The sequence below is a fragment of the Paenibacillus ilasis genome (genome assembly GCF_043195395.1).
Classification (GTDB): Bacteria; Bacillota; Bacilli; order Paenibacillales; family Paenibacillaceae; genus Paenibacillus_AQ; species Paenibacillus_AQ lautus.
In genome coordinates this window covers 2,118,999-2,176,669 of the sequence record NZ_JBHDJG010000001.1, presented here as the reverse complement: position 1 = coordinate 2,176,669, position 57,671 = coordinate 2,118,999, and the positions used below count along the sequence as shown (strand labels likewise).

The following is a 57,671-nucleotide window of genomic DNA, read 5'->3' as shown; positions in this document are numbered from 1 at the left end:
GCACACCAACACATTAGTGCTCACCACTTGCGTCTTCATTTTCAACGGGTTCTTCTAATGCAATATTTTGGCATGTAACGGAGAAGTCGTCATGAACGGTGACGTATTTTAGGCGATGGCCCAAATGCTGAATTGCAGGATGAGGGGTAATTGTATCAATGATGACGATACCAATGTTCTTCCCGGATTCCGTAAAATCCGGAGCGTCTGAAAAGCCTAGTCGTGCCCACGTAGGTTCAGGTGATTTTCTCATGGATTCGCACTCCTTATAAAACAACCCCGAAGATAATATATCTTCAGGGTTGTAGTCCTATAATAGTATGTTGTATGTCGCTGGTACGATTAATCGCTATCTGTTCTTTTCGCTTGGTCCTCTTCATAAGTAAATGGATAGCTTTGACTTCCGAGTAGCATTCTCCGCCCTTGGAACTCATCATACAGATGGATTCGAACCGCCCCTCCACTTACGATTTTGCTGAAGTTGCTGTTCAAGTTAATGGAGTATGATTTATTGTTGCCAATGGTCAAATCCGTACCGAGTGTTAGTACCTTCTCTGTGGACTGGCCGGTCGGGTCAATCAGCTCCATAATGAGCTTATGGTCATAAGATCCTGTCTCGTAATCCCCATTCCTCGAGAGATTATAGTGAATAACGGTATTGAGCCTATCTTTCCCTGCGCTAAGCGTACCTTCTCCTCTCGTAATGGTGAGATGGTACGGAAACAATTCCACATTTTGCAGATTCGTTGCCGGTTGGGTAACTCTAGGGCTAAGTGCTAGACCTACGGTATTGATAGATCCCGTTGATTCTTCCCCTACATCTGTCATCTTTCCGTTTGCTACACCTTCCCCGACATACAATACAAGCTGCGAAGGATTTACATGCTGCGGAATCTTGCTCCAAACGGTCACCAGATTCTTCCCATTCGGACTTGTCTTATCGGCGGATTGACTGATCTTTGCCTCAAAAACCTCGTTTTCCGGTGTTTTATAGTAAGCTACAATCTGCGCCTGTTTGGATTGGCGTGTTTCCTGACTCGCCATCACCAATTCCGTATATATTACATTGGAACTGCTGTCTTGGTAAACAGTTGTCAGACGTTCTCGGACTTCCGCTTTCTTGCCCGGCGTATGGATAAGATAAGATTCGCCGGCAGCGACCTGTTTCATGACATTGTTGAGCGAAGAAGTATTCAGCGACAGAAATTTGTGAACGTCCTCTCCTGAAGTTTCTTGCAGATCAACTCGGAGTTGATTGAATAGATAGGAATACGGCACATGGGCAAGTACATACAGCTCCATGGTTTCATTCGGTGCCAGGGTTGTTTGATCATTCGGTACCACAATTTGGGCCGTACCGCTGAGATCGCGCATTCCTGCCTTAACTGCAGCTTTGAACTCGGGCAGCGCTACGGTCGACGATGAGGTATTACGAATGCTGATTTTAGCTGCAATTTGATCCACTTCTCCCTGCGGCACGCGCTGATATGAGCTCAGTTTGACGCCGAATGTTCCATGAGCATTCTCCATGATGTTTTCTACACCCAGATGACTTTTACCTTCCTGAGCATAAGGAATTTTATAGTGGGAAGCCGGGAAGCTGATTTTCCCCTCCACAGCAGGCTCTGTCAATTGCAGTTGCAATTTATTCTGTTTCATATGCAATGGCACTTCTGCACTGAGATCGATGAGTTTCTCCTCCAGCGGCTTCAACGCAACATGGTCAAACGCCTTGGCATTCACCGGGATGCTGTACCCTTCATCCGTGAGGATGGAAAGCTCATAAGCCGGCAGCTTCAGTGATTTTTCACCGAGATTTTTCACGCGGAATTGAAGATTCCATTTGCCGGTATCATTCTCTGCATATACGGAAGCATGTTTCAGCTGCGTCTCCATCGATTGATGGTTCACCGATATTTTTTTGATGGCATAATCCGCTGCTGGTACATCGGCGGTAATTGCAGGAAGTTTGAAGGTTTTAACCGGGAGCGTCATGTTCAATGCTTCGTCTTCCCGGGTGAATTGCATCGTCATCTGATCTGTTTTCAGTTGGGACGGAACCTCAGCCAGATAATAAATCGTTCGTTTCTGTCCTGGCTGGATCCTGAAGCTGCCCCCTGTATCATCCTCTGGCATCAGATCGAATACGGAGCCGCCGGCCGACTTCAGTTGTACTTTATATCTGGGATCGCTCAGCACCTTCTTGCCTCCGTTTGCAAAATGAACCCCCACTCGCATATACACTTTTCCATTATGCTTCATTCGCTTCACACTTTCCGCCTTGACCGTCACAGGCTGCTGTTTCATCCGCAGCTCTGCGCTTTTGCCCTTTGCCACGGCGATATCCGTCGCTGCCGCCGGAAGCTTGAACGATTGCACCGGAAGATTTATCTTCAATGCTTCGTCTTCCTGCGCCAGCTGCAGTATCATACCATTCGTCTTTATCGTGGGAGGGATCTCCGCCCAATAGTAGATGACGCTGCTCTCCTGAGGCTGTAGCTTGTAGCCGGTGCTGGCTGAATCGGAGATGAGTTCGAATACCGAGCCGCCGGGAGATTTCAGATATGCTTTATATCCGGGGTCGCTTAACACTTTTGTTCCTCCATTCGAGAGTCTGAGCCCCAATTGCATATATACTTTTCCATGGATCGTATATCTCTGCAAGGTATCCGCCTTGGCCGTAACCGGAAGCTGATTCATCGTGATCTTCTGGCTCTTGCCTACCGGAACTACCGAAGTGTACTCGGCCGGAATTGTGATTTGCCCCAGTTTTTTCTGATAATTCGCGCTGTCAAAGTCCCATCCGAACATGGAAACCTCGATCCCGTTCACCTTATCCGATGTTCCAATGTTTGCATAGTACGTCACGGATAGACTGCTCTTCGCTGGTACCGTTCGTTTCACAGCATCACTCGTAACTTGCTTACCTTTTGTCGTGCTGCTTGGCGTGGAAACTTTGGAAAAATAATCGATAAGATCCACTCTGCTGCCACTGTTGTTACTGTAACGAAGTGTATATACGAGAATATTTCCGCCTGGCTGAGTGAAAATATCCATCCCCGTCAGCTTTACACTGACGTTTGGCTTCAAAGTGACCGAGTCCAGTTTATCCAATGTCAGGCTGGACGAGGCTGCAGCAGATATGGAAACAGAGTAGTCTGCTGCGGATGCCCCGTACACGCCATAGGCAAGCCCATGACTCAACATTGCGGCGCTGAGCACGATGACCGCGCATGTCTTTTTTGACCTGTGCATACATGTACCTCCCTGTATAAAAAGAAAATCAAAAGTCTATTCTCCGCTGTTCCTCTGTGAAATCGGAAGCAGCACACGAATGTGAGCTGCTTCCTGGATGATCTACCTATTCGTTTAAATAGGTGGTTACTCGGTTCTGGATCAGCTTCGCCACCTCTTCTGCTGTTTTCTGTCCGCTGAAGTACGCCAGAGACTCTTCACTGGCAATCGTTATCACCTTACTGTCCAGATTCACATATTGATCCGCGGATTGAACAATTTGTTTAAACACGGTGAATTGTTCGTCAGATACTTTGGCGGGCTGCCCATTCGGAAGCGTATAATCGCCACTTCCCACTTTGTCCTGAAGGTCATTGATCATCTTTTCATTCACGGATTTAAGCATCGAGAACCCTTCTCTTTCCTGCAGTAATTGCGCTTCTTCGGATAGTAAGAAGGTGATAAACTTCCAAGCTTCTTCTTTGGCTGGCGATTTGGCATGGATCGCGAACTCGGTAGAAGTAAAAACTCTCGCACCTTTTCGGCCTGCGATGTCTCCCGCTCGGGGTAACAGCATCAACTTTGGATGATCAAAAAGCATATAAGGGCCTTCGATAAAATCAAGCGGTGACCTAATCGGGGTGGAACTGAACAATTGATTGCCCGGCTTTGCTTCGTCGGATGTAATGATCTTGTCATCATTCATTTTCATGGCTTGCTGGAGCAAATTCACAAATGCCGGAGAGTCGAAGGTTGCCTTTTTAGCTGAAGGATCAACAAATGCTGCATAGTTCTCATAAAGCATCTCCTGAAAGAGGTATTCCGGCGGGTAGGACGCTAATGCATAAATCTCATCCGTACCGTTCTCCTTCGCCTTCTGGATCACTTCTTTCGAAACCTTCTCGAACTCCTTCCAATCCCATGACGTATCATCGAACGTAGCATTGGCGTTACCCAGCATGTCCCCATTACCAACCAATACTCTCAAGGAGTATCCCAACGGGATGGTATACACCCCGTCATTCAGCTTCAGACCGTCCACAATATTCATTTGTAAATCGTCTTTATGGAGCGTCTGGTCCTGCTCGATCACATCATTCATATTGAACAGAAAACCTTTGGTCACGTATTCTTTAAGGGGCAGGCTGTCAACTTGAAGGATATCCATCCCTTTTCCCGATAGCATGGCGGTATTCGTTGTTGTGCGATACTTCTCGAATTCCCCGGGTCCCCATTGTTCACCCATGCTTTTATATGCATGGATCTGCAAGTCGATATCCGGGTATTTCTCTTCGAACTTTTTCTCGAGCGTTTGATAGAATGGAGTCGACTCTCTCAATGACAGGGTAAGCACCGTTTTCCCCTCCTTCATTGCGGGCTTGTCCACGTTCCCGCCTTCTCCTGAGCCGCACGCGGTTAAACTCGCGATTAAAGCTCCCATAGAAATAATTAGCAGCCATTTTTTCATTGTATGATTTCCTCCTGATATGTTCTGATTACAACGCCTCACTATTCCAAGCGAACTCGGTTGCCATCCTGCAGAGGCTCGCTGCTTTTCAGAATGATCTTATCTTGTTCATAGATGCTATCCGTTTGGATCATCGTTTCTTTGTCATTTCGCTCGCTGTACGTTATGTTGACTTTTCGGGCAACAAAAACATTACCGAGTGCGCCTGGCTGCTCTTCGACTACAAAAACATACATGCCTTCCCGGTCCTGATGAATAGCTTCATTAGAAACAAGCAGCCCTTGATCGAGCGAGCTTTTCTCGATGTTAATCCGAGCCTGCTCACCTCCCTTCAGCTTGGCATCGAGGAGTTTAATACGAATCATCTTTTGAGGGACGGTTATCGTCTCCGCTCCTTCGGATTCCCCTTCTATAAGGGGCTCCGCATGGGACATTTCTTCAATGACGCCGTCCATGATAATGGCTTGCTGCACTTTATCTGTATGGACCTCAACCTCGATCCGCTCTCCAATAGATATCCCAATGCTGGACAAGCGCTTTGCATCCGCGCCAACCTCCAACCTGTATCCTTGGCTGCTGTTTGAAACAATGACATCCGGCTCACCTCCAGATGCCAGTCCTTCTACCGCATTCAGCTTCGTTACAATACCGTCGAACGGAGCGGTTAGCACCTGATCTTTTGACAGCCGTACTTTCATCTCGTTGATCTTGCGTTCCTGCGCGGCAATATCAAGTTTCCCTTTTTCAATTTCACGTTTTGCGCTGCGCAGCTTAAGCTCATCCTCTTCGATGGACGACTGAATAAACTGGTCCTGAAGATTTTGCTGCTCGATTCTTTGCTTTTCCAGATTCGTTACTTCAAGTTCGATTTCTTGTCTTGCCGAAGAGTTGTCATAGGTGATAAGCTTCTGTCCCTTCTTCACACGTTCTCCTTCTTTTACGAGAACCTGTTGAACCTCCCAGTCGGTTGAACTGGAGAGCTTGGCTTCAGCGATCGGCTGAAGCATTCCGCTTCCTTCGATCGATAGCGCAATGCCTCCGTTTTTCGGCTGTTCCGTGGTCACCTTGGGTAAGGTCAGCGACTGCAGCGTGTTACTGAACAATGTAAAGAGCAGCAGCAGCCCCATAAAACCCATGAACACGAATTGAAGGATTCGCTTTCGTCTTTGGTCAACTGCCCCTTTTCCTAGCTCCATATCCTTTCTTCTCCTCCTAAAAAGCGCCCTGAAAAGTTAGCCCTTAACTCCTGACAATTGGATGCCCTCAATGAAATATGACTCCGCGTACAGAAATAACATCACCATCGGGGCCATATAGAGCATGGATGCAGCAAAGGCAATCCCCCGCTCGCTATCCTTGATCCTGGATAAAAAGACGGACAGCGGCTGCTTGAACGGGTCGTCCAAAAAGACAAGCGGCTGTTCCACCATGTTCCAATAATCAACGAACAGCAAGATCACTAGTGCGGCCAACCCCGGCTTGATCATCGGAACGATCATCGTCATAAAGATCCGCAAGTGGCCGGCGCCGTCGATTTTGGCAGCTTCAATGTAGGCATAGGGAATGTCCAGCATGAACTGTCTGAGCATAAACACGCCAAAAGCAGCGAAAATGCCGGGAACGATGATGGCGGCCGTACTATTCAGCATGCCAAGCTTATCGACCATAATATAGTTGGGTACCAGCGTGACTTGGAATGGCATGAGCATCGTCATGACATATACCAAAAACATAGAATCCCGGCCGCGGAATTTCAGCTTGGAGAATGCATAAGCAGCCAGTGCTGCCACGAGAGTCTGACCCACAATGATCGGCACCACCATGAACACGGAGTTCCAAAACATCGTCAGATACTTCGGGTTGTCGATGAACACTTTCCCATACTGTGCAAAAGACACCTTGTCCGGAATTAGCTTCAGGTTTGCGAAAGAGCCATCCCTACCTGGAATCACTTCATTCATTTGACCGATGAGACCATAATTGATCTGGATTTCCAGTTCCGTCATCAATGAATTTGTGAATGTAATCACAATTGGTGATATGAAGATCATGGCGATAACACCCATGACGAATGTTAATATACTTTTTTTCAATATGTTGACGACTCGCACAGACTTTGCTCCACCTCCTATTCCATGTACTGTCGATGCCTGCGCTCAATCGCAAACAGCACCAGGACGATCAGCAGAATACAGACAAACATCAAGGATGCCGCTGCGGTCAGCTTCTGAATGTCGAGTGAAATGAACATATTATTCATATAGTGCTGCATCATGTAAATGCTGTCATGGGGATAATCGCCTGCGATCAGATACGTTTCCCGGAACACTTTGAATGAGTTGATAATGGACATAATCACAACAAAAAACATCGTGGAAGTCAGATAGACCAGCGTAACACTTCGAAATAGCCGCAAACGACCAGCCCCTTCAATCCGGGCCGTTTCGTAATAATCCTTCGGAATTTGCTGTAGACCCGCCAGGAATAAAATAACGTTGTAACCCATGTTCTTCCATAGATACACCATGATCACAACCAAACGTGCCGATTCCGTCTTCATCCAGTCCACGCGTCCCATTCCAAAGCTGTTCAGCCAGGCGTTCAGAGAGCCGTTCCAATCAAATAACATCTGCCAGATCATGATGATGGAGGCGACGGGCACAACAAGCGGCATGACATAAGCTGTCCGAAGCCATTTTTGAAAATATGTATTTTTGTGGAGCAGCATCGCTAATCCGAGTGACAGCATGACCATAAGCGGAACACTGACCGCGCTGAAGTAAAACGTGTTGGATGCCGCCTTGCGGAAGGAGGTACTTCCAAGCAGCTCCAGGTAATTATCGAGTCCCACAAAATGACCGTCTATCGATTGGCTCATAAAGGAATAGTACAAGCCCATGACAAATGGAATAAGGTAAAAGAGTGCAAATCCGATACCGCTTGGCACGAGAAAGAACATGGCCGCCGAAGCATCCTTACGGAGCCATTTTTTCATGATTTTCTTGATCCATCCTTTCACGATTTAGTTTGTCCTTCATTTCTGTTCCATGTTACTCGCCCCGATGCATTCAGTTTAGGGAAGATAACTTAAGAAAAAAGTATGGAAAATATTAAAAATATCTAAAGTAGTGAACGCAATCATAAGAATAGGGAACGTAGCGGAAGCGCCCCTACTTCTTGGGTTCAGAAAAAACTCGCACGTTCTCGTTCTCAACGGTTGCAAGCATTACATCGTGGATATTCGTATTAGTGGGTGCTATTTTTGAATGAAGCCAAGCCAAATCCTTACCCATTTCCTGAAGAAGCGACATATCGACTTTTCCATCTATGATGATCGGCCTTGAGATCGTAAACGGCCCCGTCTCTAATCTCATATCTGCCGGAGTAACCGGTTGGTATGGGGTGTCCATAAAAACCGATATGGTTCCACCCGGTTCCCATACGGCAAGGGCTACCTTTTGCATATCCTCTACTTTTTCCTTTCTTAGCTCAGAAAATAAAAAATCAATAGAGATTCTGGCTTTAGATAAGTTATGAAACTGGATGAGTCCATTTTTAACGAGTGTGATGGGCGATGGATCTAGATAGTGTTTGAAGAACGGCCACTTTAGGCTCAACCACGTCGCTATAATGTATAAAACGACGAGAACGATCGTCGTGATCATAGATCCCTTTAATCCCAATTCTTCATCTGAAAGCGGATGAGCAATAATATTGCCGAGCGTTAAAGCCAAAATGAAATCGAGGAATCTCAATTGAGAAATGGAACGCTGCCCCATTAATTTGGCTGCAAGAAGTAAAAAAACGAAGCTAACAACCCCTCTTAGGATCCATTCCATGGTTGTCAGCGATTCTTGACTTTGGTAAAAATCCAATCCATTCACCCCGCCGATTCACATCAATTATTGTTCAATATATTCATATATTCGCTTGAACGATTTCTTCATTCTGTAGCACGTCCGTTTAGACTCGAAGTACCTTTACGAATAGTCGTTTTACAGCCCCTAAAATCCGAGGTTTCGCCCATGAAGAAGATATGAAAATCGTGTACATCCCCAGACGGTTTCCGCCCCATAAATCTGTAATGATGCCGTTTCCGATAACGGCTGTCTCGTTACTACGGGTTCCAAGCATATTCAATGCGGCTAAAAATGCTTTTTTCTTCGGTTTACCGGCTTCGAACAAAGCTGGAATTTCATGGACCTGTCCGTGGTCACCCATTGGAGGTTTGCTGTTAGAAACGATGATCACCTTAATTCCATATCTCGACTGCATGTTAGTCAGCCAAGATTTCATCGAATCAGTTATGGAGTCAGCTTTCTTGGTCGTTAAAGTATTGGTCCAGTCAAGGATTATCCCTTTAATACCTGCCTGCTGGAGTCTTTCTCCGTTAATCTCATAAATCGAGCGCGCAATTTGCGATGGTTTAAAAATAGGCATAGTCTTCCTCCACTACTTTCATATAAGTGAGTCAATCGTGTATAGAATGCCTTCATTTTGTTAAAATCATACTTTTGAACAATCATTTCACCTGGTTGGTCTGTATGTATTCTGTATGTATGGATTCGGCTAAACAAAAAAAGTCGCGATTACCGCGACTTCATAAGATGTTCCAACGGATCGTCGGTAAGCAAACCTACAAGGCGCGTCGTCGATCGTGCAGAACGAACAGCATGACTATGAACATCATGACGCCGAAGACGATACCGGCCTCCGTCGTTAGCATCCGCAGCAGCTGGTACTCTGGCGAGAACAGCGAATCGGTGCGAATCGCGGAAAAGAGGTTATACGAGAACAGCATGCCCGACGAAATCCATGCCGCTGCCATCGGGTACAGAAATCGCTGCGGCCCGCGGCGGGAAGTTAGCACCAGCAATCCCCACGCCCCCGCGATGGACCACGCTCCGGTACTCAACGTCAGCAGATGCCACCACACATCACGATCGTCCAGTCTGGCCGGGTCAATACCGAGAGTGCCTCCGGCAGCCCAGAACACCTTAATGATACCTAACAGGACACAGCCGGCTCCAACCAGCCTGGACAATGTATGTTGCAATCTCCAAGTATTGCCCGGTAACCTGCTATAGTCGATCGAATCACCGAACGCCTCCGGCCACCGTGTCCTCGCATACCCTGCGAAGGCGAGAGGCAGACAAATGCCGATGCCGACCAGCGAAATCATGACGAAAAATTGTTCGTACACCCAAACCTCGGCAGCCCCCGCCTCCTGATCCCGAGTCATAGCTGCCGGTCCTAGCACCGGCGCCAAGACCAGCATGGGAACGAGCAGTCCGGTACCAACCCATACGGGAAAGGCAATCAGCCATGCAGGGAGACGTTCGCCCCACGGCCTGGTGAAAGCCATGGCCAGCAGGATTCCGATAGCCGCTAGCAATGCGGTAGCTGCGTTGATCGCACGCCAGCTAGCGTCGCCCATTTGCTCGGTTGGTATGAAGTAACCGAAAGTCCATGCCATTTTAATCAATAGATACGGCGCCACCGCTATGGCAGCGCCATAACCAGAAATTCTACGTATCTTCATCCATTGCGGTGACTGCAGATCAGCTGAAACTTGCTCATGCTCAATCTTCATGTTGGTAAACTTACCTCCTTAAATAACTCTGTCTTCACCTTACACCTCATTCTAACCCCCTTATCGAAAGACAAAGTGACCTCAAGTTTAAGTTTGGGTTAAATTCCTTTACGAGAGAGCAGTACGGCTCTCTTTCCGATATAGGTACGTTCACATTCAAAAAAGAAGCTGCGTATAAGTCATTCTGAGCGACTTGTACGCAGCTTCTTCCCTGGTCTTTTAATGTCAAACGTATATTATATTTTCAATAACATGAGCTCTTCCAAATATAAAATACACTTCCATTTTCATCGGATTTCACTTCCCATTGCATATCCATCTCCCTGGCCATCATCGATACAATGGACAAACCGATTCCTGCACCTTTTTCAGGTGACTCGTTGCCGAAGCCAGGACCCTTATCATGGATGACGAGCATCAATTGCTTCTGACGATCTATCATTTGAATGCCGATGTACCGACCCTCTCCCGCATGGCGTACCACGTTCTGAAACACATTGTCCAGGATACGGTTAAACCACAATGGATCCGCATCCCAAAGTAACGTCTGATCAGGAAGCTCGACAAGGACTTCAAATTTCTTCGCCTCGAATACTGGATACCACTGAGCCACTCGATTCCGGACTTCTTCTACGATATCAATCGGCTGTTTATGCATCGGATATTTCCCCGCCGATAACAGCGTGTATGACAGAAGGTTATCCATCAGATTACTGATGTCATCCAGCTTATGCTCGATGACAGAAAGTGAAAACTGCCCCTGGGAGGAAGCAGGGTTTTTACGAACGGTATGGACATGTTGCCGGATGACAGTCAACGGGGTTCGGAGATCGTGGGAAATCGTTGAAATCAATTGCTTACGCAGTTCCTCCTCCTCCCGCTCCCGTTTTTGACTTTCTTTGAGCTCCTTCACCATCCGATTAAACGAGCCTTCGAGTTCTCCGATCTCGTCTTCCTTGATAATCGGGACTTCATTCGGAATTTCTTTCAATCCGTTTACGGTCATTGCCGATTGAAGCCTGACCAGTCTTTTGCGAAGCTTAATGAAGAACAGCCATGACAGCATAAAGAAGCTTCCACAGATCATCAAAAACAGAAAGATTAGTGGCAAGTTTCCCGAGAGCGACATTTCTGCGTCAAGGATATGGGATTCCGGGAGCCGCATCACCATGAAACCTTGCTTCGGATCGTTTCCGATGAGGGAAGTTAAGACCAGCGTTTCTTGATTATGGTCTTGCGCTCGAATAGAGAGTATATCCAGATAAGTCCACTGCTTAGGTATATCTCCCGAGAGGTCACTGACTGCATTCGTTCTCCCTGACGGGTCCACCCAGAATATCTCCGCACTCGGATAGTCCTCGTTCAACTCCCGCAATCTAGTATCAATCCTATCCTTACCTGCACCGTCCAGGTTGACTGCCTCCTGCTGCCACGTGCGGGTTATCTCTTCAGGACGATACATGGGATGATCGCTAAACATATAGCCAGGTAAATAAAACATGGCTGGAATGATCGGCCATAACAGCAAGGCGGTCAAAATAAGAACCAGATATTTGCTCATTAACGAGCCGCGGATCTTCATGAACGCACCCGGTATCCTACCCCACGGATGGTCTCGATAATTTGGGGGGAGCCTGAATCCCGCTCAATCTTCTCACGCAGATGCCGGATATGCACGGTCAGCGTTTTATCTCCGTTCAGATGCGGTTCGCCCCAAACGGCTTCATAAATCTGCTTCTGGGTCAGTATGTGGTTCAGGTGGTCCAGGAAAAACATGAATATATGGAACTGCTTGCCTGTAAGCACAATCTCTTCCCCAGTTTCAGAATTCCATATACGACTTCCTTTTCGGTCGATGATTAAATGCCGGATCAGGAGCTGTTCCGGTTCCGCAGTGACAGAACGCCTGAGAAGGACTTGAATCCGGGCAGCCAATTCATCCGGATGAAACGGCTTTGTCATATAATCATCGGCAAAAGACAAGCCCGTAAGCTTATCCTCGATAGCGGTTCTGGCCGTAAGCATCAGGATGGGTACAGCGGGATTGATTCGTTTTAGCCGCTGACCGACCGTGAATCCGTCCAGACCCGGAAGCATAATGTCCAAAATGACAAGATCGCAACGTTCCATTGCTGCTTCCGCATCGTGGCCTGAACTCTTCCATATCACTTCATAACCTTGACCGATTAAAAAATCCTTGGACCAGGAACCGATTTCCTGATCGTCTTCAATGTACAAGATGGTAAATGTCTTCATCGTATGATGGACTCCTAAAAGTAATATATAGGTAGTCTAGCATATTATGGCTGTCAGGAGACCGGAAAATCCATCGAAAAAATTTCACGCAAATCACAAAGTCTCGTCATAAGTTCACAACATCGATTTGTTAATGTTAACAGCAGCCGGGGAACTTGAAGCACGGGCATCGGCATGATTCTTACTTGTTGGGGGATGAATCGGCAGTGGCTTATCGACTTCATCAGGCCGTAGATCATCCACAACTTCGGAAAGGAACTGATTGGATATGAAAACAACCGATATCGTGAAAGAAAACCTGCTTTTGATTCTCGGTCTGGGCGCTTTAGCGCTTATCAGACCCATCATGAAGATGACCGGGATCATGGATCTGATCGGCCAAGCATTCGGCAGCATTCTGATGACGGTCCTTATCTCCTTGGCCTGGCTCATGATCGTTCTTGTCAAGAGAGCTGCTTTTCCCGTTGTCATTCTTGTTTTTTCGGGATTGAGTTATGCCTTATTTGCAATCATCCTAAGCGGTATTGCCTCCCCCCTTCTCGATGGAAAATTGCAAGGGCCTTTAACGAATCCACTGGCAATGGTAAGTGTCTTTGCAGTAAATGCGATTTGGGGCTTAATTGTGGGCGTAATTGCCAATGCACTGCGTCGTAAAGGCTAAGCAAACCGCTTTGTAAAATGGATCTTGTGAGGGAGGAAATGACGCATTTATCACGGCCTCCGGGAATGGACTCAGAAATGAGAAACTACTCTCAAATCAAGTCATTCGATATTTGAAAATAATTAAAGAAAAGGCGGCACAGGAGCCCTCCCTGTACCGCCTTTTCTTTATTCGCAGCATCTATTTGACCCAAGTGTGCGCGCTCTCATGCAGGCTTACCACAACTAGAAACACCCTCAACACCTGCTATATAGGTCAAGCCATGTCAAAACGTAATCTATACCGCTGCCTTTTGGGCGCTATGAAATTCCTCCAGCGCCTGACGAACGCCTTGGGGCGTATCGAGACGAAGAACGCGCTTCGCCAGCTCACGGCATTCCTGACGATCTAGGTTAGCGAGCCTTTCCTTCATTCGGCTGAGACCGCTAGCCTCCATGCTCCATTCGTCGAGCCCTAAGCCGAGTAAGAGCGGTGCCGCCAGCGGATCTCCCGCCATACTGCCGCACATGCCGGTCCATTTACCGGCCTTGTGGGAAGCCTCAATAACCGTGCGGATTAACTGTAGCACGGCTGGATGGAAATAATCGTACAGGTGCGCAACGTGTTCATTCATGCGGTCCGCTGCGACCGTGTACTGCACGAGGTCGTTCGTACCGATGCTGAAGAAATCGACCTCGCTCGCGAATCGTTCCGCCAACACGGCCGTTGAGGGAATCTCAACCATGATGCCAGCTTCCATCTTCTCGTCGAACCGGATGCCATCCTGCCTCAATTCTGCCTGTACTTCTGTGAGGATGGCTCTCGCCTGCCTCCATTCCTGCAGGCCGGAGATCATCGGGAACATCACCTTTACCGTACCAAAGGCGCTGGCCCGCAGCACCGCTCGCAGCTGCGTACGAAGCAGCTCCTGGCGGACGAGCCCTACCCGTATCGCACGGTAACCCAGGAACGGGTTCGCTTCCTTTGGCAGTTGCAGATACGGCAGCTCCTTATCTCCGCCGATATCCATCGTGCGGATGATCACGGGGCGGCCCTCCATCATCCGGGCCGCTTCCTGATACGCACGGAACTGCTCCTCCTCGCCCGGCATGGCCGGGGCGTTCATGAACAGGAACTCCGTGCGGAACAGCCCTACGCCGTCCGCGCCCTGCCGGACGGCGGTCTCGGCTTCCGCGGCGCTGCCGATGTTCGCCGCGAGCTCCACGCGCGTGCCGTCGGCGGTCACTGCCGGACGCGCCGCGTACTCCTCGAGCGACTGCCTGCGCTCAAGGTCCTGCTGCATGCGGAGCCGATACTGCTCGGCCTCCGTCTCTTCCGGCCGAGCGATGCATAGCCCGGCTGTTCCGTCAAGGACGAGCGTGTCGCCGTCCTCAATGCCATCGACGCCGGCACCTGCGCCGACGATGGCGGCAATTCCGAGCGACCGTGCGAGAATAGCGGTATGCGAGGTCGCTCCTCCCGTCCGGGTGATAAAGCCGATCACCAAGGCAGGGTCCAGCTGCACCGTATCCGACGGCGCCAAATCGTCAGCGACCAGAATGACTTGTTCGGTGATTCCCGTAAAGCCGTTCGATTCTCCGGGCGACAGACAGGCGAGAAGACGGCTGCCGATATCGCGGATGTCCGCGGCGCGCTCCTTCATATAATCGTTGTTCATGCTTTCCAGCATGGCAGCGACCTGGCTCACCATTTCGGCAACGGCCCTTGGCGCTGGTTCCAGCTTCTCCCGGACCCGGGCCTCCATCTTCGGATAGAAGGCAGGATCGTCCAGAAGCTTCCGCTGTCCCGCAAGAATGCCGGCTTGTTCTTCACCTACGGCTTCCTTCGTTTTCTCCGTCAGCGCCTCCAATTGTTCCGCGCAGCCCGCTTTGGCTTCACGGAGCTTGTTAAGCTCGGCATCGATAGCGGCCGGGGTATTCGGAATAAACTTTTCATCAGGGCTGCTGTCGCTGCTGGCCCCCTGCGAAGACTTATAGAGGTATGCCTTTGCGATCCGGATTCCCTCCGATACGCCGATTCCTTGAATATGCAGCCTCTCCATCAGGCTTCACCAAACTTGCTTTCGACTAGCTGTATCAGAGCTTCGACTACCTCTTGTTCTCCATCTCCATTAGCTTCGATGGTCACGACAGCTCCTTGCTCGACCCCGAGCGTCATTAGCTCCAGCATGCTTTTGCAATCCGCGGAGCGTCCTTCGCTAGTCTTTAGATGGACCTCTGCTCCAAACTGTCCTGCTTTTTCCGAGAAAAGCTGAGCCGGACGGACATGAAAGCCCTGCTCATTTTGTATGGTTACGGTTTGTGCGAACATGTCTTTCCTCCTCATCCTGTAACCGCCTGCCGAGGCAATTCAATTGCAGAAATCGTAAGTTACGGCTGCTCTCTTCCGTATCCTGCCGTTCATCTGCCCTATCCTTGCCAGGCGGCATGTTTTATTTGTTGTTCAAGATCCAGCTCTTCTATGGCAAACCTCGTATATTTTCTTTACTCGCACTCTACACCTCATCATGCCAGTAAAGCGATCCGTCCTTTATAAGCCTCAACCAACGCTTTGTTGTGTTCATCGGAACCATCGATATTTCCGCTGAGAAATACAGGAGGGTTGAAGCCTTTTTCAATCATAATCTCAATAGATTCGGCGAACAGGGAGTTCAAAATGAGGGCCCCAACGATCGTCGAGCTCGGCGTGAAAGGCACCTGGAGGCCCGGATGGCTCAATACGGCATCTCCCTTGACCGAGAAGTTGTCGATCACAAGATCAACGGCATCCGCCAGGTGCTTGCCGCTGCTGTGCCGGGACTTCATGCTTTTGGAATATTCCAGAGAGGTAATACCAACAGTAAAGGCACCCTTCTCCTTGGCCATCAAAGCGACATCTACGGGAACGGGATTTCGTCCGGAAGTGGACAGTACGAATACAATCTCGCCTTCGCGAATATCCTGCTCCTTCATAAAATCGACCGCTAGGTCGTTTTGTCTTTCCAGCTCGGACGAACGGACCGCGCCTTCGTGAAGCATCAGCTTCTCTACAAGGATTGGACGAATCGGGACGAGCCCGCCAGCTCGGTAAAAAACTTCTTCGGTCAATATATGCGAATGTCCGCAGCCAAACAAGTGAATAATCCCACCCTGCTGAATACAGGACGCCACCTTCTCCGCCGCTTCACGGATCGACTTGGCCTGCTCGGTTCGGACTTTGTTCAACAACCCGCCAATTACATCAAAATAGGTGTTCATCATCGTAGCTTTCACCTCGTTGTTCGTGTATTTATAATGCTATCTGTTCTCTTCCGGTTGACCATCGGTTGACAATGCTCTTTTAGCCCGGAGAACCATATCGGCCATCACTTCCAAGCTGCGCTCGATAATCTTTTCCCCCTTCTCTCTCGTTGCCAGCGTTGCATCCCCAAGTACGGCAGAGGAAGTCATTTCCTCCCACGGTGTTGGTGTGCAATCCGCTTCGATCGGGATATAAGGGGCACCGTCGATCGCCTTGCTCATGTCCACATATTCGCCCGCGAGATAGAGCATATAGGATGTCTCGATCTCATCGGCATGCATGTAACTCCCGTGTGCAGCCGAAGCTTCCCGTACCAGAGCCGTTACTTCCTTCGTGCCGGGATAAAAGAAATAGAATACCTTCAGTTCGGGAACTCGTTCGAATAACACTCTCGCAGCTTCCTTCAGCGCAACCGCATTCCCGAGATGGCCGTTGACCATGACGAAAATGCGAAATCCCTGCTGGTACAAGCTTTCACCGATATCGGCAAGCAGCCGGATGAGCGCTTCGTTTGAGACGTTGATGCTCCCCGGGAAATTGCGCAGGCTCCACACTTGGCCATAGGGCAGGGTCGGCAGAACAAAGCTTTCCGTCCGCTCGGCCAATTTGTCCGCGAGTCTGGTCGCAAGCAGGTTATCCGTGCCCAGCGGCAGATGCGGCCCATGCGCTTCAACGGCACCAATAGGAAGTATGGCAGCGCGGAGTTGGCGAATTTTATCCTTCACCTCAACCGAATTTTCGAGTTCGAATTTCATAGCGAGCGCCCCCTTACTTTTTAAATGAAAAGCAGTTGGCCGGATTGCTTACGAAAAATTTCTCCACCAGTTTTCGTCCGTCAAAGCCGCTTCGGTTCGCCTCATCCACAAAGCGCGGTACCCATTTGGCAATAATGTACTCCAGACCGAGACCCTGGTCATAATGCTTGTAGTAGGTTTTCCGGGCGGTATCTCCGCTGATGAGAATTTGATCTTCGAAGCCTTTGCGGACAAGCTCCAGAATTAGCGAGATGCGGGTGCTTTCCGGTGCGTACTTGATTTTGCCGATCCCGTCAAAGCTCATGTAAGCTCCCGTTTTGGCAATCTGCTCATGGTAGTACGGATCGGGATTGCGGTCCATATGTCCCAGGCTCAAAAAAGACAAATCCACGCCTTCGCTCTTGAGGAGCTCAATTTGCTCCAGCGCCATGGTGCCAACTTCGGTATGGGAATGAATGGGAGCTTTTGTCTCATGATGGGCGCGCGCTACAGCGCGCAGTGTCTTCTCCTCCAGAGGCGTGATGCGGTTATAGCCTGTCCCGAATTTAACCTGGCCCGCTTTGAAAGAAGAGCCTTCCAGCCCTTCTTCCACCTCCCGGATGACGAAATCCGCCAGCTCGTTAATGCTTTTCGCTTCAATCCACTGAGCGTAGGTTTCATAATAGCCTGTCAGCGGTTTAAGCTCCTCTTTGATTTTGGCGTCCCAGAGAAAGCTCTTATTGAAGCCCGCCGTTCCTACGATGTGAATGCCGGTTTCAAGTGCAATTTCCTGTACCGCCTGAACATCCCGTCCATAATCGATGGCTGTAGCGTCCACGATCGAGCGTCCGCCGTGTTGTTTAAAATCAAGAACGTCCCGTTTGGACTTCTCTTTATCGTCCAGGAGCAAATCGTCCTCTCCCCGCTCCTGCCAGTAAGCCGGACGGCATACGATATGTTCGTGGGAATACGTAAAGCCCAGCTCCTCTTTACTGATATCTCCATGTAAAGTACGAATAAAGTCCATATCGTTTCTCCTCCACTCTCTGTAAAAATATGAACCTGCCCGGATTTCTAAAAAGGCGTGTTCAAAAAGTGCGTGTTCAAAATTCAAAAACCCCTTCTAAAAGAACAGCTTGGCCAGGAAGTGCAGAATCGGTCCAATGATGAACATATCGGAATCAGCTGCCCACATGGCCGTATCCGGCACCGTCGAGGCGATGAAGAAGCGAACCATCAGAAACTGTCCCCAGGCTACAACGGTTGAAGTGATGAAGCCGCCGATAACGGCCCCGCGGACACCGCCTGTCGAGTTCCCGAACACCCCGGCCGTAGCACCGTGGAAAAATAAGACGATCATCGTTGGCACGAAAATGTAAGCAACGGTGTTGCCAAGTACAAGCAGCCAGATAATCGCTCCCGCGAAAGCTCCCAGGAAGCCAAGAACCACCGCATTCGGCGCGTAAGGGTATACAACTGGCGCATCGAGTGCCGGTTTGGCGCCTGGCACGAGTTTGGTAGCGATCCCGTTAAAGGCCGGAACCAGCTCGCCGACGAACATCCGGACGCCCATCAGAACGATGGCGATTCCGCCTGCAAATGTGAACGATTGGATAATGGAGTAGATAATAAAGTTCTGGTCACCCGATTGTTTCATCAGTTCCGCAGCCGCCGGCGTGCCCTTTGTTGATAGAATTATGGCCCCGATCAGGAACAAAACCCCCATGCTGAGCGCCGTGATGACGTTGGAATCGCGGAGGAACTCAAAGCCCTTTGGTACTTTGATTTTCTCGGAATCGTTGTTTTTGTTGCCGAACAATTTACCGAACAAGGCAGCAAGCAAAGCAACCGAGGCCGAGGTGTGACCAAGCGCAATGTTATCGTTACCCGTAATTTTACGCAGGAACGGCTGAACCAGCGCCGGCTGGAATGTCCAGTACACACCAAGGACGACAGCGATCATCAGAACCAGCTTCCAGATCGAGATGCCGCTGGCCGCATGAACGATAACGCCTGCAAATACGGTTGATGTCCAGAACATCATGTGCCCGGTCAGATAAATAAATTTAAACCGGGTAAATCGGGCCAGCAGAACGTTGATCAGAAAGCCGATAAGCATGGCGAGCGTAACAGCGCTCCCGAATTTCGAATTGAATGCCTCCTGCCCCATGAAGGTACCGAGGGATCCGCTCTCCAATCCGAAAACTTCTTTCCACATCGGCTCGAATACATTCAAGGCTTTTACGATGACATCAGAGCCTGCACCGATGATGAGGAAGCCGATGATCGCTTTGAAGGTGCCGCTTACAAGCTGACTTGTTGATTTCTTCTGAAGCAGAAGGCCGACCAGAACGATAAATCCGAGCAGAATGGCGGGCGTTCCAAAAATGTTGGTGGCAATCCAAAAAAGTACGTCCATATGCCCTCTCCCTTTCTAATGGTTTACAGCACTTCTTCCAGCTTCTGTTTGATTTCGTTATTGTCAAAATAGTTGTTGACGATAACGATTTGGGCCGCATGCCCTTGAAGGCTTTGGGCCAGTTCGTTGCTTGTAATGATATACTCGGCTGCGGTTCCGGATGCCGTTGAAACGTCGGTATGCTCCACATCGGCATTTATTCCCATTCCGCTAAGCACATTCTCCACATTCATTCTCAAAATCAGACTCGTTCCTTGTCCAAGACCGCATACGCATAAAATTTTCATTGTTCGTTCCCCCTAATCAGTTGTTGGATTGTCTCCACATCAGTTGCCTGCATGAATTGTTCAATGCTCCCCGGGCTGCTCAGCAAGGTGGTCAGCTTGCGCAGCATGGCGATATGCTCCGAACTAGAGGAGCCGCCGAGCGCAAACACAAGCTGTACCGGGTCGTTAGCCGCATGGCCGAAAACGACCGGTTTCTTCAATTTAATCAGCGAGACGGACGCTTCCTTCACCCCATCCTCCGCACGGGCATGCGGAAGTGCGATATGAGGTGCAAGAACAAAGTACGGGCCTCTGTCACGGTAAGATTTGACCATGGCATCGGCATAACGTTCTTCCGCCGCCCCCGCTTTCGCTAGCAGTTCTCCTGCTAAGCGGATGGCTTCTTCGGCCGTCTCGGCCTCCACATCCAAGGCTATTAGTGACGGTTCCAAAAATTTCATTCTCATCTCTCCCAAGTCCGGTATTCTAATCGATGCTAAAGACCGGTGTGTAATTGCTGCAGGATCTGTTCTTTTGTCTTGGCCTCTTTCAGACGGATCAGGTTCTCCTTCTCCCTGAGCAGGATGGTCAGCTCCGACAGCGCTTTGAGGTGGGATTCGCCGTCAATCGCCGCCAGTACCAGAATGATCTGAACTTGATGCCTTGCTTCTTCTGAGAAAGCGACGGGTTGCTCCAGCCGCAGCAGACTGATTCCCAGCCGCCGGACACCATCCTGCGGCTTGCCATGCGCAATCGCGATGCCCGGGGCAACGACGATGTAAGGGCCTAGCGCCTCCACTTTGGAAATCATCGCATCGATATAGGCTTCATCGATGCGCCCATCCTTCAGCAGGGGCTCGGAGGCATCGCGAATGGCGCTCCGCCAGTCGGCCGCTTCTCTTTTCATTTGGATCATCTGCCCAGTGAGCAGATCCGATAGTGATGGCTTGCGTGCTTCACTCAGCCATGTTTTCCCAACGGACAAGTAGTGGTTAAGCTCCTCCGTAAGTCCTGCTTCATCCCTAACCGCGGCGTATTTATGGACAATGTCCAGCAGCGCTTGAACCGAGTACGCCGGGGTCTTTGGTTTACGGCCGGCAACCATGTTGACCTGGTTCAGCAGGTGCTCCTTATCCTTATCGCTGAGAATCGGATTCACTAAGAGAACGGGCACTTTGCTATCCGGCAGTGGTACCGTTGAGAAAATAAAATCAACATTTTCTTCATCAAACGACTCGTAATTCCGCAGTGAGAGTATCGCTGTAATATCCACTGCCGAGAAGAGGTTCTCCAGCTGCGATTTCAACATCCGCGAAGCGGAAATGCCGTTGACGCAGACGATGGCGGCCTGTCTCCGTACGGCCGGCTTCGTGTTCTCTCTGCGCAGCCAACCGCCGAAATGCATGGCGAGATATCCGATTTCGTTATCATCAAGTTGACGTCCAACCAATTGTTCGAACGCTGCCGCGGAACGGCGGGTCAGCTCGAATACTTCCCTGTACTTGGAAAGGATATTTTCGAGCAGCGGATTTTCAAGGCCGAGTCCGTATATGATCCGGTAATAAGCCGGCTTCAAATGGACAAGCAGATTCTCCTCCATCGCTTCCCGGTTCGGCAGGAATACACAGGCGTAACGCTGAAAATCATCTGTCATCTGTCTGGTCACTTGCCGAAGCTGCTTCAGCACTTCTTCGGATCCGGTCATCTGTTCCATCCGATTGACCCTCGCTCCCAGCAGATGCATCGTCAAGTAGCAAACTTCTTCATCCGGGATCGAGACGCCGAACATTTGGCCAAGACCTTCAGCAACCTCTGAGGCGACTTCAAACTCTGGCATCCTCCGCAGCACGCTTCGTTCATCTTCGTCTATCGAGATAAACTGTTCGGCCTGAATCCGTCGTACATACATTAAGAAGCGTGCCGTCAAATGAAATAGCATCTCGTCCGTCAAATCTACGCCCAGCGTTATTTCGCTATCCGAGATCAGGCGATAAACCCGCTTCAGATGTTCCGACTTCATAGGGGGAAATAAAGATTGGGCGAGATCCGGTCTTTCCGATTCCGGGTTCCGGTTAAATACCTGCTCCCAGTCTGCATCGCCGAAAAGCTGCCCGAAATAATAGCTCAGGGCCTTCCGCTTGTCACGTTCCTCCCCATGTACGCCATAGCCCCGCTTGCGGTCGTAGGTTACCTTGAGATTCGAGGCTTTCATGCCCGACCGGACCGTATTCAAATCCTTGAGCACAGTCCCACGGCTCACCTGCAAAAGATCCGTCAGATGATGAACAAAGAGCGGAGCCTCCACCGATAACAGATAGAGCGACATCCAGGCCATTCTTTCTCGTGGGGACAAATAGTACTGCTGTGCATGAGGCTTCCCGGTTGACTGCGGAAGACTGGCCCGGCTTTCATCAGGCAAATAATAGCCGACTGTCCTGACATATTTGACCGGCGGAAGATGAACCGCTTTCAAGTAGTCGTTTATTTTTTCCATATCATAATAAACGGTTCGTCTGGAGATACCGACCTTCTGCATTAGTTCTTCCAGCGACACATAATCGGCTGCCTCATGAAGCAGCGTCAAAATCCGTGTACTTCTTTCGTCCAGAATACGGCATCAACTCCTTTGCCGTTTAGTGTGGTACCTTTTGCAATTCGATTATACCCACAGGCAATTCATGAAAGACAGTTCATTTCATGGAGTCCCTTTTGTGCAAAAATGAACTCAAGTGTTCAAAGTCAATCCCTCCCATAGCAATCTAAAACAAAAAAAGCCGCATACCATGCGGCTTTCAAAGTTTTTTATAACTTGTGTCGTAGACCAGCAGAAACTCTTTTCAATAAATAACTCGGCATAATAAAATAACCGCTATCCCCATCTCACTCATTGAAGAAGAAGTGTTGAGCTCATTTTCTAAAGTTGCTTTTTCAATACGCGTAACAAGAAATCCACATTAGGCATTCCATGTTCTTCCTGTCCAACTAAATCAATGCCTGTGCATGCTGTAGTAAGTAGCGTGCGGCATCGCTATGAACATGTTTGCCGCTCTGTGCTTGAATTTCATGGATGAAACTGTTCAGTTCACCCTTGTCGAGCTTTTGTCTCAAGCTGTTTGCGATACCGTTGTTGTCAATCCAGCCATCCTTTTCAAATCTTGCGACCAGCGCTTGGAGCGATTCGCTAGTCGCAGTTGTTTGAAAGTCCACACTGGCCCTCCCTATATTTCCTGCTGAATCGTAACCTGTAATTTCTAATGAATGACTCCCCAGTGAAAGTGTATAAAGCGGAATCGTTGCGCCATGTTCCAAAGGCTGTCCGTCAAGCAACAACGTTGTCTTCGACTGATCGACGCCGGACAGATCATCGTTCACAACAAATTGGGGCAACAAGTCTTGATCCATACTGTAGCTTTCTGCTGCCGGATCGCCAACAATGATAAGTGGAGCCTCTGTATCCAGACTAAATGTAATCGTCTTTTTAGGCTCTGTGTTACCCGCATCATCCCTTGATTGATAGCTTATCGTATACTTACCGTCTTGACTGAATGTAACGGGTCCATTGTATGTCTGCCATGAGCTCCCTCCGTCCAGGCTGTAAACCGATTCGGTTACCCCCGATAATTGATCCTTAGAGGCCAATGATAACGTTACAGGATGGACATACCATCCGTTGTGGCCGTCCGGCTGCTCCGGGGATAACGAGGCTATCGTGTCGGGCGGAACCGTATCCTGTCGTTCGAACAGAAGCACAGGCCGGTAAGCTGCATCCGTATGTTCCTTAGAGCCGTAAATAATCCAGCCGTTCGAGCCGTAGTTGGCCGTTTGAGCGAGTTGAACGGCGATCATCCGTTTACCAACCAAGGCTGCATTCACTTGTGCGGTTACATCAATGGTTACGGGTGTTCCGGCTGCTGGGACGGTCCAGTTTCCGATCAGGCTGCCGGCAGCAGGCTTATTGTTCCAAGTCATGCCGTTTTCTGTCCATGTATGATTGCTTACTTCATAAGCAACGCCTTTTGTGTTGGCGAGTCCGGCACTTGTCGGAACCAGACGAATCTGCGCGCTTTTAACTTGTTCCGGCAGCTGCGATAAATCAAATTTCAAATAAGAGTATCGGTGGTAGCCGGAGTTGGGATCGTTTTTTACGACCAATTGATCGGAAGAACCAAAGGTGCTGTTTGCATAAGACCCGCTGCGAACGTAGGCATCATCGGAAGGTGAGATTGCATAACCAAGCGTTACGGATAATTCATTGGATCCGGCGCTTTCCATACCCGTGCTGTTAAGGGCTTTTATCGCAAAATAATACGTTGTCCCGCTGGAAAGGTCCGTGACCGTATACTGGTTGTTGCCGCTGACTGCCGATATATCCACGGTTTTCGTATAACTGCCGGGCGCTGTCCCGTAATAAATGCGGTATCCGGTAGCTCCGGTGCTGGCGTTCCATTTCAGTGCAGCTGAACCGGGTCCTGGCAAGGCTTCGATCAATTGAGGCGCCGCTGGCGGCGTCGTTGACCCTGTACTCAGCTTAGCCAGGAACGTTTTTCCAATCGCTCCTGCCGTATTCACTTCCAATATCGTAGTCGGTGAAAACTGTTTCACTGTAACGCCTGGATCAAGCAGCAGCGCGCCGGTTGTTGCACGGTGAAGTTCGACTTCAATGGTGCCACCGTTTGCTTTGGTCGGGTCTGAAACCCCGATTTGCAGCTCATTTCCGTTCTCGGCAATGGTGACGGATGCTTTCTTATTACTTGTCAAGTAATCTGCTCCGTTCACTTGGACGGTTTCAACCGAATCCGTCCAAAAGTTTGCTCCGACCGCCATTTGATCCGTGGTATCCATGACCGCCTGTACGTTTCCTGTGTTTTTCAATACGGTGAAGCTAGGGTCTGCCGCATAGTCTGCTGCCTCAGTCGTCGACGCTCCCGGATAAACGGCATATGCATAGGAGGCTTGCACCGGATCGACGCCGTGATTCAGCGCGAGGCTTGCGTATTGTGCGGATACCATCTTATCGCTTCCATCGGTGTTTATATCCTTCCAGGATCCGGAACGCGTTTCACGTAGACCACGAACTGTCGCTCCTCCAGGGAATACGTACGCGATATCCGATCCCGGTACGCTGCCAGACAGATGCGCCCACTGTACGCCTGTCATCGCTTCCGTCCACCCGGTCGTTGAAGGCTTAGCCGTTCCATCCACCGTCAACGTATTTGACCCGCTCTCATTCAGCTTCCGATTTTCAACGATCGTCTCTACAGCGCGACCTCCAGTACTCGAAATGTCGGATCCGAGTGCTATATATTTATCGCCGAATAGAAACCATGACTTTTTGCCTGATAACGGAGTACCCGTATTTTTCGACATCGAAAATTCCATACCGACCGTTCCGTAAGGGCCATCAATCGATGAGCCTCCTACCCAATTCGACGTATTGAATTTAAAGCTGAAAGAGCCCACGCTGCCCGTAGAGCCGTCCGTTGTCGTTCCCGGCAATCTCACCGGATTGATCGTTGGCCAATAGGCTCCTGAAAACTGCGTCTGATCCGTGTTGTACAAATATACGGCACCTGCGCCTTGCCACCATGGCTTGGTATTTTCGCCGTTACCATATTCAAAAGCAGAAATGCGCGTTGAGAACAAACCAAGCGCCAGTCCGAATTCAGGCCTTAAGTGTACGGCGCGATCCATACCAGCGAATACATGGGTATCGATCATATCGCCAGCGGGTTCAACGGATGGATCGTCCAATAATGCTTTTATTTTGCCGATACTGAAGATGGACAGCCCCTCCGTATAACTCGGGAACGTTGTATCCGACATCATTTGGCCTTTAGCAATTTGGCGTACTGTCGCAGCATCCCGAGCGTTCAGGCCGTCGGCCAGCATGACGAGTGAAGCCAAGATTTTCCGTCCCGCCTGATGATCCTGTGATGCTTCGCGCGATATCGCACGTCCTCGTACCGTATCCATCATGGCGCCTTTATACAGAAAAGGACGGTACGCCTCTGTTACCCAACGAATGACATTAGCGATATTTGGGTCCGTAACGTCCCAGCTCGAACCGCCAAGGAGGTACAGCAGCTTCGCCATGTCTTCGAGGAGAACGGCACCGTAGCTTCCTGTATACGCGACATAGTCATGTTGGATAAACGAGCCATCCTCGTAAAACCCGTCCCTGCTCTGCACATACAACAAAACCTGGCTGATCGCATCGCGGCCTTGAGCCATCTTGGCATCCGTCTTATTCAGCACGCCGCGCAGAGAGACAATCAGCGCTTTATCAAGCCGATTCGCACCCGTTTCTTGGAGTGAAGGGGAATTTGTACGATAGGTTGGATCCGGAACGAATTTGTCCAATGCCTTCGTATAGTTTGTTTTTTGCGTTGCGGACATTTGATCATAAATTAAAATCATCGCATCCGTCAGGTTCATCGGCACGCCGATCTCCCAATCCCACCAATTGCCCGTTTCACCCTTCGTTTCGTTATATTTGTTAGCATACATCCAGTCCAGTCCACTCAGAATGTCAGCAGCTAGCTGCTCATTTCCTTTCAGGGATGACCCTGTTGTAGCATAGGCCAGTGCCATTTCCTTCAGCCTTACATAGTTGGATGAAATCGTACTGGAAACGCTCCAGTTCGCCAAATCACTCCATAAATAAGTTCGCCCGGCGCTTTTGTTCATCGCGGCCCAGTACTTGTTCGCGTTTGTTTCGATTAGACTGATTTTCGCTGCAATTTCCGGGTCGGACGTATCAATTGCCGTCCCCCCGGTCAAATATACATGCCACCTCTCCCTTAGCAAATCGTACTCGTCTGCAGCGGTTGATGCTTGTACTGGTCCGGCAAACAACAAAATGGGATACAGCACTAAACTGGTAAGAAGAGAAACCACAGTGAATTTCCGCCAACGCAAGCTCATCACAATATCTCCTTCCAACTCTCGATTTAAACTACTAATTGATAACACCAGCATCCTTTGGCATAAATTCCGTCTGTTGCATCACCCCCTTTCATGCGGCCCTCCGCTAAGAATGAGCAAAAAGCCACGTTCAATCCCTCAGATAGCATGGTGGCGTCAAGACAACATTCTAAAAGAAAGAGGCAGATTGAATATGGCTCAGTATGATAAGGAAGAACATTCACAGCTTATTGTTAACTCTCTAGGAACTCTATTTTCAGGATGAAGAACCCTATTGATATACTATCGATGAAGCTGAGCGACCGGCTTATGTATCGGTAATTCCGCGATAAGTCCGTCGCTCTGGCGGATCCATGTCTCGAACTGTCGTTCGCCCGCTTTTAATCGAATGACTCTTCCTCCTGTCGGAAACTTATCTTTACGTATACCGTCTACATAACTAACGTAACGAGTAGACCTCCCGTAGCATAGACGTATGCCGTGGAGTGTCCCGCAATAATCGTTCGAGTGGTCATGGCCGACGAACGTCCCCATAACATCGCCCATCTCTACCATGGCGGTGAACAAGCCTGAATTTACCTTCGGCGAGCTGATCCATTCGCTGCAATGGCCCTCGCATACGCTCGTCTTCCATACCTCATCGTATTCCGGCAGCGGAATATGAAAAAAAGCCAGTGCAGGCAAAGGCGCCCCGCCATTCTGCTCGGCCAATTGCCGAGATTCGGATACATACCATTCGATTTGATCACGGCGTATCCAGTCGTATCCGCCCACCGCATCAATCGGTGAGTAATCGCCGCTGTCGAGAAAAAACAACGAGGCCGCTGGCTTCCCTGCCCGATCGTCAATCGTCAGCGCATAGTTTCCCGCTCCGCTCACTCCCGGAGGATCCGGTTGGGCAACGCAATATTTATGCAGAAGCTGCTCCTCATGCATTCTCTTTCGAGGCAAGCTCCCTTCCGAGTCATGATTGCCAAACACAGCCGCCCATGCCACGCGGTTTTCTTCAGCGACAGCGACCGCGCTTCGGAACGATTGAAGCGGATCTTTGCTTCTAGCGCTTGCCGTCAAGTCGCCTGCAAACACAACAAGATCCGGCTGCTCCATCGCAATGACTCTCTCCATCGTCGCCTTCGTCATCGAGTCGAGAAGCGGCGTCTCGGGATCGCGGTCCTCAGCGTCAATAAACTCTACATCAGAAAATTGTACAATGACAAACGTTCCATCCTCACGAAACTTCAGCTTTTTCTCCAAGATATACCCGCCCCTTTGTCACATATTCCTTCCAATACCATAACCCGATCAAAATGAATACAGCAGCACACGCCAAATACATCGATGTCACGCCATACTGCAAACCGACCACCCAATAAATCAACGTCGGGCCGATCGCCGCCCCTAAATCGGTAGATACGGAATAAGCGGTCATGACTGTAATAACGGAAGTGCTCTTCGCTGCGTCAGAAGCCATAGCGTCCATGATCGTACCAAGCGCGGTGCTTGTTATCATGACGAAAATAACAATAACAATCCAAATACCAATCGGCAGCTGCCACGGAAGTAATGCGTAACCAGCCGCCGCACCCGCCAACGATAGCATAAATAAAGGCAGCCTTCCTCTCGGCCCATCCGTACGCTGTCCGAACCATCGGGCCAAGAACGGCTCCCAAGCACAGCGCAGCGCTGTCAATACGCCGCCTAACGCCGTACTGCCAATGATCAATCCGAACCACGGGATCCCCGTTGGATAACTCGTATCGATAAGATACGTAAGTGTCGCGCCGAACACGGCGTGCAGTAATGATATAATTAATCCGCTTATCACGATTTTCTTCACCTGAAGCGACCACACCTTACTTCTGTTACCGCGAGGTAATTCCATTTGGTGTGATCCGGATGCTTTCCCCTGACTTATGGATGCCGCGATCAACGGAAGTCCGACCAATGCCATCATGCCAAACCATATCGAGACGGACCGTAAACCGAAGAAGGGCACAAGCCATCCTCCGAACAGCACGCCTACCAAGCTGCCAAGGCGCCACAACCCGTTATACGTTCCCATTAAGCGCCCTCGATTCGTATCGTCGGAGTAGCGAATGACGGTCAAATACCCGCCCATTCGCATCAAGGACCATGCAATCCCCCACACCGCTCGCAAAGCTATCCAAAGAAAGAAGCCTTTGAACAAGCCGTATCCTACTGTGGTTAGAGCCGCGAGCAATACGGAGATGAACAGACCGGTTCGAAGCGACATGCGGTGATACAACCAGCCAATAACAGGATTAAGGGGCAGCCTTACTAGTCGGTTTATGGACAGCAGTACGCCTACCTGCCAAAGCGCGTCCAGTCCCGCTTCCTTCCAATACACAGGGAGGACAATGTACAACATCGAATCGCCAAAGAGGGTTAGGGCGGTTACGATGCCGACAATCCGAATCTGTCGCTGTTCTATTGCGTTGCTGCTGTCACTCGTCATAGGTCGACGATGAGGCCATCGTACGCCACCTTAATACCAGCCGGTTCGAAAGCACGCTCAAAGTCATCATGCAGAAATCCAGAGTTATGTGTAAAATGAGTCACATATACAAGGCCATTACTTCCAAGCGTACCTTCTTCCCGCCACACGCGCTGAACCTCCAGCACGGTCTCAATCCCCATATGGTTTGGATTTCGATCATTGTTCGTAAAGCTGTGCGTGCAATCGATTATCGCCATATCGATCACTTTGCCTTGAAGCCATTTCCAAGTATCGTCATGCAGCCATCCGGTGTCATTGCCGTAAAATAGCGTTTTACCCCCTTTTTCTATGTAAAACAGCAAACAAGTTTCCATTTGGTCATGATTCGCGAGCAAAGGGGTGACTTGTGCGTCGCCGAGCGAAATCGTCTCGAACGGGCGCAATAAGTGGAACGCGAACCTGTTTCCAATGGCCGGGCCGAGTGCAGTTATACTCTGGTTAATCGCCAAATCGTTGCCGTAAATATGTAAGGGGTGACCGATACCGTGCGCAAATCCTTCGATTCGGTTGTACAGATCCGATGGTTGAAAATGATCGTAATGCGTATGTGTAAACAATAGATGCTCAACCGCGCCCAAGTCGATCCGATCACGGAGCGCCTGCATATGGGAATCTGCGGAATAGTCAACCTTGATCACGCCATCGATCAATACAGAGCTTCTGGTTCGAATGTTTTTTCCTCCGAGCGATCTCGCGTTGCAGCAGGCGTCACAGCGGCAGAACGGGTTTGGGAATCCTTCCGCTGCAGCTGTTCCAAGAAAGTGGATTTTCATTGGTTTCTCCTCCCTTTGAGAAGCAATCGTTTATTTTCATGACCCTTGATTAATACAGATAATACCACATATATACAATCAATCACATACAATTATTTATGATTTACAACCTTTTTTCTTGCGAAGTCCGTTGACCGAACATGCCTCGAATAGTTCATGAACTACCTAGTTAATTCAATGAATCGAGTCAAGCTACAATTGGGATTAAGCGTTGATTATGCTGCGACATAAATACACATGAATACAACCCCTTATAACCAAAAACCGCCCCATATATATAAAAAAACGATCCCTGGTTCGTGGAAACCAAAAATCGTTCATATGATCCTATTATTTGTATACGATTTCGATGCCGCTTTTGCTAAATGTATCAACGATATCCCGGTCGATTTTGGAATCCGTCACAAAGCGTTCGACTTCTGTTACTCCGCATACTTTGATAAATGAATTTTGTCCGAACTTGCTGCTGTCTGCAAGGGCGATGCAGCGCTTCGCGTTCGCGTGCATTATTTTTTTCACTTGGACTTCGCCGATGGCGTTATCCGTAATTCCAGCTTCTAACGTAACCCCGCTCATACTCATAAAGAACAAATCCGCATAAAAGCGCGATGTAAACTCTTCTGCCAGATCGCCGATGATGCTTTGCTCTTCGTGACGAATAACGCCCCCGGTCATAATCACCGTATAACCCGGCATCGAAACCAATTCGTTCACGATCGGAAGCGAGTTTGTAATAACGGTTAATCGATCGAACTTGGCCTTCAGCGCTTTAGCAATCTGGGTGTTCGTCGTACTTGGGTCAAGCGCGATGGACATTCCTTCGGTCACATAACGAACCGCAATTTGAGAAAGCTCCGTCTTCTCTTCCATATATATAGATTCGCGGATCGGCAGGGGGATTTCCCGGCTATAGTCGGGCTCATTCAGAATCGCACCGCCGTGCACCCGCCGCAGGTAGCCTTCGCTTTCTAAATATTCGAGGTCTCGTCTGATCGTCTCGAATGAAACCCCGAAATGCTCTATGAGCTCCGACGCTCGGATCGATTTGTCCTGATTCAGTTTCTGAATAATAATTTGATGCCGCTGCTCAGCAAACAACTACTCCACTCCTTACTTGCCTAGACTTCTTAAATAGAAGTTTACCATAAAAGCAATCAATCCTCCTGTTCAACTGAATTGTGCTATTTCGTTTAAGATCCAGCCCGCACTTATTTTACAAATAGCTTCATCAACTGTATGTAAATCGGATTTATCATGTAGCCAGTCGGGTTAACCGAATATCGTGTACCCGTGTCTAGTTCCCGGATTCTGTCCATTTGCTCATCGCTCAGGTCAAAGTCAAAAATTTCGCAGTTTTCCTTTATCCTTTAAAGCAAATGAAGATCCATATTTTCCCTTGTTGATAAAATGACTACTATCGATACATGTTTAAATTATGGCTGCACAAAAATTAATCAAGCCGCGATTTTACGCGGCTATGTCAAATATGGACTCCGATATATTCACGGGCTCAACTAGAGCCAGTTAAAAAATCAATGTCGCATACACGACAGACTCGACACCAGCATTCAACTTATATCGCCGTGTGCTCCCCTTTTTTCCGTGAAAAAGTACAGTAAAGCCAAGAGTGGGAACAGAACGCCAACCCACATCGCCGCTTTCCAGCCTCCCATGGCGTAAGCCCATCCCCCGACTGCGGAGCCTATGGCTCCACCCGCAAAAAAGATCGCCATATACATGCCGTTCAGCCGGCTGCGCACCTCAGCCCCCAAAGCGAAGATCGCTCGCTGTCCTAACACCATATTAGCGGATACGCCCATATCGAGCAGAATAGCGGCAATGACGAGGATAACGATAGAGAATATAGAACCTCCAGGAAACAGAATCGGCAAAAGTCCCGAAACAATCACCAGCGCGATGGATATTCCGGTTGCCGAACGGATCAAGCCTTTATCTGCGAAGCGACCAGCTATAGGCGCTACCGCCGCGCCGGAAACCCCTGCCAAAGCGAACAGCGCTACGCCTGTAGAAGAAAAATGAAACACCGGACTCGTTAAAACGAGCGGAACCGTTGTCCAGAACAGACTAAACATGCCGAACAAAAACGCGTGATAGAGTGCGCGGCGCCGCAGAATCGGCGTCGTCTTGAGCAGCTGCAGCATGGACGAGATGATGACCGGATAATTGTCCGTCGTTTGCGGCCGCCTTGCAGGAAGGACTTTTGCCAAGACAAGAGCCAGTACCAAGAGCATGGCAGAGGAAAGAATAAAGATGGCGTGCCAGCCGAAATATTTATCCACCATACTCGAAACCGGACGGGCCAGCATGATTCCTAATAACAGACCGCTCATTACGTTGCCTACATTACGTCCACGTGTCTCCTCAGGGGAAAGATGCGCTGCATAGGGAACCAGGATCTGGGCCGCGACGGCCCCCACGCCTATAAACAAGGAGGCGGCAAGAAACAGAGCCGCGCTCTGGGCTTCGGCGGCGATGATTAAAACAATGGATGTCAGAATCAGCAGCGTAACCACCAGTTTGCGGTTTTCAAGCAAATCTCCCAAGGGGACGATAAATAACAAGCCGATCCCGTAGCCGATTTGAGTCAGCGTGACGATCAAACCTGCGGCTTCCGAAGATAACCCGATGGCCAAGCTGATCGATTCAATTAAAGGTTGAGTATAATAAAGATTTGCAACGATCAAACCGCAGGCAACAGCAAGAATCAGCGTGATCCATGTAGAAACGGATTTCTCCAATCTTTCCTTTGCGTTTTCATTCATGATAAACACTCCTTTTTTTATGAACTATTGCATTACAATAAAGGAATGATTGTTCCAGTATAAAGATAGTTTGCCCCCCCCCTATGCTCGCACTCAAAGGGGGCGATTTTCCGGAACGATCATTCCAGTTTGCTAAAAAAAATAGATTTACAGCATCTCGAAGACCGCGTTCATCATACCCTGGACTTTATGGATATCGCTTTGGATCCTGGCCATTACGTTAATGCTATGGTTAAGATTCAGCAGCAGGTACGATAACATTCTAATATCTTTCTCCGGGTCTATTTCTCCCGTTTCTTGCCCTTTCTTTAACGTCTCATAAAACAGCTGCTCTAATTCCGTAAAGCTTTGCCGAATCGTATTCTGCAAGGGCTCATCCACGGTATCCAGACCAACGGAAGCATTCGTGATCAGACATCCATTGGGGAAAGCTTCACCGTGCGTGGCAAAAGCGTTCATGATATGCAGCTCGAAATACTGGCGGATTCCCTCGATCGCAGAAGTTGCATGTATCATCTGATCGCGTTTTTTTTGCGACATTTTTTTATAATATTGGATGGCCTCGTAATATAGCGTCTGTTTATCTTGAAACGTTTCGTACATACTGGATCTGCTCAACTCCATGGATTCCAATAAATCCGGTATGCTTGTAGCTTCATATCCCTTTTCCCAAAAAACGATCATGGCTTTGCGAAGTACTTGCTCCCGGTCAAATTCCTTGGTCCGTCCCATTGATACCCCCTCCTTTTCTACATGAGTATAAACCAACTGGAACGAGTAGTCCAGTATTTTTTCAAGCAGCTGAAGACGATCAAAATGATACGGACTGTGATAATCTTCAAACGGCCTTGGGTTTCCACAATGAAGAAGAGAAAGGTCATCGTCCCATTGACCTTTCTCCTCATTCGTTCATTTAAATAGATTTTCGATGACCCCACGATCGAAGTCGTTCACGATTTTATACTCCTTGCCATACCTTTTGTGATTGCTCGAACCGTTATGGATTCGCACGTGGCCAGGGCTAAAGAAGTATACAGCGAAGGTCGGGCCGTTCCGGCCCTGGAACCAAATTTCATACTCGTCGCCACCGTAATCCTTTACGCTGTTTTTACGCAGTTTGATTTCGGATAAGCTGTTTATGATGCGCTCGATCTCCGCGGGATCTGTAATTTGTACCTCTTGCTCGTTCGGACGGAACCGGTTCTTCCCGATGGTCATCTGGCTGATGGTCTTAGGCTCACTCAACTGATCGAGCACCATCTCCTTAAACGATGTTCTGTTTTGAAACGCCGAATATATCATCGCGCTGATTAGCATCAGGACACAAATTGCCAGAAAGACATACCATGTACGCTTGTTCAGCCGCCATCTCCTCCCTCGTGTCGAAATAAAGCGTCCACTTTGATTATAACATCAATCACAGCCCAGAATTATCCAATATCCAAAGTGTGGCTATATTTTCACCTTGTACCAGCCAGCTTCTCCTAAGAAATCAGACCTTGTCAATCCATCTTCACCTAACAAGCATCGGTAGTTCGTTACCGTTCCATCATGAGTTATGATAAAGACCCTCTTTGCACACAACCCTTGAATCCACCTCATCAGTCGCAATCCAAGTGGTGCGAATGCGGATTCAGACAGCGTATTAATTCCCGAATTCCATAATTCCGGATGATCCTTTTCCAATACGTCAAAATCTGAATGCTCGGTTACAATCAAATCAAGTGGATAGTGGATATCACATTTCAACACAAAGGCTTCGGGGTTTGAGGGCATCGGAAACATTCGTGGTCCTACAAGTGGAGTCACGTATTTCTTCGCCGAGTTCAATCCACATGTAACTATATTGGTGGTCTCGATTGTTCTTAATGTTGGGCTGGAGATAAACACATCCTCTTGATGAAATGAGAATTCTGACCTCAGTTTAGCTACCTGCTCACGGCCTTTTTCGGTCAAGTGGGGATTCACTGTATTCAGTCTGTCAGGGATGTCTGTATTATGTAAGCCTTGTCCATGACGAATAAAAATAATGTCCAATATCCAACACCCCTTCCTATCCTCCCATCAGGAGGATTACTGGAAATCGTCAATCAACGATATTCCTTTTAGAATCCGCATCCTGCTATCTCTTAAAAAATCACGGGTCCAACCATCTGGTTGACTTAAATCCCAGCTCCGGTGCATACCGACAACGACGATAATTTCACGCAGTCTCAGGAAAAGCTTCAGCTGATCCTTCCAGCCCTCAGGCATTTGACGGCCATCCTCTGTATAGCCTCGCTCGAAATGCTTCATGAAAAGTTCGTACTGCACCTTACGTTCAGCCTTCGAATCTTCCCCGAATACGTAGAGCAAATAATAAAGCTGGATGGCAATGTCTTCGACATACCAACTGTACTGGCATTCGTCGAAGTCGAAGAGCGTTATTTCCCCTGATTCATCAACCATGAAATTTCCTACATTGATATCTCCGTGTATCAAACCGAAATTATCAGTCGTAATACGGAGACTGGCCAAATGTGGCTTAAGTTCATCAAGCGCAAAAAGAATGGGTAGATGCTCAGTCGGTATATAATTTCCGGCCTGTAAGAGGTATTCATTGCATTCCCATGTGTGTCTGCTTGCCTTAGGTTTGTAACGCTTTGACAGTTCGTGGAGACGACCAGTCAGGCGTCCGCATTGTTCGTAAAGTATGGAATTACCTAGGCATTCTGGGTATCCGATTTTACGGCCAGGTGCATATCTGAAGGAGGTCACGTAGAAATCAATAGAATTTCCTTGGATTCGTTCGAAGTCCTTTCCATTAACCGAAGCTACCGAGTCTGAGACAGCCAAACCATTCTCTGATAGATAACGAATCCACTCTATTTCAGCCGCAAGTCCTTCCCCTGTGCGATGAGTGCTCGGCGTGAAACGGAGGATATATTTCACATGATTGCGATTGTAGGAATAAATAAAGTTCTGAAAACCTCCAATCAAAGTCAGCTCCTCGGGACTAACTCCAAACCGTGCTGCGCCTTCAATGGCATGTTCGTCCAAGAACATTAATTTTATGTTTGGGTCCATACGCCCTCCAGTCATTCTAATCCATATTCTTATGATTCATAATAACATCATATATAAATTTGGCTATCCAATTCGGTATGGTTTGCTGGGAAAGCCACGTTTCTTCGAACTCCACGCAATAATCAATGCAATGAGCAGCAGAATCAACAGCACTCCCGGAAACGACTTGACTCCAATAAACTCCAGCAAAGCGCCGCCGACAAGCCCACCACCGGCGATGGCTAGATTCCAGACAGTAGTATTGATTGGCATTACGATGTCCACACCTTCTTCACCACTTGCATCGGCAAGCGCTGTTTGCAGTATGGTTGCGGCACCGCCGAAGGTAAATCCCCATAATGCCACGGCCGCATAAACGACGAATGCCGATGTGACGCCCGTCCATAGTGCTGCGGCTGCTAGCAGGAAGCCCAACAGACTAAGTAGTACAAGCAGGCGCAGGTGTCGATCTATCAACAGACCCACAATCCAGATCGAGATCAGTGCGAATGCTCCAAATACAAGCAAGACCAGATCAACACGCCCAGCCAGTCCCAAAGGCTCAAGAAACGGCGCGATATACGTATATAAAATATTGTGTGCCAGCATCCACGTCAGCACCACCATAAGAATCGGACGGATGCCGGGCATAACAATTACTTGACGGATTGTCATACGTTGATGTGCAGGCTGCCCGGGATAGTCCGGAACCTGCCACACAACCCATCCAATTAATGCGAGAGTCAGAAGCGACATGAGTCCGAATACAAGGCGCCAACCGATCAGGTCACCGAGCAAGGTGCCAACCGGCACGCCTAATGTAAGAGCAATCGGAGTCCCGACCATCGCGACTGCCAAGGCACGACCTCTTAAAGCATCCGGAACCATACGTCGTGCGTATCCGGCGATCATCCCCCATGCGGCACCGGCAGATACACCGGCGAAAAATCGAGCGACCAGTGTTAATACATAGCTGCTTGACAGTGCGGTCATCGAGTTGAAGATGAAAAAACCTGCAATAATGGCTAGCAGAAGCGGACGTCGCCGCATCCCACCGGTAAAGATGGCAAACGGAATTGCCGCTACAATGGAACCCAAAGCATAAGAAGTAACGAGTTGTCCGGCCATCCCTGTTGTAATATTCAAACCTCCCGCGATATGCGGCAGTAAACCGGCCGGAATGGTTTCTGTAAAAATACAAATAAAACCTGTCATCGCAAGCGCGAGCAGTGCCAACCAAGGAAGCCTGGCGGGCATATTGGCCGTTTGTGCCGTACCCGTAGAAGATGATAAATGAGACAAAATAGTTTCCCCCTCTAGAAAATTTAATTATGGATCGATCATTCCATATATTAAATTTATTCCTTCTCCCTTGTCAAGGACTTCTGGATCGATTAGTATAGAATTAATAAAGGGGGGCATTTATATGGCACGAACGGGACGTCCACGCGCTTTTAACCGTGACGAGGCAGTTGCTGCCGCCATGCTTCTGTTCTGGGAACACGGCTATGAATCCACTTCGCTTGCTCAGTTACGAGCTGCCATGGGCGATATATCTGCTGCGAGTTTCTATGCCGCTTTCGAATCAAAAGAATCCCTGTTCCGAGAAGTGATGGATCAATATATCTCGACGTATGGACAAGTTTCTGAAAGTTTCAGGGATACAAGTCTGACATCCAAAACGGCCATCGAGCAAGGGCTACGACAATCGGCTCGAATGCAAACAGAAAGTTCCCATCCTCTCGGTTGTCTGTTGATTTTGTCCGCTGTGAACTGTTCACCCGAGCAACAACACATCCGAGAGATGCTTGCCAAGGAACGAGCAAGGGTCAACGGTTGGCTAAAGGGTTGTATAGAGCGGGCCGTAGTCAATGGAGAGCTGCCGGGTTCAACGGATATCCCCATGCTGGTAACCTTATTCGAAACCTTTCTGCAAGGCATTTCGACACAAGCCCGGGACGGTGTTTCATACGAAGCCCTGGATGCAGCCATTACTCAACTGATGAGTGTATGGGATGCATTATCGACGAAGTCAGGCTAACGCGGCCATCATTAAACCATAAAGTAAATGAACAAAAAACCTGCTAGCCATGGCTAGCAGGTTTTGCTCTAACAATACTTCCCCTATTACTGAATAACCGGTCTGCTTTCTAGTATGTATCGCATCGGGTTCCGCAGGTACTTACCAGTGACTCCTTCGAGCCTTCGAGCAGCGTAATCAGTTTTTGCAAGAGTACAGGCTCTTCCTTTTGGAACTCATCGAACCGGAGCCTCAGCCGTTCAAACATTTCTTTATCTTCGCGAATTTCATGACGAATGTACTGATCCCTCAGCTTCATCGCCCTTTTGGCGATATCCTTGTAGCCAGCCACAAGCTCTTCATCATACGGGATGATCCCCTCATCCACCAAGTATCCAATCCGTTCGCTCATCATCTTTTTGTGCTCCCAGAGCACATGAAGATGTCTTACATCGTTACGGTCACCGAGCCGGGAATCGTTACCCTCTACGGCATCATAGTACAATCGCAAATAGTCGTATACCTTGATTCCGAAAGCTTCCTCGTTGTCCGAATTGTAATTGATCCGGTTGAGATGGGTCTCTCCGTTTAGATAATCGCGCAGCTGGTCAATCGCGGCCGTTTTATCAAAAGGATATGGAGAATGCGGCTCATATTTATAAAAGTATGTATGATGATCGGCCGTGAGCTTCTCCTTTAGTAGATGCCTCATGGACTGAACGGCGTCCTGGAACTCCCGGAACGGGATCTGCAAATTGCGGTACACTCCCGTATGGTCGAACATCGACGCATAGAAGACTCTCTCGTCCCAGTCGAAACCGTATAGAAAAAGATGATGAGGAAACGGTTCTTTCAGATAGGAGGCCGCCGGCGATAGCCTGGCTTCATCCAAAAACACAACGCAATAATAGCCGTTTCGGATCTGATCCGCGAAAAATTTCGGCCAAGCGTCCAATGCCAAACTCTCCAGAATCGTATAATTGACCGAGCACGTGAGTAGAAACGGGTTGTTGAAATTCAGTTCGTTGGGCTTGCCCCGAAAAAAATCGACATAGTACTGCCTGCCGTCCTCCAGAAAGTTTTTTTTGCAGAACAACTGGATAAAATTGCTGTAATACCAAGGCATCGTTTCTTCGTGGATGCTGGTGATCGAGAGTGTGTAAGCCCACCGCAAAAATCCTTTAAGCGGCGGGTTCACCACCGGAAGCTGAAACGCGTTCATCTGATTCTCCCCTTTCTGACAAGTGATCCGGAATCGTGGCCAGCCGTGTTCCTGTGATTGAGCCCGACAGATTTATTCTTTTTCTTCGATGCAAGGATGCAAACTCGGCGTTCAGCCCCACCAAGCGACTGGCTTAACTGCTCGCGCTGCTGTATCCTTTTACAGCCTGCTTCCAGAGCAGTCGTACAGCTGCGAAGAGCAGAAGCGACGCGGCCAGTGCGAGCCCCGCATGTAGCCAGTTGAGCTGCTCAAGCAGAAACATCGGTCCGAAATTGGTAATGAGGAATAGAGGAATAACAAAGGTTCCGATTCGCCGGACCCAGGCTGGGTAAATAGCCATGGGGAAATTGTTGGCGTCCCAGATGGAATGGGCGATCTCCGACACAGAACCCGTCTGGACGAACCAGAATGAAAGCAGCGCCGGGATAATCATCAGGCAGTATGTGATGACAACGGAGACGAGCAGCAGCAGGGCAAATCCCGCGAGCTGCAGTAACGTCAGAGGAATATCCATCGCATGCCAGCCGATACCGACCATGACGAACCCAACCAGAATATCGGGGATCGGCAGCGCCAAATCGACGTAACGCAAGGAAGCCATGAATTGAAGGGATACCGGCTTTGTCAGCATTAAATCAAGCGAACCGTCCTTAATGTATTCCGGAATTTTCATGAAGTTTGTAAAAAACAGGCCAACATAAATTCCGGTCACCACCGTATGCATGCCTATAAATAGAAGCAGCCCTTCCGGCGGTATGCCATCTACATGAAGATCGGTGCGGAACACGACGAGCACATATAACAGCTTGGCAAGCAGGTAGACGGATTCGACCAGCAGGCTCATCATGAAATTGCCCCGAAACTCCATTTGGGCGATGAGACAATTTTTGATGAATAAACCGTACAGCCGCATGTATTTCCTCGCAATTTTAAACATATGCAACGTCCGCTACCCCCCTACCGCCGAATATTTCTTCATGGAAACGCGCCATGTCAGCCTGGATAACCAGAAGAACAGCAGAATCCACCCACACTGGATAAGCAGTCCTTGGTACATAGCCGCTGTTTCCGCTTTGCCGCTGAGGATATTGACCGGAAAATAAATCGTATATGGAAATGGCGTGTACTGAAGTGCCTTCACAACCGACTCCCCGAAAATCTCCAGCGGAAACATCCCTCCGCTCAAAATATTGACGAGCAGGCTTGTAATGACAAAAAAATACGAGATCTCATGCAGGTAAAAGGCGCTCGCACAGATGCAGTAAGCGATCAGGAAATTGAGCAGAAGTGCCCCCGATAGCGTGACCGCGAACAAAAACAGGCGTATAGCCTGGAACTCGAGCACGCCACCGGCAGACGCGAACCCAATAATCCCGATGAGCAGTAAAGCCGTAATCCCGTAATAGATCGCCTTCTGGCCGAAAAAAGATACCAGCCGATACCCAAAATAGCTGATCGGTTTGATCAAATACTTGTTGAGACCACCGTTTTTGATATCGTCGGCAATCTGGTGCTCGAACTGGGTAGCAATCAGCTTGGACACCAATCCCGCCAAGATCGTATACAAAATAATTTGACCGTACGAATACGAGAACAACGCATCCTGACCGGAATGACGATACACCGCCGTCCAGATGAAATACTGGACCAGAATCGGAAACGTGGCCCCCAGAAGACCGAGAAAGAAGTGAAAACGGTATTCCATCGAATGCTGAACGCCCATTGAAAAAATAGCCCTATACAATTTGCCTCTGTTCATCCGACGGATTCCTTGCGGTAGAGCATCGAAATACTCTCCTCGATCGCCACGTCCTCTATTGTCCAGTCCACGATCGGAAACGAATCGAGCACGGCACGCGACACTTCCTTCAAGCGGTACTTAGGCAGCTCCAAAACCGCGTTGTAGTCGTCTGCGCTGACGATTTTTCCGAATTTGGCCAACCGCTGCTCGGCAACGGGTTCGGAGAACTGCAGCCTTATCACTTTGTTCTCGCCAAATAGATCATTGATTTTATGAAGGTCACCGTCATACAGAATACTGCCTTCATTAATGATGATCGTCCGCTTGCACAGGTCCTCCACATCCTTCATGTAGTGACTCGTCAGCAGAATCGTCGCACCGAATTGTTCGTTGTAATATTTCAGAAACTCCCTGACCTTCTTCTGGGAAGGGAAGTCGAGGCCAATCGTCGGCTCATCGAGATAAAGCAGCTTAGGCCGGTGGATCAGAGCGGCGATGAGCTCCATTTTCATCCGCTCCCCCAGGGACAGCCGACGCACCTGCACGTCCAGAAGGTCCTGTACATCGAGCATTTCCGATAGCTCGGCAAGACTCCGGCCGTAGAGATCATCGTCCACGTCATAAATACATTTGTTCAAATAAATCGACTCGCTGGCGGGAAGGTCCCACCAAAGCTGGTTTTTCTGGCCCATCACAATGGAGAAAAGCCGTTTGAACTCGTTCTTTCGCTCCCATGGCACATAGCCGAGTACATTGGCTTCCCCGCTCGTGGGATATAAAATGCCCGATAACATCTTGAGCGTTGTGGTCTTGCCCGCCCCGTTGGGCCCGAGAAATCCAATGCATTCGCCGGGACCGATATCGAAGGAAACGGATTTAACCGCTTCCTTCACCAGTGACTTGCGGGCAAACAAATTTTTTAATGAATTTTTGAGCCCGGCTTCTTTCCGATAATACACAAACGATTTGTGCAGCTCCCGCACACGGATATAGTCCATCTCCGATCCTCCCGAACGTTTGCCTGATTCGCCTGTTTGAACGGCATAAAGTTTAAACGCTTAAACTCCATTGTTATAAAGCAGCACGCATTTCGAGCAAATCGGCATCAGACCGCACGCCAGAACCTCACGCTGTTTCTGAAGATCTTCGCCGTGGAAAATATCCGCCACACTATCTTCATACAAATTGCCGACACTGAATTCCGGAAAAAATTTGCACGGATTCACTTTCCCGTCCGGCATCACGTCCATCCGGTTCGAGATCGAGAAACACTTCGTCCGGTTCATGGCCGGCTTCTCGCTTCCCCGGATAAACCCTTCCACCTCTTCAGGCTCCAGCGCAGGCTGATAGCGTATCCGTACATTCCATACCCGTGAATTGACGCGTTTCAACTCTTCGATCAACGTGTCGAAATGGTCCGGTGAGATGTGGAACGTGAAAGAGTGCCAGCTGTTCTTGTGGTCGTCCGCAAAGCGGGAGGCAAGGTGCGGGAAATGGGCATCGAAGTAGGCGTCCATTTTCTCCGCCGTACCGGAAGGGATGTACCAAGGGAAGCAGAAGTATACGGAATCTACGCCCATCTCTTCGAAGAATTCCATAAAGCTGTAAAGCTGGCCGACCATCTGGTCATTTACCGTTAGAGCTACAGACACTTTGCCTTTGTACAGGCCCTGCTTTTGCAGATCCAGCAGCAGCTGTATGGCGTGGATCACTTTCTTGAACGTGCCTTTGCCTCTTATCGCGTCATTCTCTTTTTCGAAGCCTTCCAGGCTGACCAGCATGACCAGATTTTCCGACATTTTCAGAATGGAATCCAACTTTTGTTCTATGAGAATCGCATTCGTACAAATGGTTGTATACCGATCTTCTCTGGCCAGCAGCTCCGCCAGTTCATCGAACTTGGAGTAGAACAGCGGCTCCCCGCCCCACAGGAACACGCGCGATTTGCGTTCTCTTGTTTCGGCAAGAAGCTTCTCCACGACAGGAATCTCGATTTCGTCGTTCTTTACTTCTTTGGCGAAGCCGTGATGAAAGCCTTCCGGATTCCATTCAAAGCAGTGCTTACAGCGAAGATTGCAGCCGTTATTGAGCTTGATCCCGATCTCATAGGGCACGGGGGCAGCATAAGTCGGATCCTCCTTGAGCTTCCTTCCTGTTTCCGCAAGCGGCACCAGGGTTCTTTTCATATTACGGAACGTCAGTTGGTCAAACGTAACTGCTGTTTTCGGCTGCATAGGTGTTCCTCCCAAAATGGTTAATTTTTGATCGCTGCTCCAGTAAACGTCTGCAAATCTCCTGCAGCAAAGGTTTGGAAAAATCCTGGGCTTTCCACTCCGCAAACCGGATACCGAAACCACAGGATTCCCAATAGGTTGAATTATGAAGCTCATGGTCGCCGAACGGTTCCAGCATGACAAATGGGATTCCGAACGACAGCGAGTCGTTCAGGGTCGCTCCCCCCGGCTTGCTGATGATGGCTGCGCAATTTCGCATCAGATCCGTGTAAACGGAGTAATCCCCGAGCGGAAACTCCCGCAGCACGCCGTCTTCACGGACATAACGGGCCATCGGCGGAAATGTGTGACGCCCCTGCTCGTTCTTGCTCCACGGATCCCAAGATCCCTCCGTTCCGAAGTAGCGCGTAACCCCGTCGTCCTCCTCCACCTCGGAGGGATCGTAGACGATCACATCAAGGCTGTGGCCGAGCTTACGAAGTTCTGAGATCGTCCCGGCATAGGTCCCGATCCCCCAGCCACCGCCATGGATCAGAATGCGTCCGGTACGCTGCGTATAAGGCAGCGGCTCCGCTTCGTCCGAAGCAAGGTAACTGCCCGGGGACAGCTTTGAGGGCTCGTAGAACCAGACGTTCTCGTAGCCTAGATATAACCGCTTGTGCACCTTATAAGACGGTGTATCACTCGCATCCAACCGAATCAGCCGGATGTCCAGGGGGATGCCGGCAGCTGCCTTATAACGTTCCAGGATTGGCAGCCAGAAGCCCGTAAACACTGCAAAGCGAGAGATACCTGCCTGCCTCCAGTCGTCCAGCATACTCCGAACCGCTTCCTCGTCCAGGGAAGAGTCAACGGGCTTGGCCAGTTTATGCCCCATACGGGCTACGGAGAAATCCGCATGGAATGCTTTTTTGGTGGAACGTATTTTGTGCCGGACTTCTTCGTGGTACAGATTTTCCAGAACGTAAACGTCTGCTCCGATACCTCTGCCTTGCAGGTACGTTTGCAGATGCATAGCCGGAATGTATGCGCCGAGCGAATTCCCCGACGCCAGCAAGGTAACCGAAGATGAATTCATGCGTGAGCCCCCGAGTTCCAGATTTAGTTGTAAACTTTAACGGACAAGTCGGCGAGCATCTGACGCAGGCTTTTGACCAGCTCGCAGCGATGTCCGTCGTCACGTCCCAGCACAGCTGCATACAGCCGTCCCTTCGGCATCCCCCGTTTGTTCTGTGTTCCTTCGGCGATACGGCGTCGGGTTAGAATCTCGTTCACCATGACGGTATTGGATGATAGCGGCACGATCCCGTAATCCCCGGGTGCTGCCAGCAGAAGACCGGTTTCGCGTAAAGCTTGCAGGAGTTTCCCGAAAGTGAACCCTTCGGGAAGACCGAGAGACAAAAACGTAAGCCATCCGGTATGGCCGTATGGTTCCCACCATGTATTGAGATACGCGTTAATCAGTCCCATGGACTTGCGGGCGTTGATCTCCACAATGGATGCGACTTCTCCGTCCTCCAGCATCATGGAGTCGAAGCAGACGAAGCCGTGGTAGCCGTCCTCGACCAGAGCCCGGAGCGCTTTCTCCATCACGGTAAAATAGCCGGCGTTCTCCAGCATCCCGTTAAAAGCTTCATCGGCTTGGATAGACCCGCTGTAATTTTGCTGGTGATTCATCATCCGCTGAACGGAGATGAACTCCTTCTCACCGTTCTCCCGGATGAACCAGTGAGAACTGAAATCGGTCACTTTCGGCAGCAGGGGCTCCAGCAGAAATTGAACGCGCAATCCGCTTCCCTCCTGTTTATGCAGGTGTTCTGCGATCCTTCGCTGCATGGCTTCACTGTCGATGAACAGGTTGCCCTTGCCCGAAACACCGAAGGGGTCTTTCATCAGGTATGGCCCCCGCTTCAGAAGCGTAGTTCCGATCGCCTCCATTTCCGCAGCGCTGTTTGCCTCCATGCCGTAGCGCTTCTCGCCGATTCTGGCCAGGAGTCGGCTCGAGTATATCTTGGAGTTAACACGTACAACCGTCTCCACGTCCGGCAAAGGTCCAAACGGTCCGGCGGCACGGAGGTAAGTTTCCGTTTCTGTTGTAATGGCGTACGGAGATAGAATGTTTGCGACGTGGGTGAACAACGCTTCATCCGGTGATTGTGTTTGGCGCAAACGGTTTGCGGCATTCCTGGAAGAGATTGGGTCCGGCAAGACCGCACCCTCAGAATAACCGGCACCGGCTGTCTGCAGCGTTCTGTTTGCCGGTATTAGCTTTTGGGCTTGTTCGGCTGCAAGGCTGAACATGCACCGCTTGAAATCGTCCGATTCCGGTAAAGGCTTATTCTCATCGTTCAAATCATAGTGATAACGGGTCCGAAAAGAAAAGCCCAACCCGTTTAGGTATTCGTGCTGCGCCGGATCGATTTTGCAACGACTGTAAAGGACATCGTCCGGACCGCAAAATGGAAAAAGCAGCTCGTCCATGCATAGGACAATCGATTCTCGGTCCTTATCGGGCATAGCGGGCAGCCGGGCCAGATTCGGATCCCTCCAACGTGTTTCGGGATCGAAGGTACCCATCACGATTTTCGGAATCACGCCGGCTTCATTGCTTGACATCTTCATACAAAGGCTGCTCCTGCGATTGGCAGCTTTTCAGAAAAGTGATAAATGAGTCGATCGACTGGAGATGTTCGTAATCGAATTGGTCATAGTCAATGACCACGTTTAACTGATCTTCGACTTTGAGCATAAACTGGATCATTTGCAGTGAATCGAGGCCTATATCGTTGTTTAGATCCGTTTCGGGGGACAGGACTTGGCGGAGTTCCGGTTGGTCTTCTTTGATAGAGCACAAAATGTCTACGATTTTATCGTACATGACTACACTCCTTTAAAAGGTTAATATACGAGGTACAACCGAATCCTTACGTTTAGAAATTCCATTATTCGAATAAAAAACGCCTTAAACATTTCCCTCCTTTTTCCATAGTTACAATTATTATCTTCTTGGTGTTAAAATCTGTCAACAATAAATATAACATGATTCTATAGAGCGAAAATTGTCAGAATTGTCTTACGAAAAAAGGAGCCGTAACCTCAAAAGGTCACTAGCTCCTTGTACTCAAGACATGGCCATATGCGTTATGGTTCCGCGCAACACCTAGGATCCTTAGTATAAGCTTCCACACTTCGTTCGGTATGTCCATTCTCCGTCGATCTTTAATGAAAGGATCGCCTGGATATTCAGCCTCGCTTGCTTTAAGTGGATAAACTCCCATTTTGTCGAGGCTTGGAAGCATTAATCCGGTATGGCTTCTTGTTCGTTCTGCAGCGGCATGCCTGCTTCAACCAATCGCTTGTTGCGAGCGAAGAACACAGTAAGTACGAGCATAAACAGTCCGGTACCGACCAGCAGCCATTCGATTTTGACCACGTCGGCAAGAGGTCCGAATATCAGCATCCCGATGGGCATCATGGAAGTCGAGATCATCCCGAAGACACCGAATATACGTCCCAGATAATTTTCGTCCACCTTCTCCTGCAGCATGACGGTCGTCGGCGTATTAAATATGGGCATCGCAACTCCGAACACAGCCATGATGGCTAAATAAATCCAGAATACAGGTACAATGCCAAGCGCAAAAGTGGACAAGGCCATGATGAAGCTGGCGATAGCCATCGTGTACACTTTATTTTTGAAGCCGCCCCATGACGCGATGATCCCTCCTCCGGCCATCATGCCAACGGAAAACGCGATCTCGATTGCCGTCAAGCGCCAAACATCGTCACCGAAGCTGCGGGTAACCTGCAGCGGAGTCAGAAAGGCAGCAGGTGCCATGAGCACGAAGAAAAAAGCGAAGAAGATAAAAAATGATTTTAAAAAGGCATGCCGTTTTATGTACACCAAGCCCTCCTTGAAGTCGTCCAGATAGCCTGTACTTTGCGTGTCAGATGCCTTTTTGTGCAGCGGAATTTTGAGAAAGACAAACAAGGTAAAGATCGCGATCGCAGCCGTAACGACGTCGATGAAAAAAATCACTTCGATCGTTGCCATGGTAAGCAAACCCGCGCTGACGATGGGCGCTACGAACATGGTGAGTGCTTGTAGGCTGCCGTTGATGCCGTTTACTTTCGTTAGCTTTTCTTGAGGCACGATTTGAGGCAATATCGCCCCGACCGCTGGTGTCTGAATGCCTGCTCCGAGTGCGCGTACGGCAGAGATGATAAACAGCAGCCAAACCGCTTGGTAGCCAAGCATAAATGTAATGGCCAAAATGAGTGTAACCACCGCGATCATCGCATCCGCAATCATAATGAGCGATTTACGATTGAAGCGATCCGCCCATACCCCCGCAAACGGCGACAGCAGGAACGTCGGAATGAATCCGCAAATAATATACAGCGTCATCATGATGCCTGACTGTGTAGTCAGCGTAATGTACCACATGATAGCATATTGCACCAAGGCGGAACCAAACAGCGAGAGGGTCTGGCTGCTTAAGAAGAGAATGATGTTCCTCTTCCAGTGGATTTTCTTATCACCTTCGACTTCTGACATCGTCCCAACCCTTTCATGATAAATCTCCCTTACTCGAATTACACTCATTATACCTTAAAATGAAATGCGATATTTCTTCTTGATTGCTCATTTTGCGTCCGTCATAGCGGACGATCCAATGACCTATGTTCTGCTCCTCTGGATACAATTCCGGTGTATCTATTTTGATTCAAAATAGATGGGGTTTGTCACAACCGCCATCGACATGCCATCCGCCTGTTTGAAACTCCGCCAAATTTCTGCTCGTAAAAATCTTCTTTGTTTGGCGTTAAACGTAAGTATAACTCCCCCGACCGAGTCAGCAGAAGTTTCTTCCTCTAAACCGCGCTCGCTGTATAGGCGAATCAGATCGCCTGCAAGCAAATCATCCAACTGAACGACCACCTGTTGATCGGCTTGCTCATAAGGGACTTGATCTCCAATCCCGTACTCACCGCACTGAAGGTTGGCAAAAGGTCCGTCAGGCGAATAGGTCATCACGACATGACCTCCCTCAATGCCTTTCAGCACGCCCTCCACCGTTCTTTCATCGGTCCAAACCCATACGCATGGCATTGCATGCTTCACATATGTATCCGGACGATGGACATCGCTTCCGCCTACAGCTACCAGGCGTCTCCCTGAGGCGAGCTGCTCCTGCCACCAAAAAAGCGCGCGTCTGTTGCGCTCTCCCCATGGCCCGTTCCAAATTTCCACCCAGTCGTAATCCACTTCGAAATCCCATTCCCAAGGGCAGTTATCGCAGTGCGTATGATTCAGTACGATCTTGGCCCCCCGCTCGCGAGCGACTCGAAACTTCTCATGCACATCGGATATCTCCGAGACACGGAAATCATCCATGGGGTTCTTTACGCCGAGAAAATTACTGTGGCCAAAATTCGTCGTAAACTCCGTACCCGGTATCATAAGTACCGAAGTCCCGCGCGGATACGCAAGGTTTTGGCTGCTTGTATTGTGATCGGTCATGGCAATAAAATCGCAGCCCAGGCTCTCCATAATGGCCGCATTTTCTTCCAGTGTATAAGTGCCGTCACTATGAACGCTATGCGTGTGAAGATCACCCTTCAGCCAACGCGGTGACTTATATGTAAACTCGATTATAATCGAGACCATACAGCCCTCAACGGGCACCTTGTAGGCGTTATGGAGAATGGCCCATTCTCCCGGCGCTAAATGTCCGGGCAGATATCCTGGAGTCGCTTGATTCGGTCCAATATTAAATTCCTGGCGTGCTCCTCCACTCCAGCCTCTTACGCTGTCGCTGTCCCGAACGCCAAGATCAATGACAGCTTTTGCGCTTTCAATGCCATAGGATTCCACCTGATAGCTCACGTGAATTTTTTCGACGTTCTGTGGCATTTGGAATGGAATTTCAATGTACGTACTTTGTTCCGAATGCTCAATAAATCGTTGGAAAGTTGATGAATACACCAACTTGGTTCGTTTTACCATGCAAACTCCTCCTCATTCCTGCTTATTCTTTATTTGCGCCAACAAACATCCCTTTGACGAAATACTTTTGCACATACGGATAAATGATGATAAGCGGAAGCAAGGCAATGACGATGCCCGCCATTCTGACATTGGTCGTGATCATGAAATTGCTCGAGGTCGAATCGCTATCGACAATGAGTGATTTTAACGCTATTTGCAGTGTATATTTGGATGAGTCATTAATGTAAAGGACAGCAGGCGTGAATTGGTTCCAGCGACTAACAAACTCAAACAGGGTGACCGTTGCCAGTCCTGCTCTCGCAAGCGGCAAGTACATCGTAAAGAAAATCCGCGGATCCCCGGCGCCGTCGATTCGGGCCGATTCCGACATCTCGTAGGGAACGCTCAGAAAGAAATTTCGCATGAGCATGACGCTGAAGCCGGAGACGAAACCCGAAAGGATCAGGGAGGTCAGTGTATTAAGGAGTCCTAGATCCTGATTCACGATATACAGCGGAATCATGATAGCCTCACTTGGAATCATCATCGTTAACAGGATCGCGGATAACATCCACTTTTTTCCGGGAAGTCCTTTCTGAATCAGTACATAGCCCGCCATAGAACTTAGGAATACATGACCTATCGTACCGACCAAGGTGACAATGACATTGTTCGAAAAAGCCAAATAGAGCTTCATGCGGCTCCATACCGTGGAGAATCCCTCCAGGCTGAATTCTTTGGGCCACAGTACGATCCCTGGCTGCATGGAAGCAAAATTAGATGAAAATGCAAGGGCAAGTGTATTTATAAACGGAATAATCATGGTCAATATGAGCAGAAGGAGGAAAAGAAAATTGAACGTATCAAAAAACCGGCCTGATAAGCTTATTTTATTCGTTGATTTCATATACCGACTCACCCTTCATCGTAGCGGATAACCGCTCTTGTTGCATACGTAAGTGTGAATGTTGCCATAATCACCAGGAACCCGGCCGCCGTAGCAGGACCAACGCTAAACTCCAATATCCCTTTTTGATAGGTGTACATCATAATGACGTCTACTTTATTTGCAATGGCGCCATTACTCATCACAAATATTTGATCGAACAAGCGCAGGATACCCAATACATTCAGCATAATGACCACTTTCATGGTGGAACGAAGCATCGGAATCGTTACGAAACGGACCTTCTGCCAGCGGCTGGCTCCGTCCATGCTAGCAGCCTCATAAAGCGATGGATTTATGTTTACGATGGCGGCCAAGTACATAATGCAGGTATAACCCATCTCTTTCCAACCTGAGGTAAGGATCATGACGATGCGGGCATAACGGTCTGAAGACAGGAAACCGACCGACTGACCCCCGAAGAGCTGAATGATCTGGTTAACGATGCCGGTGTCCGGGGACAGCAGGAGAATCCACATCCCGCCTACGACGACCCAGGAAAATAAATGAGGTAAATAAACGATCATCTGGGTCATTTTTTTGAACCAGACAGAAGCTACTTCATTTAAGGAGAGCGCAAGGATTAGCGGCAAAATGAAGTTGATGATAAAGCTTCCTGCGCCGATAAAGATGGTATTCTTGAAAACTTCCCAAAAAACCGGGTCCTTCAGCACGCTCAGATAATTATCGAACCCAATAAACGGCCGGTCTCCGATAAGCCGGTAATCTTGAAAGCTGATGACAAGTCCGCGGGCAAGCGGATAAAAGGAAAAGATCAGGAAATAGGCCAAGATTGGGATCATCATATAATATAGGGCTTTGTATTTGAATAAGGCTTTCACGGAAAATCACCACCATGGTTGAAAATAAAGAGGGCGCGGAGTTGTCGCCGCCCCCTCCCCTTAAAGCTTTAATCGATATACCCGCCTGCTTTAAGTTCTTCTCTCATTTTCCTTACGGCATCGGCAGCCGGCAGCTCGCCCATGATCGCTTTGAAGGAATGTTCATTGATAATCTTCTCGGCATTCGACCAATTTGGAGGCGTTAATTCCAAGGAAGCGTATTGATCGACGAGCTCCTGCGCTTCTTGAACGCCTGGCAGTTTACCGAAGGGTGCTTCGACGTTACGGTTATACCAGAAAGGAACGCCGTGATCGGAGGCATGCTCTTTACCGGTCTGAGTCAGCACATACTTGCCGCTGTTGTCAATTGTGTAGTCAACGTCCTTAATGCCCAGGCTGCCTAGGGTAATCCCTTCCTCGGAATGCCACCATTCAATGAATTCAAAGGCTGTTTTCGGATGCTCCGCATTGACAGGAACAACCCATACATCCGGATCGCCCCTTCGCAACATGTGGTTACCGTTCGCATCGGCAGCACCCGGCAAGCCCTTCGCTTCGAATTTCGTATTCGGATCCTGTTCGTGACGCGTGTTGTTCAGCATGCCTACCCAAGCGTCCCAGTACGTAATCATGCCGACACGATCGGTCAGGAACAGGTCGCGCATTTTGCCCGTATCGTTCGTGGTAAAGTTCGGATCAAGAATACCCTCCTTAAAAAGCTTGTTCAGCCATTCATAAACCGGGATGGCCGCATCTGTGGAATACGGCACGTCCAGCTTGCCTTCCGCGGTTTCCACATATCGTTGTTTTAGGCCCGCTGCGCTGAAGAAGCCCTGCAGTTCGTACATGCCGGCCGTACTGAGCCCATACGTGTCTTTTTTTCCGTTGCCGTCCGGATCTTGTTCGGTGAACGCTTTGAGGACATTGTAATAATCTTCCAAAGTTTCAGGCTCGGGCAGGTTTAATTTGTTCAACCAGTCCTTGCGAACGATCGGCATCGTGCCTCCCTGGTACTTGGTGAAAATGCCGTAGATCTCCCCATCTTTTGTCTTGACTTGTTCCCACTCCTTGGCGGGAATGACATTTGGATCCGAGAGTACCTTGGAGCCGGTCACTTGATCGGTCAACGGTGTAAGGATTCCTTGATCAATAAAAGTGGACATTTTCTCTTTGCTGATCTGCAGCAAATCGAACTTTTCCCCGGAAGCGATGGCGGCCAGCAGCTTCTGGTCATAGTCGGCAGCCGGCTTATTCATCGTTACCTTGATGCCGGTTAGGCGTTCGATTTCCTGCTCGAACTGCGTATTCTCTTCAGACGTTTTCCCGCCAATGACGCCCGTCATGATTTTGAGCGTGCGTTCTTCGGCATTCGATGCAGCTTGGGACGCGGCATTGCCGCCTTCCTGTGTACTGCTGCCTGCGTTTGGGGAGCAACCCGCAAGCAGCACGCCGAACAGAGATACAGCCAGGATTGCACTCATGATCTTGTTTCTTTTTACCAAGCTAATCCACTCCTTAATTGTCGTTAAAATAGTACATTGCAGGATTCCCTTACAACCAGCTGTGCAGGTATGATGATTTGCCTGTGGATACGCTTATCGCTTATTTTCTCGAACAAGAGCTTGGCCGCTTCAGCTCCGAGCGTCTCAGCCGACAATTCCACAGATGTAAGCTTTGGATTCATATCCTGAGCCAAAATAGCATCATTGCTGAGAGCGATCACCGATAGCTGTTCGGGCACTTCGATATCCAATTCCCTGGCAGCCCTCAGCACGCCAAGTGCCACTCGATCCGTATCCGTAATGACTGCCGTATAGTTCATGTTTCCATAGGTGTTCATGATCGACATATATCCGTATTCCGTACCGTTGGCATACAGCATGTGGTCATAGTACACCACATACTCTTCACACATCGGTAAACCGTGCTTTCTATAAGCCTCCAACAAGCCATGTCTCCGATCATAGGACACGGTCATATCGGAGGATGCATTCAGGAAAAGCACGGTTTTATGTCCGCCCCGGAGCAAATAATCTCCAACCTGTTGAGCCACGCTTGTATTGTTGTTATCCACGTAGCTGATCGAATCGTCATACGGATCAGATCGCCCTACCAGAACAAGAGGGGTACCCATCGTACGGTACCGTTGGATTCGCAAGTCATTCTTTCGCGGGTTGAGCAGAATGACGCCATCGACAGGATCCTGCGAATATAACGTAGGATCCTCCTGCTCGGGCAAGGTGTCCAGAACTAGGCGGTACCCTTGCTTGGAGCATTCCTGGATGACCCCGTTAATCAGCTGAGTATCGAATGCCGTCATTGTCCCGTCAGGCGGGAGAGGTATTTTGAGGCCGATGCTCATTGTCCTCTTGATTGCCAGACTTCGCGCCAGATGATTGGGGTAATATCCCAGTTCTTGGGCCACCTCTAGTACCCGCTTCGTAACGGGTTGGCTGATAGGTCTTTTTTTGCTAAAGACACTGGATACGGTTCCCTTGGATACTCCAGCCATTCTGGCGACGTCATCAATGGTAGCCATCTATTGTTGTTCCTTTCTTCTTGCAGAGTCTGATGGAAATGCTTGATCATTAAACCGGTTTAATAACCCTACGTGATTGATTGTAAAAAAGATTAATTGAATAGAATGCAGGTTTTTGTTAATTGAAAATTAAATCTTAGAAATGAAACTCGTATCTCTCGGCAAACAAAAAAAGCCGCCTATTTGGCGACTTGGTATGCATATTATAGAGAACCCATCCCCATGGAGTTTGGGTTACCGTTAAAGTGTATCCTCCCGATATAGCTCCTAGGCTCTTTTGGAGCGCATCGCCTTAAATTGAGCAATGCCTTTATCGTTCATGAGTTTTATGTATTCATCTGACTCTACGGCATAAATCGCGACTTTCCCTTCAGCGTCATGATGAATCCCCCAGCCATAGCGCTTGCCCAAGGACGAGGTTCGGAGACAAGGCTGCCCTTTGGAAAAAAACTTCTCGCGAGCGGCTGCTCTCTCCGTTTCCGAGATCTGATTGCGCTCGGCAAACACTTCGAACAACACATCCTCTTGCGTATATCGGTAAGGGTGGTTCGATATCATCTCATATTGAATAACCGGTACGGTCTTAGACTCACCTTTAGTCTTCGGAATTACAGCCACGCTAGCAGGGCAGTCTTCGGCAACTTGAATAAAGGTATTGTAATGATTCATGTCTTTCATATGTAAGAATGACCTCCAGTTCCAATTAACATTCAATATACATCATATCGTAACATCATCTAAAGGATAGCGCTAGAATCTTGAATCGTTTTCCGCCTTATATCCGAAGCAGCGGCTCCCGGCAGCGGCAAGCTGGCTTCGACCACTCACTTATTGCGGGAGATCAAAGCAGTCAGTTCGAGCATGAGTAATCCGTTTCCAATCAACGGTCCGAATATCAACATCCCGACGGGCATCATGGACAAGCTTCTCTTAATCGTAATCGCCAAAAATTAAGTGCTTGAGGATCCATGACTTATCCTGATAAGTTTCCCTATGTCCCAAAATAAATAACAGCCTCAATCCGTCCTACCGGAGAAATCGAGACTGTTATGTTATTGAGGCAAAAGAATCCGACTCTCATCCACCCGTATAATATCGAATCAAAGCCTGCGTGCCTTTATCCTCAAATCCCTTCTCGGCCAGCTGGCTGTACAGCGATTCAGCTAGGGACAAGCCCGGCGTAACCAAGTTCATCGCCTTAGCGGATTCCAGCGCGATTCCCATATCCTTGATGAAATGCTTGATATAGAATCCCGGCTCCAGATTCCCGGCAATCATGCGCGGAGCCAGATTGCTAAGCGACCAGCTGCCCGCCGCTCCGCTCTCGATGCTCTTGAGCACGGTTTCGGGATCGAGCCCGGCGCTCTCCGCATAGGCCATCGCCTCGCAGACTCCCATCATGTTAGAGGCAATAGCGATCTGGTTGCACATCTTTGTATGCTGTCCGGCGCCGGCTTGTCCTTGATGGACGATATTGCTTCCCATCGTCGACAGCAGAGGCTGCACCGCCTTGACGTCTCCCTCTTCCCCGCCAATCATAATGGACAGCCTCGCTTCACGTGCACCCACGTCACCGCCAGAGACCGGAGCATCCATAGCATGGAGCCCTTTCGACGAGGCGGCTTCATAAATGCGGCGGGCAAGCAGCGGACTGGACGTCGTCATATCGATCAGATATGCCCCTTCCCTAGCATGCGCCACCAGCCCTTCCGGCTCTAAATAGAGTTCCTCGACATCCTTCGGATAGCCCACCATCGTAATGATTACGTCGCAGGCTTGCGCCAGCTTTGCCGGGGTATCGTGCCAAACGGCGCCGTCCGCCACCAGCCGCTCCGCCTTGGAGGCGGTTCGCGTGTAAACGTGAAGCGAGTAGCCGGCGTTCCGAATATTTCCTGCCATACTGTGGCCCATTACGCCCAAGCCGATAAATCCTACGGTCGTTTGTTTCGGTGCGATTGTCATTATGTGATCCTCTCCTTTTTCTGTATAAGCCTAAGCCTGTTTCATTGGTTTTCCTATCTTACCGACAGCCGATACTGCCGTGGAGACATCTGCACGAAACGCTGAAAGGCCCGGTTCAGGTTCCGTTCGGAATAACCGACGATTTCAGCAATCTCCATGACCGTGTAATCCGTGTCCTTGAGCAGCTGTTTCGCCTTCTGCACTTTGAAGTTCATGACATATTCGACAAAGGATACGCCCATCTCCTTCTTGAACAGCCGGCTGAGGTACGACGGGCTCACACCCACCAGCTCGGCGCAGTCCGCCAGTGAATGAGCACCATCGGGATGACGGCTGATATGGCCGCATACCCGCTGAACGATCAGGCGGGTGGATCGGGTGCGCAGGTCATGGCTGATTTCCTGATACAGCGGGAACAGGACGCCGATGAACCAGTCATGCATTTCGCGGGAGGTCTGGTTCTCCTTCAGCTGATCGAACAGATTCCCCCCCAGCAGCTCCAGCACGCCGGGACCTTTCTCCTCCATCGACTGGACAATGGCCGAGAGCAGCACGTAATAGCTCTGGGAGGTCACGTTGTACGATTCCGACACCCGAATCCGCCGGGAAAATTCATGAAGCGACGCCTCGGCCTGCGGCAGATCCCCGTTCCACAAATATTCGATCATCTCCGATTCGATGTCCTTCGGATACATGAACACGGGATTACGCACGATGCGGATCATGTCTTCATAGAACAGTACGGTTTCCGCATCATGGAACAGGCGATATTGCAGAGCAAGCTGCGCCTCCTTATAGGATTCCGCCGCCCGGCTCAATGTTCCAGTATTGCCGATGCCGATGGACGCGGAGAAAGAAAGATAGCGCGCCAGGGACTGGCTGACGGATTCCGCATAACATGCGAGGAGGCTGCGGAACTCCTGGGAGGAAGCCCCGGGCTCTCCCGGCCTTAGAATCGCCGCCGCTTCACGATCCTCCCGGTCCACCACGTAGCCTTCCAGCTGCCGGTTGTTTGCCAGCAGCTCGGACATGACGTTTTTGACCGCAAACACGATGACCGGACCTTCGTTAGGCAAGAATCGTTTTTTCACCGGATTCTCGACCTTCACCACCATCGTGGCATATGGTCCGTTCATCGGGATCTTGTGCTTCGCGCACCCCTCCTCCAGTGTGCCGGACCGCCACGAGCTTCCGGACAGCAGCAAACGCTGCAGAAATCGTTCCCGTAAATCCGGTTGAATTTTTCGAATATAGCTGTTCAGGGATTCTGCCTGCTCGTTCAAGTAGCTAAGGGAGGAGCGGATGTACTCGATTTCATTCTCTTTGACGGAGCTCTCTACCCCGCTCCTGCCGTTTCTTCTTAAATGCTCCCCGTAACGAAGGAGCTGCTGGATCGGATTGTACGCGATTTTGGACGAGAACCAGGTGAGCAATACCGCGATCAGCATAAAGACGGACACCGACATGACGATCAGGACGCGGATCCACCTCAATTGCTCGATCATCTCCCGCTCCGGCATCCGGGACACGTATAGACGGCCCATAGACGTCTTGTAAAAGGCGATCAGTTCCTTGCCGTCCTCCCCGGTCATCACGTCATGGCTGGACGTTTCCCCGCTCTCTAGCAGAGATCCCAAAATGGAGTCTTCATCCGCGGTTTTGCCGATCTCGCTGCGTCCATCCGTATGCAGCAGGACCCGGTGATCGGAGTCCAGAATGGCCAGCGACTGCTCCTCCAGGGAAAGGGAATAATTGTTCAAAAGGCTGCGAAGCGATTCCTCTTTCACCTGTATTAGGATGGTGCCTCTCGGTTGGCCCTGCACCATAACGGGAAGATGGCGGACGTAAGAGACGTATCCGTTCTCCGACGACTTTGGGAGGTGCATCCACCTCGCTCCGCCTTCCCTCGCCAGGGCTTGCTCAATATCTTCTTTTCCTTTATACCCGTCCAGGTGGACCAGGCCATAGGAATGCGACAGGAGCAGCCTGTGCCGAACATCGTAAAACAGGATGTCTTCGATCAGGTTATTGGTATTTTTGTGCAGCTGAAACAGTTGGAGTATATCCAATTGCTGCATGTAGTCCGTCTCATATTCGGGATTTTCCAGCGCGCTGCGAATCAGCGGACCGCTGGCAAGTTGAAGCGATTCATGCTCGATGCTCGTTATGATATTTTCGACGCGGTCCTTCAGCTGCATCAAGGACGCCATATTATTTTCC

The 57,671-nt window shown here is 49.4% G+C and carries 50 protein-coding genes (1 of these 50 only partly in view); 2 read left to right on the top strand and 48 right to left on the bottom strand.

Going from position 1 to position 57,671, the window contains the following annotated elements:
- Positions 1-13: 13 nt before the first annotated feature.
- The 11 genes from ACETK5_RS10150 to ACETK5_RS10100 form a co-directional block, all read right to left on the bottom strand.
- Entirely contained in the window at positions 14-253 is a 240-nt protein-coding gene (locus ACETK5_RS10150; RefSeq protein WP_394055397.1) for a hypothetical protein, read from the bottom strand.
- A gap of 89 nt (positions 254-342) precedes the next feature.
- Complete coding sequence (locus tag ACETK5_RS10145) at positions 343-3,255, bottom strand: hypothetical protein (RefSeq protein WP_394055395.1); 2,913 nt, start codon at positions 3,253-3,255, stop codon at positions 343-345.
- A 106-nt stretch (positions 3,256-3,361) separates the two neighbouring features.
- The gene (locus ACETK5_RS10140; protein WP_394055393.1) at positions 3,362-4,702 is read right to left on the bottom strand and encodes an ABC transporter substrate-binding protein; all 1,341 of its coding nucleotides are present in this window, start codon (positions 4,700-4,702) and stop codon (positions 3,362-3,364) included.
- Positions 4,703-4,743: 41 nt separating this feature from the next.
- A complete protein-coding gene (locus tag ACETK5_RS10135) occupies positions 4,744-5,898 on the bottom strand; it encodes an efflux RND transporter periplasmic adaptor subunit (RefSeq protein WP_394055391.1) in 1,155 nt (384 codons plus the stop codon).
- 36 nt (positions 5,899-5,934) lie between these two features.
- Complete coding sequence (locus tag ACETK5_RS10130; RefSeq protein WP_394057374.1) at positions 5,935-6,768, bottom strand: carbohydrate ABC transporter permease; 834 nt, start codon at positions 6,766-6,768, stop codon at positions 5,935-5,937.
- Between the two features lie 62 nt (positions 6,769-6,830).
- On the bottom strand, positions 6,831-7,697 hold the full coding sequence (locus ACETK5_RS10125; protein ID WP_394055389.1) for a carbohydrate ABC transporter permease: 867 nt from the start codon (positions 7,695-7,697) through the stop codon (positions 6,831-6,833).
- Positions 7,698-7,872: 175 nt separating this feature from the next.
- Entirely contained in the window at positions 7,873-8,577 is a 705-nt protein-coding gene (locus ACETK5_RS10120) for a DUF421 domain-containing protein (RefSeq protein WP_463510125.1), read from the bottom strand.
- Positions 8,578-8,665: 88 nt separating this feature from the next.
- Complete coding sequence (locus ACETK5_RS10115; RefSeq protein WP_326120459.1) at positions 8,666-9,142, bottom strand: YqeG family HAD IIIA-type phosphatase; 477 nt, start codon at positions 9,140-9,142, stop codon at positions 8,666-8,668.
- A gap of 196 nt (positions 9,143-9,338) precedes the next feature.
- On the bottom strand, positions 9,339-10,295 hold the full coding sequence (locus tag ACETK5_RS10110; RefSeq protein ID WP_394055385.1) for a hypothetical protein: 957 nt from the start codon (positions 10,293-10,295) through the stop codon (positions 9,339-9,341).
- A 244-nt stretch (positions 10,296-10,539) separates the two neighbouring features.
- Positions 10,540-11,877, bottom strand: coding sequence for a HAMP domain-containing sensor histidine kinase (locus ACETK5_RS10105; protein WP_394055383.1), 1,338 nt, complete (start codon positions 11,875-11,877; stop codon positions 10,540-10,542).
- A complete protein-coding gene (locus ACETK5_RS10100; RefSeq protein ID WP_100537497.1) occupies positions 11,874-12,551 on the bottom strand; it encodes a response regulator transcription factor in 678 nt (225 codons plus the stop codon). Before ACETK5_RS10100 ends, ACETK5_RS10105 begins: the two co-directional genes overlap by 4 nt.
- 268 nt (positions 12,552-12,819) lie before the next feature.
- On the opposite strand from ACETK5_RS10100, the gene ACETK5_RS10095 reads away from it, so the two are divergent.
- Positions 12,820-13,212, top strand: coding sequence for a hypothetical protein (locus ACETK5_RS10095; protein WP_100537498.1), 393 nt, complete (start codon positions 12,820-12,822; stop codon positions 13,210-13,212).
- A 277-nt stretch (positions 13,213-13,489) separates the two neighbouring features.
- On the opposite strand, the gene ptsP is transcribed toward ACETK5_RS10095, so the two are convergent.
- From ptsP to ACETK5_RS09995, 20 genes are all read right to left on the bottom strand, one after another.
- A complete protein-coding gene (gene ptsP, locus ACETK5_RS10090) occupies positions 13,490-15,253 on the bottom strand; it encodes a phosphoenolpyruvate--protein phosphotransferase (protein WP_394055381.1) in 1,764 nt (587 codons plus the stop codon).
- Positions 15,253-15,522: an HPr family phosphocarrier protein gene (locus ACETK5_RS10085; protein WP_076321605.1), complete on the bottom strand. Its 270-nt coding sequence runs from the start codon at positions 15,520-15,522 to the stop codon at positions 15,253-15,255. The genes ptsP and ACETK5_RS10085 overlap by 1 nt, the downstream gene beginning before the upstream one ends.
- Before the next feature lie 194 nt (positions 15,523-15,716).
- Positions 15,717-16,451, bottom strand: coding sequence for an SIS domain-containing protein (locus ACETK5_RS10080; RefSeq protein ID WP_326113386.1), 735 nt, complete (start codon positions 16,449-16,451; stop codon positions 15,717-15,719).
- A gap of 36 nt (positions 16,452-16,487) precedes the next feature.
- Entirely contained in the window at positions 16,488-17,246 is a 759-nt protein-coding gene (locus tag ACETK5_RS10075; protein WP_394055378.1) for a creatininase family protein, read from the bottom strand.
- 13 nt (positions 17,247-17,259) lie between these two features.
- Positions 17,260-18,252, bottom strand: a complete 993-nt coding sequence (locus ACETK5_RS10070) for a phosphotriesterase family protein (protein WP_394055376.1) — start codon at positions 18,250-18,252, stop codon at positions 17,260-17,262.
- Between the two features lie 96 nt (positions 18,253-18,348).
- Positions 18,349-19,644 (bottom strand): PTS ascorbate transporter subunit IIC, encoded by a 1,296-nt coding sequence (locus ACETK5_RS10065; RefSeq protein ID WP_100537504.1) that lies wholly within the window; start codon positions 19,642-19,644, stop codon positions 18,349-18,351.
- A gap of 23 nt (positions 19,645-19,667) precedes the next feature.
- Entirely contained in the window at positions 19,668-19,931 is a 264-nt protein-coding gene (locus ACETK5_RS10060) for a PTS sugar transporter subunit IIB (protein WP_100537505.1), read from the bottom strand.
- Positions 19,928-20,371, bottom strand: a complete 444-nt coding sequence (locus ACETK5_RS10055) for a PTS sugar transporter subunit IIA (RefSeq protein WP_100537506.1) — start codon at positions 20,369-20,371, stop codon at positions 19,928-19,930. Before ACETK5_RS10055 ends, ACETK5_RS10060 begins: the two co-directional genes overlap by 4 nt.
- A gap of 35 nt (positions 20,372-20,406) precedes the next feature.
- Complete coding sequence (locus ACETK5_RS10050) at positions 20,407-22,518, bottom strand: BglG family transcription antiterminator (RefSeq protein ID WP_326113740.1); 2,112 nt, start codon at positions 22,516-22,518, stop codon at positions 20,407-20,409.
- A 374-nt stretch (positions 22,519-22,892) separates the two neighbouring features.
- Positions 22,893-26,834: a polysaccharide lyase family 8 super-sandwich domain-containing protein gene (locus ACETK5_RS10045; protein ID WP_326113383.1), complete on the bottom strand. Its 3,942-nt coding sequence runs from the start codon at positions 26,832-26,834 to the stop codon at positions 22,893-22,895.
- A gap of 282 nt (positions 26,835-27,116) precedes the next feature.
- Entirely contained in the window at positions 27,117-28,088 is a 972-nt protein-coding gene (locus ACETK5_RS10040; RefSeq protein WP_326113382.1) for a metallophosphoesterase family protein, read from the bottom strand.
- Positions 28,063-29,310, bottom strand: coding sequence for an MFS transporter (locus tag ACETK5_RS10035; protein ID WP_326113381.1), 1,248 nt, complete (start codon positions 29,308-29,310; stop codon positions 28,063-28,065). The genes ACETK5_RS10040 and ACETK5_RS10035 overlap by 26 nt, the downstream gene beginning before the upstream one ends.
- Entirely contained in the window at positions 29,307-30,125 is an 819-nt protein-coding gene (locus tag ACETK5_RS10030; protein ID WP_326113380.1) for an MBL fold metallo-hydrolase, read from the bottom strand. Before ACETK5_RS10030 ends, ACETK5_RS10035 begins: the two co-directional genes overlap by 4 nt.
- A 330-nt stretch (positions 30,126-30,455) precedes the next feature.
- Complete coding sequence (locus ACETK5_RS10025; protein ID WP_326113379.1) at positions 30,456-31,223, bottom strand: DeoR/GlpR family DNA-binding transcription regulator; 768 nt, start codon at positions 31,221-31,223, stop codon at positions 30,456-30,458.
- Positions 31,224-31,693: 470 nt separating this feature from the next.
- Positions 31,694-32,908, bottom strand: a complete 1,215-nt coding sequence (locus ACETK5_RS10020) for an MFS transporter (RefSeq protein ID WP_100537513.1) — start codon at positions 32,906-32,908, stop codon at positions 31,694-31,696.
- Between the two features lie 147 nt (positions 32,909-33,055).
- Positions 33,056-33,640, bottom strand: coding sequence for a TetR/AcrR family transcriptional regulator (locus ACETK5_RS10015; RefSeq protein WP_326113378.1), 585 nt, complete (start codon positions 33,638-33,640; stop codon positions 33,056-33,058).
- Positions 33,641-33,817: 177 nt separating this feature from the next.
- On the bottom strand, positions 33,818-34,153 hold the full coding sequence (locus ACETK5_RS10010; RefSeq protein WP_326113377.1) for a hypothetical protein: 336 nt from the start codon (positions 34,151-34,153) through the stop codon (positions 33,818-33,820).
- A 207-nt stretch (positions 34,154-34,360) separates the two neighbouring features.
- Positions 34,361-34,945, bottom strand: coding sequence for a histidine phosphatase family protein (locus tag ACETK5_RS10005; protein ID WP_165789652.1), 585 nt, complete (start codon positions 34,943-34,945; stop codon positions 34,361-34,363).
- 36 nt (positions 34,946-34,981) lie between these two features.
- Entirely contained in the window at positions 34,982-35,947 is a 966-nt protein-coding gene (locus ACETK5_RS10000; RefSeq protein ID WP_165789653.1) for a phosphotransferase enzyme family protein, read from the bottom strand.
- 90 nt (positions 35,948-36,037) lie between these two features.
- Complete coding sequence (locus ACETK5_RS09995) at positions 36,038-37,210, bottom strand: MFS transporter (RefSeq protein ID WP_207797503.1); 1,173 nt, start codon at positions 37,208-37,210, stop codon at positions 36,038-36,040.
- A 169-nt stretch (positions 37,211-37,379) separates the two neighbouring features.
- On the opposite strand from ACETK5_RS09995, the gene ACETK5_RS09990 reads away from it, so the two are divergent.
- On the top strand, positions 37,380-37,994 hold the full coding sequence (locus ACETK5_RS09990; RefSeq protein ID WP_100537519.1) for a TetR/AcrR family transcriptional regulator: 615 nt from the start codon (positions 37,380-37,382) through the stop codon (positions 37,992-37,994).
- A 109-nt stretch (positions 37,995-38,103) separates the two neighbouring features.
- Here ACETK5_RS09990 and ACETK5_RS09985 read toward each other — a convergent pair whose 3' ends face one another.
- The 17 genes from ACETK5_RS09985 to ACETK5_RS09905 all read right to left on the bottom strand — a co-directional run.
- Entirely contained in the window at positions 38,104-39,195 is a 1,092-nt protein-coding gene (locus ACETK5_RS09985) for a hypothetical protein (RefSeq protein ID WP_100537520.1), read from the bottom strand.
- A gap of 133 nt (positions 39,196-39,328) precedes the next feature.
- Positions 39,329-40,132, bottom strand: a complete 804-nt coding sequence (locus ACETK5_RS09980) for an ABC transporter permease (RefSeq protein WP_326113739.1) — start codon at positions 40,130-40,132, stop codon at positions 39,329-39,331.
- A gap of 12 nt (positions 40,133-40,144) precedes the next feature.
- The gene (locus ACETK5_RS09975; RefSeq protein ID WP_243390722.1) at positions 40,145-40,918 is read right to left on the bottom strand and encodes an ABC transporter permease; all 774 of its coding nucleotides are present in this window, start codon (positions 40,916-40,918) and stop codon (positions 40,145-40,147) included.
- 32 nt (positions 40,919-40,950) lie between these two features.
- Complete coding sequence (locus tag ACETK5_RS09970) at positions 40,951-41,934, bottom strand: ABC transporter ATP-binding protein (RefSeq protein WP_326113375.1); 984 nt, start codon at positions 41,932-41,934, stop codon at positions 40,951-40,953.
- Between the two features lie 60 nt (positions 41,935-41,994).
- Entirely contained in the window at positions 41,995-43,170 is a 1,176-nt protein-coding gene (locus ACETK5_RS09965; RefSeq protein WP_100537523.1) for a radical SAM protein, read from the bottom strand.
- Positions 43,142-44,248, bottom strand: a complete 1,107-nt coding sequence (locus ACETK5_RS09960; protein WP_326113374.1) for a hypothetical protein — start codon at positions 44,246-44,248, stop codon at positions 43,142-43,144. Before ACETK5_RS09960 ends, ACETK5_RS09965 begins: the two co-directional genes overlap by 29 nt.
- 23 nt (positions 44,249-44,271) lie before the next feature.
- A complete protein-coding gene (locus ACETK5_RS09955) occupies positions 44,272-45,792 on the bottom strand; it encodes an ATP-grasp domain-containing protein (protein WP_243390723.1) in 1,521 nt (506 codons plus the stop codon).
- A complete protein-coding gene (locus ACETK5_RS09950) occupies positions 45,773-46,048 on the bottom strand; it encodes an acyl carrier protein (protein WP_100537525.1) in 276 nt (91 codons plus the stop codon). Before ACETK5_RS09950 ends, ACETK5_RS09955 begins: the two co-directional genes overlap by 20 nt.
- 420 nt (positions 46,049-46,468) lie before the next feature.
- Positions 46,469-47,728 carry an MFS transporter gene (locus ACETK5_RS09945; protein ID WP_100537527.1) on the bottom strand — a complete coding sequence of 420 codons (1,260 nt, stop codon included), beginning with the start codon at positions 47,726-47,728 and terminating at the stop codon, positions 46,469-46,471.
- 159 nt (positions 47,729-47,887) lie between these two features.
- Positions 47,888-49,180: a CehA/McbA family metallohydrolase gene (locus ACETK5_RS09940; RefSeq protein ID WP_100537528.1), complete on the bottom strand. Its 1,293-nt coding sequence runs from the start codon at positions 49,178-49,180 to the stop codon at positions 47,888-47,890.
- A 22-nt stretch (positions 49,181-49,202) separates the two neighbouring features.
- Positions 49,203-50,069: a carbohydrate ABC transporter permease gene (locus ACETK5_RS09935; RefSeq protein ID WP_100537529.1), complete on the bottom strand. Its 867-nt coding sequence runs from the start codon at positions 50,067-50,069 to the stop codon at positions 49,203-49,205.
- Positions 50,070-50,077: 8 nt separating this feature from the next.
- Positions 50,078-50,911, bottom strand: a complete 834-nt coding sequence (locus ACETK5_RS09930) for an ABC transporter permease subunit (RefSeq protein WP_243390724.1) — start codon at positions 50,909-50,911, stop codon at positions 50,078-50,080.
- Positions 50,912-51,018: 107 nt separating this feature from the next.
- Positions 51,019-52,452: an extracellular solute-binding protein gene (locus ACETK5_RS09925; RefSeq protein ID WP_100537531.1), complete on the bottom strand. Its 1,434-nt coding sequence runs from the start codon at positions 52,450-52,452 to the stop codon at positions 51,019-51,021.
- Between the two features lie 23 nt (positions 52,453-52,475).
- Positions 52,476-53,489, bottom strand: a complete 1,014-nt coding sequence (locus ACETK5_RS09920; protein WP_100537532.1) for a LacI family DNA-binding transcriptional regulator — start codon at positions 53,487-53,489, stop codon at positions 52,476-52,478.
- A 267-nt stretch (positions 53,490-53,756) separates the two neighbouring features.
- Positions 53,757-54,158, bottom strand: coding sequence for a DUF6157 family protein (locus ACETK5_RS09915; protein ID WP_394055365.1), 402 nt, complete (start codon positions 54,156-54,158; stop codon positions 53,757-53,759).
- A gap of 408 nt (positions 54,159-54,566) precedes the next feature.
- A complete protein-coding gene (locus ACETK5_RS09910; protein WP_100537534.1) occupies positions 54,567-55,451 on the bottom strand; it encodes an NAD(P)-dependent oxidoreductase in 885 nt (294 codons plus the stop codon).
- Positions 55,452-55,504: 53 nt separating this feature from the next.
- On the bottom strand, positions 55,505-57,671 hold the 3' portion of the coding sequence (locus ACETK5_RS09905; RefSeq protein WP_100537535.1) for a helix-turn-helix domain-containing protein. 170 nt of this gene lie beyond the right edge of the window; the window shows 2,167 of its 2,337 coding nt (coding positions 171-2,337); its start codon lies beyond the right edge, outside the window — the gene reads right to left on this strand; it ends in the stop codon at positions 55,505-55,507.

Excerpts from the sequence above, each read along its gene's own strand:
- ACETK5_RS10150 (WP_394055397.1), bottom strand. The coding sequence starts at position 253 with ATGAGAAAATCACCTGAACCTACGTGGGCACGACTAGGCTTTTCAGAC.
- ACETK5_RS10145 (WP_394055395.1), bottom strand. The coding sequence starts at position 3,255 with ATGCACAGGTCAAAAAAGACATGCGCGGTCATCGTGCTCAGCGCCGCA.
- ACETK5_RS10140 (WP_394055393.1), bottom strand. The coding sequence starts at position 4,702 with ATGAAAAAATGGCTGCTAATTATTTCTATGGGAGCTTTAATCGCGAGT.
- ACETK5_RS10135 (WP_394055391.1), bottom strand. The coding sequence starts at position 5,898 with ATGGAGCTAGGAAAAGGGGCAGTTGACCAAAGACGAAAGCGAATCCTT.
- ACETK5_RS10130 (WP_394057374.1), bottom strand. The coding sequence starts at position 6,768 with ATGGGTGTTATCGCCATGATCTTCATATCACCAATTGTGATTACATTC.
- ACETK5_RS10125 (WP_394055389.1), bottom strand. The coding sequence starts at position 7,697 with ATGAAAAAATGGCTCCGTAAGGATGCTTCGGCGGCCATGTTCTTTCTC.
- ACETK5_RS10115 (WP_326120459.1), bottom strand. The coding sequence starts at position 9,142 with ATGCCTATTTTTAAACCATCGCAAATTGCGCGCTCGATTTATGAGATT.
- ACETK5_RS10110 (WP_394055385.1), bottom strand. The coding sequence starts at position 10,295 with ATGAAGATTGAGCATGAGCAAGTTTCAGCTGATCTGCAGTCACCGCAA.
- ACETK5_RS10105 (WP_394055383.1), bottom strand. The coding sequence starts at position 11,877 with ATGAAGATCCGCGGCTCGTTAATGAGCAAATATCTGGTTCTTATTTTG.
- ACETK5_RS10100 (WP_100537497.1), bottom strand. The coding sequence starts at position 12,551 with ATGAAGACATTTACCATCTTGTACATTGAAGACGATCAGGAAATCGGT.
- ACETK5_RS10095 (WP_100537498.1), top strand. The coding sequence starts at position 12,820 with ATGAAAACAACCGATATCGTGAAAGAAAACCTGCTTTTGATTCTCGGT.
- ptsP (WP_394055381.1), bottom strand. The coding sequence starts at position 15,253 with ATGGAGAGGCTGCATATTCAAGGAATCGGCGTATCGGAGGGAATCCGG.
- ACETK5_RS10085 (WP_076321605.1), bottom strand. The coding sequence starts at position 15,522 with ATGTTCGCACAAACCGTAACCATACAAAATGAGCAGGGCTTTCATGTC.
- ACETK5_RS10080 (WP_326113386.1), bottom strand. The coding sequence starts at position 16,451 with ATGATGAACACCTATTTTGATGTAATTGGCGGGTTGTTGAACAAAGTC.
- ACETK5_RS10075 (WP_394055378.1), bottom strand. The coding sequence starts at position 17,246 with ATGAAATTCGAACTCGAAAATTCGGTTGAGGTGAAGGATAAAATTCGC.
- ACETK5_RS10070 (WP_394055376.1), bottom strand. The coding sequence starts at position 18,252 with ATGGACTTTATTCGTACTTTACATGGAGATATCAGTAAAGAGGAGCTG.
- ACETK5_RS10065 (WP_100537504.1), bottom strand. The coding sequence starts at position 19,644 with ATGGACGTACTTTTTTGGATTGCCACCAACATTTTTGGAACGCCCGCC.
- ACETK5_RS10060 (WP_100537505.1), bottom strand. The coding sequence starts at position 19,931 with ATGAAAATTTTATGCGTATGCGGTCTTGGACAAGGAACGAGTCTGATT.
- ACETK5_RS10055 (WP_100537506.1), bottom strand. The coding sequence starts at position 20,371 with ATGAAATTTTTGGAACCGTCACTAATAGCCTTGGATGTGGAGGCCGAG.
- ACETK5_RS10045 (WP_326113383.1), bottom strand. The coding sequence starts at position 26,834 with ATGAGCTTGCGTTGGCGGAAATTCACTGTGGTTTCTCTTCTTACCAGT.
- ACETK5_RS10035 (WP_326113381.1), bottom strand. The coding sequence starts at position 29,310 with ATGACGAGTGACAGCAGCAACGCAATAGAACAGCGACAGATTCGGATT.
- ACETK5_RS10030 (WP_326113380.1), bottom strand. The coding sequence starts at position 30,125 with ATGAAAATCCACTTTCTTGGAACAGCTGCAGCGGAAGGATTCCCAAAC.
- ACETK5_RS10020 (WP_100537513.1), bottom strand. The coding sequence starts at position 32,908 with ATGAATGAAAACGCAAAGGAAAGATTGGAGAAATCCGTTTCTACATGG.
- ACETK5_RS10015 (WP_326113378.1), bottom strand. The coding sequence starts at position 33,640 with ATGGGACGGACCAAGGAATTTGACCGGGAGCAAGTACTTCGCAAAGCC.
- ACETK5_RS09995 (WP_207797503.1), bottom strand. The coding sequence starts at position 37,210 with ATGCCCGCCAGGCTTCCTTGGTTGGCACTGCTCGCGCTTGCGATGACA.
- ACETK5_RS09990 (WP_100537519.1), top strand. The coding sequence starts at position 37,380 with ATGGCACGAACGGGACGTCCACGCGCTTTTAACCGTGACGAGGCAGTT.
- ACETK5_RS09985 (WP_100537520.1), bottom strand. The coding sequence starts at position 39,195 with ATGAACGCGTTTCAGCTTCCGGTGGTGAACCCGCCGCTTAAAGGATTT.
- ACETK5_RS09980 (WP_326113739.1), bottom strand. The coding sequence starts at position 40,132 with ATGTTTAAAATTGCGAGGAAATACATGCGGCTGTACGGTTTATTCATC.
- ACETK5_RS09975 (WP_243390722.1), bottom strand. The coding sequence starts at position 40,918 with ATGGGCGTTCAGCATTCGATGGAATACCGTTTTCACTTCTTTCTCGGT.
- ACETK5_RS09970 (WP_326113375.1), bottom strand. The coding sequence starts at position 41,934 with ATGGACTATATCCGTGTGCGGGAGCTGCACAAATCGTTTGTGTATTAT.
- ACETK5_RS09965 (WP_100537523.1), bottom strand. The coding sequence starts at position 43,170 with ATGCAGCCGAAAACAGCAGTTACGTTTGACCAACTGACGTTCCGTAAT.
- ACETK5_RS09960 (WP_326113374.1), bottom strand. The coding sequence starts at position 44,248 with ATGAATTCATCTTCGGTTACCTTGCTGGCGTCGGGGAATTCGCTCGGC.
- ACETK5_RS09955 (WP_243390723.1), bottom strand. The coding sequence starts at position 45,792 with ATGAAGATGTCAAGCAATGAAGCCGGCGTGATTCCGAAAATCGTGATG.
- ACETK5_RS09950 (WP_100537525.1), bottom strand. The coding sequence starts at position 46,048 with ATGTACGATAAAATCGTAGACATTTTGTGCTCTATCAAAGAAGACCAA.
- ACETK5_RS09945 (WP_100537527.1), bottom strand. The coding sequence starts at position 47,728 with ATGTCAGAAGTCGAAGGTGATAAGAAAATCCACTGGAAGAGGAACATC.
- ACETK5_RS09940 (WP_100537528.1), bottom strand. The coding sequence starts at position 49,180 with ATGGTAAAACGAACCAAGTTGGTGTATTCATCAACTTTCCAACGATTT.
- ACETK5_RS09935 (WP_100537529.1), bottom strand. The coding sequence starts at position 50,069 with ATGAAATCAACGAATAAAATAAGCTTATCAGGCCGGTTTTTTGATACG.
- ACETK5_RS09930 (WP_243390724.1), bottom strand. The coding sequence starts at position 50,911 with ATGATCCCAATCTTGGCCTATTTCCTGATCTTTTCCTTTTATCCGCTT.
- ACETK5_RS09920 (WP_100537532.1), bottom strand. The coding sequence starts at position 53,489 with ATGGCTACCATTGATGACGTCGCCAGAATGGCTGGAGTATCCAAGGGA.
- ACETK5_RS09915 (WP_394055365.1), bottom strand. The coding sequence starts at position 54,158 with ATGAATCATTACAATACCTTTATTCAAGTTGCCGAAGACTGCCCTGCT.
- ACETK5_RS09910 (WP_100537534.1), bottom strand. The coding sequence starts at position 55,451 with ATGACAATCGCACCGAAACAAACGACCGTAGGATTTATCGGCTTGGGC.